Below are 57,671 nucleotides of genomic sequence, written 5' to 3' on the forward strand. Positions count from 1 at the left end.
ATGCATCGAGCGTTTTAAGGGTGAAACAGGTGTAAACCTATTTCAGGACTGGACACAGCGATAAGGAAAACCCGGTTATTTGAAAACCAGCGCGGCAGGCACGTCCACATCCCACAGCACGCCTGAGTCTTCTGTATGGAGCTCTTTGACGTTCGCCCCTTGAAACAGACGTCGGGCGCCCTTCTCGCCTGTCAATGCCATCAGTGAAGCACCGAAATGCCGACCAAAGCCCACCGGATGCCCGTACTTGCCGGCATGCACCGGGACGCTGATTGCGTCGTCCTCAAGGCTCGACGCAACGTACCGAAGGGTTTCGGGACTGATGAAAGGCATGTCGCCCAGGACGACGAGCCAGCCGCGATGATCAGGTTCGGCCGCCACGGCAGCGGCAATGCTGTCGCCCATTCCGGGCGAGTCCAGCACGACGACCTGACAACCGTGGCGCAGGGCGAGTTCGGCCACGCTGCAATAGTCGGGGCGGGTCAGCAGCACGATGGTGTCCGCGACGGTGCTGACGCTGACCAAAACCTGCTCGAGAACCGAGCGCTCGACCCCGTCACGCCCGGTGCATTGTGCCAGCAGCTTATTGCGATGGCTGCCGGCGACTTGACGAAAGCGGCTGCCCAACCCGGCGGCAAGCACGATGGCACACAGGGTTTCACTCATGCTTGACCTCTGTACTCGATGACAGACACGCCCTGACGGCAAAAACCACGGCAAAGCCCGGCCTGGACCTCAGTAGAGATTAGGCTCCATTTCCAGCGTCACGCCGAAGCGCTCGAGGACATCGGCCTGAATCCGCTGAGCCAGATTGAGCAGGTCCTGTCCGGAGGCTGAGCCATAGTTGACCAGTACCAGCGACTGCAAAGCATGAACGCCAGCATCGCCTTCACGAAAGCCTTTCCAGCCCGCTTGCTCGATCAACCAGCCCGCCGCCAGTTTGACCTGCCCGTCAGGCTGAGGATAAGTCACCAGACCGGGATGAGCCTGCTTGATGCGTGCAGCAACGTCGGTCGGCACCAGCGGATTTTTGAAGAAACTGCCGGCGTTGCCGAGGACTGCCGGGTCGGGCAGCTTCTCGCTGCGGATCGCACAGATCGCTTTGCTGACGTGCACAGGCGTCGGGTCCTTGATGCCCTGCTCCTCGAGGCGCTGGCGAACAGGACCGTAATCCAGGTGCAGTCGGGCAGCAAAGGTCAACGCAAAGCGCACCCGCAGAATCAGCCAGCGGCCGGTCTGATGCTTGAACACACTGTCGCGATAGCCGAAGGCGCAGTCCTGTAGCGAAAACTCCTTCAGCTCACCGTTGAGCCGGTCCATGGCGACCAGGCTGTGGAAAACATCTTTGAGCTCGACGCCGTAAGCACCGATGTTCTGCATGGGCGCAGCCCCGACCGTGCCCGGGATCAGGCTCAGGTTCTCCAGTCCGGCGAGGCCTTGGGCGAGCATGTCCTGAACGAACGGGTGCCAGGGTTCGCCTGCCTCTGCCTCGACGATGGCGCGATCGCAGTCCTCATGAACGATGCGAATGCCACGACTGGCCATGCGCAGTACCAGCGCATCGACATCACCGGTGAGCAACAGGTTGCTGCCGCCGCCCAACACCAACAGGCCGATGCGGTTCTGCGCCGAATAGGCCAGCGCTTCACGCACGTCCTCGTCGGTGCGCGCTTCGGCAAACAGGCGCGCACGCACGTCCACGCCAAAGGTGTTGTAGGGCTTGAGTGACACATCGGATTGCAGCTGCAGTGTCATGGGCGAACCTGCGTATGGGGCATCGAAACGGCAAAACCCATGCTCATCAGATCTCCAGCAAACGCCGCACGCGTTCCAGGTCTTCAGCGGTGTCGACACCCGCCGGAGGTGCTTCGAGGGCGTCCGCGACGTGGATACGCACGCCATGCCACAGGGCGCGCAACTGCTCGAGGTTTTCGGTGTTTTCCAGCCAGCACGGTCCCCAGCTGACGAAGTCATGCAGGAAACCGGCGCGATAGGCGTAAATCCCGATGTGGCGGCGGTACGGCACGCCTTCGGGCAACGTGTCGCGGCTTTTTGCCAGCGCATCGCGAGCCCACGGCAGCGGCGCACGACTGAACGTCAGGGCCAGGCCGTTGATATCGGAGCAGACCTTGACCACATTGGGATTGAACAGCGACGTCACGTCTTCGATGGGCTCGGCCAGCGTCGACATCCGGGCTTCGGGATGCGCAGCCAGGTTGTCGGCGACTTGATCGATCACCGCCGGAGGAATCATCGGCTCGTCACCCTGGACGTTGACGACGATGGCGTCATTGGCCAACCCCAGCAGCGCAGCGACTTCTGCCAGCCGGTCGGTGCCGGAGTTGTGGTCGTCGCGGGTCATCAGCACTTCGGCGCCGAACGCCTGACAGGCCTCGACGATGCGCGCGTCATCGGTCGCGACGACCACGCGCTCGGCGCTGCTTTTGCGCGCCTGCTCCCATACGTGCTGAATCATCGGCTTGCCGGCGATGGTTTTCAGGGGTTTACCGGGAAAGCGGCTGGAGCCGTAACGCGCGGGAATGACAACGGTAAACGGTGCGGTCATTTGTCCAGACGCTCGTCGGTGGTCAGGGTGCGGGCTTCGCTTTCCAGCATGACCGGAATGCCATCACGGATCGGATAGGCCAGGCCTGCGCCTTTGCTGATCAGCTCGGTTTTATCGGCGCTGAGCTTGAGCGGACCTTTGCAGATCGGGCAAGCGAGGATGTCGAGCAATTTGGTGTCCATAGGAAATCCTGAGCGAATCATGGCAGAAGACGGTTTAACTGCGAATCGAACCAACTGACGAAGGCAGCGGAAGGCACGGCTTCCACGGCCAGGTACCACCAGTCGGGGGCCGCGAAGGATGCACACTTCACGGCGTCTTTCTCGGTCATGACGATGGGCAGCGCGGGCGTGAACGCAAGGGCCTCTGCGCTGAACACCGCATGATCGGCGAATGCATGGGGAACAGGCCGCCAGTGTAGTCCTTCAAGGGTTTTGAAGAAACGTTGCGGGTTACCGATTCCGGCGACCGCATGCAGCGCCTGGCCTTCGGGAAAGTGATCGACCGGGTGACGCTCGCCACTCAGCAGATTGACCAGCGCGCTGGGCTGCAACTGAAACGTGTAGCCGTCATCGCGATCATCCGCCGCGCCGTTGTAAAGCAGCGCGTCGACGCTCTGCAGGCGCTCGACCGGTTCGCGCAGCGGGCCAGCCGGCAGGCAGCGCCGGTTTCCCAGCCCGCGAGCGGCGTCGATCAGCACCAGTTCGAGATCACGGGCCAGCCGGTAATGCTGCAGACCGTCGTCGGAAAGAATCAGGTCCAGCGGCTCCTGTGCCAGCAGGGCTCGCACCGCCCGGGATCGGTCAGGATCGATCATCAACGGCACACCCGTGCGTTTGACGATCAACAGCGGCTCGTCACCCGCCTGGGCCGCGCTCTGCCCGGCCGCCACGCGCCAGGGCAGGCTCGGCGGCGTGGCGCCGTAGCCGCGACTGACCACGCCGACCCGTAATCCGCGGCGACGGCAATAATCGATCATCCAGAGAATCAGCGGCGTTTTTCCCGTGCCGCCGACGGTGATGTTGCCGACCACGATAACCGGCACGGGGGCCTTGTAGATATCACCCTGGCCGGCGAGAAAACGCGCGCGCTTGCCGTGGACCACCCGCCGATACAGGCTTTCGAGCGGACGCAGCAAAGCCAGTGCCGGATGGCCTTTGTACCAGGCGTCAAGCAATCGGTCGGTCAGTGCCATCAGTTAGCCGATGCGGCCTCGACAGTGGTCATGCGCAAGTGAGCGAAACCCAGTTTGCCGGCCGCATCCATCGCCGTGATCACCGCCTGATGAGGCGTCTTGCCATCGGCGCTGATGGACAACGGTAGATTGGTGTCGCCACCCGATTCTTTCTGCAGGGCGTCGATGAGGGTTTCCAGCTTGCTGTCCGCCAGCAGCGTGTTATTCACCGAATACACGCCATCGGCGTTGATCGTGATGTCCACGTGCTTCTTGTCGACATCGTCGGCCGACGCACCGGTCACTGCCTGGGGCAGGTCGACGCGCAACTGGGTTTCCCGCGTGAAAGTCGTGGTCACGACGAAGAACAGCAAGAGAATGAACACCACATCGATCAGCGACACCAGATTGATGTCGATGGTCTCCCGAGGTTTGCGACGGCGGAATTTCACTTCTTCCTGCCCTCGCCACGCGCGGCGGCCTTGAGGTCAGGTTTGGCGCCGGTCAGATCGACATCGCGGTCGCCTTGCACCACTTCCACCAGTTTGATGGCTTCCTGTTCCATGCCGACCACCAGTTCGTCGACGCGGTTTTGCAGGTAGCGATGGAAAAAGATGGTCGGGATCGCCACGGTCAGGCCCGAGGCCGTGCAGATCAGTGCCTTGGCGATGCCGCCTGCGAGCATGCCCGCGTTGCCGGTCATGCCGGTGCTGGTGAACGAGCTGAAAATGTCGATCATGCCCAGCACGGTACCCAGCAGACCCAGCAGCGGCGCCATTGCCGCGATGGTGCCCAGCGTCGCAAGGTAGCGCTCCAGCTCGTGAATGACGCGGGCTGCGGCCTCCTCGATGCATTCTTTCATAATCTCGCGGCCATGCCGGGAGTTGGCGAGGCCAGCGGCGAGGATTTCACCCAGCGGGGAGTCGACGCGCAGTTCTTTGAGCTTGTCGCCGCTCAGTTGTTTGTCTTGAATCCAGCGCCACACCTGACCGAGCAGATGCGGCGGTGTGATGCGGCTGGCGCGCAGTGTCCAGAGGCGCTCGATGATGATTCCAACGGCGGCAATGGAACTCAAAATGATCGGTAGCATCATCCAGCCACCAGATTTGACCAGCTCCCACACAGCGACCACCCCCTGAAAAAAAGTGGCGCCACTCTAACATAGGCTCGCCGGATCGCGTCGTCGGCTGGGCAATCGCGGCGATGAATAACCGGACATCAGTCGCGCCAGAAGCGCTTGCTCTGGCGCTCCCCGCTCGCGTCCTGCCGAGCGCCCAGCTGCAGCGTGATGGCGCCCGATTCGGCACTGTCGTACACCCGCATGCCGGACCACTGATAGCGTGACATCACCAGCGGGTGCGGGTGGCCGAAGGCATTGTTGCGCCCTCGCGATATCAGCACGCTGTGGGCGCCGACCGCTCGCAGAAAAGCGCGAGACGATGAGCTGCGGCTGCCGTGATGAGGCGATTGCAGCCACTCGGCTCGCGCATCGAACCCATCGGCCAGCATGGCACGCTCGGCATCGACATCGATGTCGCCGGTCAGCAACAGACGTTCGCCCTTGGCCTCGACTTTCAGCACGCAGGACGCCTGGTTGCCTGGCGCCGCGTTTTCCCGGATCCACGTGGAAAAAGTCACTTCATCCCACGTCCAGCTTTCGCCGTTACGACAGGACTCGGCCTGCAACTCGGCAGGTAAACGTCCTACGTCGCCTGCCAGTACCCGGTCGACCGACAGCCCCTCGAGGATTGCCGCGGCGCCACCGGCGTGATCGGCGTCGGCGTGACTGAGCAGCATCACGTCCAGACGAGTGAGCCCGGCGCGCCGGATCGCGGGGAGCACCACTCGCTCGCCGATATCGAATTCGCCAAAGCGCGGCCCGGCATCGTAGAGCAAGGTGTGCTGCCGGGTTCGCAGCACGATCGCCAAGCCTTGGCCCACATCCAGCTGCTGCACCTGTACCTCGCCCGCCGGCACAGTCTGCTGGGGAGGGAAAACGCACAACGCCAGCAACGGCCAACCCAGCAGACGCATGGGCACGCCTTCAGGCAGCAACAACACGAGCGCGCCAAGCAGGCTGATGGGCCAGATCCAGCCGGGCACCTGCGGGCCGGACCACGCCGGGGCGACTTCGGCCATGACAGCGAGAAAGCGGAACAGCCAGTCCATCGAGCCACCCGCCAGCCAGAGCAGCGGCTCACCGAAGACAGGCAGGGCCAGCAACAGCGTCCCGAGCAACGCCAGCGGGAGAACGAAAAGGCTGATCCACGGCACGGCCAGCAGATTGACCGCGGGGCCGCTGATGCTCACTGGCAGGTTCAGCGCCAGCAGGACCGGCAGCAGACCGACGGCGATCAGCCACTGCGCCCGGGTCCAGCTTTGCAGCCAGGTCCAGCGACCCAGCCGTCCGCCGAAAATCAGCATGAGAATGCCCACCGCGGCGAAGGACAGCCAGAATCCTGGCCTGAGGCTGACCAACGGCTCAGTGATCAGCACCAGATTCAGCGCAATCAACAAGGGCCATGTGACACCCAGATGGCGAAAGCGCAGCCGCCAGAGCAGGACCAGTCCGAGCATCACGCAGGCTCTCTGCACCGGCACTTCGAAACCGGCGAGAGACCCGTAGGCCAGCGCGCCGCCGAAGGCAACGATGCAGGCACAAGGCAACCAGGGCAGACGCCGTGGCCATGCTCCCCAACGGGCAAGCCCGGCAACCAGCCCGTACAACAGACCGGCAAGCAAGCCGATGTGCGTGCCGGAGATCACCAGCAGATGGATGGTGCCGGTGTCTTGCAGCACCTGCCAGTCCTCGGGGCTGAGGCCTGAGTCGTCGCCCAGCACCAATGCCGCCAAGCCGCCTTGCCGGCCCTGCGCATCAACCGCGAGCAAACGCTGACGCAGGCCGTCGCGCCAGTTGCGTTGCGCAGGCGCGAGCATCTGTCCGTCGACCACAGTGCCGGTCGCGCCAATCCGCTGAGACAGCAGCCAGGCCTCATAATCGAATGCGCCAGGATTGACCAGACCGCCCGGTCGCTTGAGCTTGACCGCCAGCCGCCAACGCTCGCCACTGTTGACCGGCGGTCCGCCATACCAGCCCAGCCGGATCTGCTCGGGTAGCCGGGTCCGTCGGGATTCGGGCTGCTGCAGCTGAAAACGCACGACACCGTCGATGGTTTGCGGCAAACCGGCGACTCGGCCTTCCAGCCAGAACGTCTGGCCGTCATAGCGCTCGGGCAACCGGTCGTGCAGGGCCGACCTGGCCGAGAAGCACGCCCAGGCGAGGCCGAACAGAAAGAAGGCCAGCGGATACGTTCGAAACGGCAGCAGCATCAGTGCCACGAGCGGCATGACCAGCAATAACCAGACCGGCGGCAGCACGGGCAGAAAACGCAACAACAGCAATCCCGTCGCAAGCGCGACCATCCCTGTGCGCATAAGGCTTTCCTTGTCATCGGGTGAAATCCACCTTCATGACTTAGCCCACCCACGCTCCCGCCGATTTATTAATTGTCACAAAGTCTGAATTTTCGCAGGTCACTATCCGTGCATACTTGCCCGAATTTTCCGCCCTCACTGCCGGATTCACGTATGCCACGCCATCTGTTCAAGCGCTACATGCCCGATCCGAACAGCATCCGGGAACACAAGTCCTTACGATTTCTCGGCACCCTCCTGCATGATCCAAACCTCTGGCACCTCAACCGTCACTCGGTTGCGCGAGCCATGGGCATCGGCCTGTTCGCGGCGCTGATGCCGATGCCGCTGCAGATGCTGCTGGCGGCGATCCTCGCGATATGGGTCCGCGCGAACATGCCGATCGCCGTCAGCCTGTGCTGGCTGACCAACCCGCTGACCATGCCACCGGTGTTCTACATCACCTACAAGATCGGCGCGTTGCTGCTGGGGCTTCCACCGCGCAGCTTTCCGGACGAACTGAGCTGGGACTGGATCAGCGGCCAGCTGACCACGCTGTGGCAGCCGTTTCTGCTGGGCTCCGTGGTTGCAGGCGTGGTCGCGGGTCTGGTGGGGTATTTCGGGACGATGGCGTATTGGCGCTGGTGGGTCGGGCGGCAGTGGCGCAGGCGAAAGGCAAAAAGACGCTAACCGGAACACTGAAGTTGGGAGCGGCCTTGCTTGCGAATTCGGTCTGTGTGCACGTTGAGGTGAAAATGCACCGGCCTCTTCCCGGCTGAAGCCGGTCCTACAGATGCCGCAAGTTTTTCGTAGGACCGGCTTTAGCCGGGAAGGCTTCGGGGGTTATGCCAATGATCGAAATCGCGTTAGAGACAGTTGGCTCACTCCCAAAAGTTTGCGTCCTGCGCAGTCGCGGCGGCGTGCTGCGGTGATGGGACGCCCCTACCGGAATTTAATGACAGCGTAAAATGCGATCATGCATCCAAAGACCAGATGGAGGGCTAAGTAGTGCCAAAATACCTGTCTTCTCAATCTTTCAGGAACGCTTAAGTTGGCGTCTGCAGTTATATATCCTTTAGCGTGCATTGTTTGGGGAAATGTCAAAACTATCGACACCATGTTCATCCGCATCTGCCTTCCTATGATGCCGCCGCCCCAGTTGGAGCGAGTGTCCGATATGCACTTGCAGCCTTCGAGATAACCCTCGAGCAAATCGATTTTCCGATAAGCGAAAATGACCATGGTCAGTGTCGTCAAGAGCGTACAGCACAGGAGAATGAGGGAAAGAATACCCAAAGTCGGGGGCATCACTTTGGAGCCCAATCATAGAGCATCTCGCCTGCAAGTTCGCCGTACAACTCGCCCATTGCTCCTCCAGCATATCCGCCTACCAGCCCGCCCACTATTCCACACCCGAGGGAACTCAATCCTCCTGTTGGAACAGCGAATACGACTGTGCAGATGCTTGTCATCAAATAACCTGCAGCAGCGCCACCGATAGAACCGCTGGCGATTCCCGACACTAGTTTTGTGCCTTCCACGTAGTGGGCCCTTCTGCACAAGTCGTCTCTTCCAGCGGAGCACGCCTCCTTGACTTCCAGAGCACTCGACAAAACATTCATCCCTATGCCAACTGCTGATCCCTTTTTGAGTACTTTGACCGCCTTAGCGATACCGCCGATTTTCTTCGCATACCCCTGAATCTCCCCCGTATGCAAATAACTCTTCGTCGAGATCCCGAGCATCTTTTTGATCGACCCCTTCTTTCTCAACTTCGTCCCCCAGCGCGCAATACCTTGCAGTTGAATATCAAGTTTGGCGAAAAGGACTTTGCGTTGGTTGATGAACTCCTGTCGGGCGATGGGAGTACCTCGGGTGAGCGACAGTTTATAAAGCCGCTCGATGTCATCCAGCGTCTCCTTGATGCTCTCTAGGTGCGCACTCCAGCTGCTCGTCGCGGCGCCAAGCCCCAGCGATCCATATCCGAGCATGTGCTGCAACAGGTCATAGTTCTTGATGACGAGCCCATCGGCCCCGGCCTGATGCTGGCTCAGTTGTCTGCGCACGTTGCGGGCGTAGTCCATCAGTTCGGTTTCCTCAACCGTCACTGTGCGCGTCGAAAGGTCGCCCATCACCACAATCTGGCCGGGCATGACCACGACATTGAGGAGGTGCGCATTGAGCGTGTCGAACTTCGCGTTGCCGCCAACGCGGTTTTTCAGTGTGGCGTAGGATTGCATCTGTTCGTTGATAAAAACGTACGGCTTGGTCATGTCCGGCGCCTCAGCCGAAGCGCTTATTGGCGATGCGGTCCCAGCCGCCGGAGACATTGCCTCCTGCGCCGCCGTCGCTGCGTTTCTGTTGGGTGTAGACAATGTTGATCCGGCCAAAGTTGATCTGCACTTCTTCCAAAGGCTCGCCGCTTTCGCCGTTTTGCGAGAAGTCCGAGATAATGACTTCCTCAAGGCGCACTTCGTAGTATTTGAGCTTTTCGCCACCGGCGCGGTACAGACACAAAGTCAGTTCTTTAATGTGCTCGCCAGAGCAACTGGCTTCGAAGAGCCGGGCGCTGGATTTGTCCAGGCGCTTGGTGAAGCTGAAGTCCGTCAGGTTGGCCCGCCCCGAGCCCGCGCCGCCGTTCGAACTGGCGCTTGCCGAGGTGCTCTGGTTAACGCCGAAGTTATAGGCAACGATCTCGATCCAATCTTTGTGCCGCTGATCCAGTGACTCGCCTGCAATGCCGTCCAGTTTGATAAATCCGTCAAACGCCATGTCGCCGATTCCTTTCTGAGTGAAGTTCCTCAAGGATAGGGGCAGGCCAACGGAAGGGGTAAGGTGTGCGAGGAAGCAGGTTTTGCAGTTTCAGAACAGTCCTACGCGGGCGATGAGGGCTGTCTTACGGAATGTTCCGGGAGCGATTTCCCGCGGTCTGCTGCCTGGCAGCAGCAAACCCGGATAGTGAGTCATTTCAGCGAAGCCGGCGTCATCGGGTTGATGGCCGGGCTTCGCTGATCGCGGGGCAAGTCACGGGCCTGGGCGGTGCTCAGTGGCGGAACGTTACTGACGCATCCCGCGCCCGCTGACCAACAACCGCGCGCAGCCCAGATACAGGACGATGGTGGCCACGACCATGAAGGCCAGTGCGATGCTGATCTTGATGTCGGACACCCCGAGGATGCCGAAGCGGAAGGCGTTGACCATGTGCAGCACCGGGTTGGCGAGCGATACGGTCTGCCAGAACGGCGGCAGCAGGTTGATGGAGTAGAACACGCCGCCCAGGTAGGTCAGCGGCGTCAGCACGAACGTCGGGATGATCGAGATATCGTCGAAGTTGCGCGCAAACACGGCGTTGATGAAGCCCAGCAGCGAGAAGATCGTCGCCGTCAGCACCACGACCACCACGGTGACGCCCAGGTGATGAACCTGCAGATCGGTGAAGAACATCGACAGGATCGTCACGATCACGCCCACCGCCAGCCCGCGCAGCACGCCGCCGATGGTGTAGCCGATCAGGATCGTGTGCGGCGACACCGGCGACACCATCAGCTCCTCTACCGAACGCTGGAACTTCGCGCCGAAAAAGCTCGAGACCACGTTGCCGTAAGAGTTGGTGATCACTGACATCATGATCAGGCCCGGAACGATGTACTGCATGTACGTGAAGCCGCCCATGTCACCGATTTGCCGGCCGATCAGGTTACCGAAGATGACAAAGTACAGCACCATGGTGATAGCGGGCGGCAGCAGCGTCTGCGGCCAGATGCGCATGAAGCGACGCACTTCGCGATAGACGATGGTGTTCATGGCGATCAGGTTGGGGCGCAGCTCCGAACTCATACCGCCACCTTCGACAAGTTCTTTTCTACCAGGCCCACGAACAACTCCTCCAGGCGGTTGGTTTTATTGCGCAGGCTCAGTACCTGAACGTTTTGCAGGGCCAGTTGACCGAACAGCGCGGTAATCCCCACGGTTTTGTCGACCTGCACTTCCAGCGTATGGCTGTCCACCAGCCGCGACGGGTATCCCGCCAGCTGCGGTGCGGTCTGCATCGGGTCCTTGAGGTCCAGCAGGAAGGTCTCGACGTGCAGCTTGTTGAGCAGCGTCTTCATGCCGGTGTTTTCGATGATCGTGCCGTGATCGATGATGCCGATGTTGCGGCACAACTGTTCAGCCTCTTCCAGATAATGCGTGGTGAGGATGATGGTGATGCCCTTCTCGTTCAGCTCGGTGAGGAATGTCCACATCGAACGACGCAGCTCGATGTCAACGCCGGCTGTGGGTTCGTCGAGGATCAGCAAGCGCGGTTCGTGAATCAGCGCGCGGGCGATCATCAGACGACGCTTCATGCCGCCCGACAACGAGCGCGACGGCACATTGCGTTTGTCCCAGAGGCCCAACTGCGTGAGGTACTGCTCGGCGCGTTCTTTGGCGATCTTCGGCGGGATGCCGTAATAACCGGCCTGGGTCACGACGATGTCGAAAGTCTTTTCGAACTGGTTGAAGTTGAATTCCTGCGGCACCACGCCGATCGAGCGCTTGAGCTGCGCCGGATTGCGGTCCAGGTCATGACCGAAGATGTTGACCGTGCCGCCGGTCTTGTTGACCAGCGTCGAGATGATGCCGATGGTTGTGGATTTGCCGGCGCCATTGGGGCCGAGCAATGCGAAGAAATCACCCTCGGCGACGTCCAGATCGATGCCCTTGAGGGCCTGGAAACCGTTGCCGTAGGTCTTGGTTAGCTGCCGGATGGACAGAGCTGAACTCATGACTGAAAACACACCAATAGAAAGGAAAAAGGAAAGACTCACGAATACAAAAGTTAAAACCGCCGCGTCCGCTGAGGGGTTGCATGGGCGGCGTCGGCAATGTTGCTTGCCGACACCCCGCAAGTACAGCGAGATATATTGATAGTACTTATCAATGCAACGCGGTCAGCTTCAAGTCAGCGCGGTCATGACCGCCTTGCGGTACGCCTCGCGCTGCTGCAGACGCTCATACCAGGCTTTGAGATGAGGCAACTCGATGCGTTCAATCGGCATCTCGAACCAGGCATAAATAAAGCTGCCCAGCGGAATGTCGCCCATGCCGAACGCGCTGCCGGACAGGTAAGGCTGGGTCGCCAGGCATTTGTCGACGATGCGCAACATCCCTTCGATGGTGACCTTCGCGACGTTGATCTGCGCCCAGTCCTGCTGCTCGGCCGGTGTCCGCAGCACGCCCCAGAACACCGTCCGGAAAGGGCCGGCGAACGTTGAGGTGGTCCAGTCCATCCACTTGTCCGCTTGCGCGCGGGCCTTGGGATCGGCCGGGTACAGCGCAGTCTGCGCGCCGTACTGGGCGGCCAGATAACGAACGATGGCGTTCGACTCCCACAACACGAAGTCGCCGTCCTCGATCATCGGCACCACGCCATTGGGATTCTTGCTCAGGTACTCAGGCTGATCGTTGACGCCGAACGCACCGCCTGCGGCGATCGACTCGTATTGCAGCCCCAGTTCCTCGGCGATCCACAACGCCTTGCGCACGTTGGAGGAATTCTTGCGGCCCCAGATCTTCAGCATGTTTTTTATTCTCCCGCGCTGGAAAACAGCAGTAAGTGGCTATACCGGCGGGCGACAGTCTAAACCATCGACGCCGGGGAACGCTGATTTCAAAGCAGCCGCATGGCCTGTGGGAACGAGCCGGTCGCTTCACCGCGCCCGACGGTTGCAACGCTGCCCGATGCGGGTGTTCGAGCCACACCCTCGCCTGCATCGGCCAGCCCTCGAACTCCCATGACAGCACGGGGTCACTATCGATGCGCGGGCCAGAGCGGCCGACTGCGTTGCCGATGGCGCTCGAAGCGTCATCATCAAGGAGGGCTGTTTATGCTGTTGTTGTGGATCGTTGTTCTGGTGATCGGCGTGGCGCTGTTAGCGCATCGACGTGTCGCCCCCTTTCCCGCGCTGGCTATCGTCGCGGTTTACCTGCTGGCGATGGGCGCCTTCAGTCATGCCCATGGCTGGATGATCATTCCCTGGTTGCTGTGGCTGGCCGTCGCGCTGCCGCTGGCTCTGCCGGACCTGCGCCGCAAACATTTCAGCGCGCCGATGTTCGCCTGGTTTCAGAAAGTGTTGCCGCCGATGTCCGAAACCGAGCGCGACGCGATCGATGCGGGCACGGTCTGGTGGGACGGTGAGCTGTTCAGCGGCCGTCCGGACTGGGACACGCTGCTCAGCTATCCGAAATCCCGGCTGACCGAGGAAGAACAAGCGTTCATCGATGGTCCCACCGAAGAGCTGTGCGCGATGGTCAGCGACTGGGAAATCGGTCAGGCCATGGACTTGCCCGCCGAAGCCTGGGCGCACATCAAGGCACACGGCTTCTTCGCCCTCATCATCCCGAAAGAGTACGGCGGCAAAGGCTTTTCGGCCTACGCCCACTCGCAGGTGGCGATGAAACTGGCGACCCGCAGCGGCGACCTCGCCTCGACCGTCATGGTGCCCAACTCGTTGGGGCCAGCCGAGTTGCTGCTGCATTACGGCACTGACGAACAGCGCAACCACTACCTGCCTCGCCTGGCGCGCGGCGAAGACATTCCGTGTTTCGCCCTCACCGGCCCATTGGCAGGTTCGGACGCGGGAGCGATGCCTGACACCGGCATCATCTGCAAGGGTCAGTGGCAAGGCGAAGAAGTCATCGGCCTGCGTCTGAACTGGGAGAAGCGTTACATCACGCTCGGCCCGGTCGCTACCCTGCTCGGCCTTGCGTTCAAGGCGTACGACCCTGAGCATCTGTTGGGCGAGGAAGAAGATCTGGGCATCAGTCTGGCGTTGATTCCCACCGACACACCGGGCGTGGAAATCGGTCGTCGCCACTTGCCGCTTGGCGCCGCCTTCATGAACGGCCCCAATTCGGGCAAGGACGTGTTCATTCCGCTGGAATACCTGATCGGTGGGCAGGCCATGCTCGGCAAGGGCTGGATGATGCTGATGAATTGCCTGTCGGTGGGACGCTCGATCTCCCTGCCGGCGGTCGGCACCGGTGCCGCCAAATACACCAGTCTGGTGACCGGTCAGTACACGCAGATCCGTCAGCAGTTCAACGTGCCGCTGGCAGCCTTCGAGGGCATCCAGGAATCGCTGGCTCGCATCGGCGGCAACGCCTGGCTGATGGACAGCGCGCGCATGCTGACCGCCAACGCCGTGGACCTCGGGGAAAAGCCGTCCGTGCTGTCGGCGATTCTCAAATACCACCTGACCGAACGCGGTCGCGAGTGCATCACCCACGCCATGGACGTGCATGGCGGCAAAGGCATCATCATGGGCCCGAACAACTATCTGGGCCGTTCGTGGCAAGGGGCGCCGATCTTCATCACCGTGGAAGGCGCCAACATTCTTTCGCGCAACCTGATGATCTTCGGCCAGGGCGCGATCCGTTGCCATCCGTTCGTGCTCAAGGAGATGGCCCTGGCCGGTCGTGAAGACCAGGACCGCGCGGTGGTTGAGTTCGACGGCCTGCTGCTGCAGCACATTGGTTTCGCCGTGCGTAATGCCGCCAGCACGCTGGTGCTCAATCTGGGTTTCGGCCACTTCGAACGCATGCCGGGCGACCGTCTGAGCCAGGGTTATTTCCGCGCACTCAACCGTCAGGCCGCGGCTTTCGCCATGCTCGCCGATTTGAGCATGATGCTGCTGGGCGGCGAGTTGAAGCGCCGCGAACGACTGTCAGCGCGCTTGGGCGATGTGCTCAGCCATCTTTATCTGGCGTCGGCGGCGCTCAAGCGCTTCCACGACCTGGAGTATCCCGATGCACTGGTTCCTTTGTTCCGCTGGTCGATGGAGGAAGCGCTGGGTGAGTCGGAACGCGCACTCGATGAACTGCTCAGCAACTTCCCGAACCGCGTGCTCGGGGCGATGTTGCGGGTCATCGTCTTCCCGTTCGGCCGGCGCCACAAGGGAACTTCGGACCTGCTCGACGCCGACGTCGCCGACATTCTCGGCCGCGCCAAAGGGGATCCGGCGCTGGAGTCGCTGCTCGCCGGCTGCTATCGCCCGACCTCTGCAGACGATCCTGTCGGCGCGTTGCAACACGCAAGCGACCTGCTCGGTGCCGCGAAAAGCCTGCACGGCAAACTGCATCACGGCGTGAAAAGTGGTCAGGTCAAAGCGGCGGGCGGCGAGCATGTGATCGATGCGGCGTTGAATGCCGGCGTGCTGCAAGCCGCCGAGGCGCAGACGCTGCGCGAGGCGGAAGCAGCACGGCGCAAGGTGATCGACGTGGATGACTTCGACAAGGAAGAGCTGACAGCGAGCGAAGGAAAAATCCGCTGAGCCTGTCAGTCGTCTGAGTGGCACAAAGGCGCTTCCCGAGGGGAAGCGCCTTTTTTAATGCCCGCCGCCGGGTCCGGCCTTGGCAGTAAACGGAGGTTTGGCCAGCCAGATGATCAGAATCAGCGTCAGGAATATCCAGCCCATCATGTAGAAGTAGTCCACGGTGGACATCATGTACGCCTGACTGGTGACCATGCTGTCGAGCTGCGCATAGGCCTGATTGCTCGCCCCGCCCAACGTTTCCAGCGCATGCCGCGTCGTCGGCTCGTAGCTGTTGACGTTCTCGCTGAGGTACGCGTGGTGCTGGTTGGCCCGGCGGATCCAGATCCAGGTCGTCAGCGACGCCGCGAAACTGCCGCCCAGGTTACGCAAAAACGTCGCCAGCCCCGAGCCGTCGGCAATCTGTGACGGCGGCAGGTCCGACAGCAGAATGCTCAGCGTCGGCATGAAAAACAGCGCAATGCCCGCTCCCATGAACAGCTGCACCAGCGCGATGTGGGTAAAGTCGACCTGGCTGGTGAAGTCCGCGCGCATGAAGCAGCTCATGCCGATGCCCAGAAACGCCAGCCCTGCCAGCAGGCGCAGGTCGAACTTGTGCGCATATCGACCCACGAACGGCGAGGCCAGCACCGGCAGCACGCCGATCGGCGCCACAGCCAGCCCCGCGTAGGTGGGCGTGTAGCCCATTTGCGTCTGCAACCACTGTGGCAGGATCAGGTTGATGCCGAAAAACCCTGCATAACCGAACACCAGACAGATCGTCCCGACCCGGAAGTTGCGATAGGAAAACAGCCGCAGATTGACCACCGGATGATCATCGGTCATTTCCCAGATCACGAACGCCGCCAGGCCAATGGCCGAAATGACCGTGCCGATGACGATGAAATTCGACTCGAACCAGTCCAGGTCATTGCCCTTGTCGAGCACGATCTGCAGGGCGCCCACACCAATGATCAGGGTGATGAGGCCCACATAATCCATCGGCTGACGACTGGTCTTGACCGGGCGGGCGGCCATTTGCGTGCGCACCACGAACGCGGCGAACAAACCGATCGGCACGTTGATGAAGAAGATCCACGGCCAGGTGTAACTGTCGGTGATCCAGCCACCGAGGATCGGCCCGGCAATCGGCGCGACCACCGTCACCATCGCCAGCAGTGCCAGCGCCATCCCCCGTTTCGCGGGCGGATAGACCGCGATCAGCAGCGTCTGCGTCATCGGATAAAGCGGCCCGGCGACGACGCCCTGTACGACCCGAAAACCCACCAGTTCAGGCATCGAGGTGGAAATTCCGCAGAGAAACGAGGCCATCACAAAAAGCAGCGTGGCCCAGATGAACAGCTTCACTTCACCAAACCGCCGACTGAGCCAGCCGGTCAGGGGCAAGGCAATCGCGTTACTGACCGCGAAAGAGGTGATGACCCACGTGCCCTGCTCCGAACTCACCCCGAGGTTGCCGGAAATCGTCGGCAGCGCGACGTTGGCAATCGTGGTGTCGAGCACCTGCATAAAGGTCGCCAGCGACAGGCCTATCGTCGTCAACAACAGGCTTGGCGGCGTAAAAGAAGCGGGAGCGTTGTTACTCATCGCACATCCTTTGACACTCAAATGTCGCTCCGGCCAAGGCCGGAGCCATAGGTCAGCGCTGGGCCGTCTTGCCGGGAGCCGATGCGCTGTTTTCGTGGATCAGGCGTGCGATCAGCGTGTCGGCATCAGCCAGTTGCTTGACGTAGACGTCTGTGGTGAACGACGCCTGCTTGGGCGGCTGCTGCGCCAGGACCGGGCCGCTCTGGTCGTGCAGATTCACATCGACGACCGTCGACAGGCCGATGCGCAAAGGATGCTGCGCCAGCTCGTCGGGATTGATGTGAATCCGCACCGGGACGCGCTGCACGATCTTGATCCAGTTGCCGGTGGCGTTCTGCGCGGGCAGCAGCGCGAATGCGCTACCGGTGCCGGCACCGACACTGTCCACCGTGCCGCTGTACTTGACGTCACTGCCGTACAGGTCAGCTTCGATGTCCACAGGCTGGCCAATGCGCATCTGGCCCAGCTGGGTTTCCTTGAAGTTGGCGTCGATCCACAGCTGATTCAGCGGAATCACCGCCATCAGCGCCGTGCCCGGCTGAACCCGCTGCCCCAACTGCACGGTACGTTTGGCGACATAACCGGTGACCGGCGCGATCAACGTACTGCGCGCGCTGTTCAGGTAGGCCTGACGCAACTGAGCGGCGGCAGCCTTGACGTCCGGGTGCGACGAAACCTGCGTGTCGTCGACCAGCGCGGTGCTGGTCGCCAGTTGCTGCTGGATGTTGTTGAGGGCGTTCTGCGCACTGGTCAGGTCGTCCTTGGCGTGGGACAGCTCTTCCTGGGAAATCGCTCCGCCGGCGGCCAGATTGCGCCGACGGTTATAGTTGTCCTGAGCCTTCTGCACTTCGGCGCGCTGCGCGGCCAGCTGGGCTTTCATGCCGTCTACGTTGCTGTACAAGCCACGGACCTGACGCACCACTTTACCCAGGTTGGCCTCGGCGCTTTGCAGCGCGACTTCCGCGTCGTTCGGGTCGAACTGAACCAGGACCTGCCCTTCGCGGACCAGATCACCATCATCGGCGCCGATGCTGACGACGGTGCCGGTGACCTGCGGCGTGATCTCGACCACGTTGCCGTTGACATAGGCGTCATCGGTGCTCTCGTACCAGCGGCCGTACATCTCGTACCAGCCCCAGACGCCAAGACCGGCCAGCACCACAACCACCGCAAGGCCCACAAGCAGCCATTTGCGCTTGCGGGGATTGCGGGCCGGCTGGCCTTGTTTGTTACCGGAGTCCTGCGAGTCCTTTGCGGCGTTCTGGGCATTCTGGCCCTGAGCGTCCTTTTGTTCGTTTGCAGCGTTGTTTTCGTTATCGGCAGTGGCCATGACGAGTACCTTAATGGGTCAGCGAAGCAGTTGACGGGACAGCCGGGGCGGCGTTTTCGCCGGGTCTGCTTTCTTCGAAGCCTCCCCCCAGGGCCTGCATCAACTGGATCGAGAGATCGATTCGTTCCGCGTTGAGATCAGCCAGTTGGCGCTGCGACTGCAGCAGTTGTTGCTCGACGCTCAGCACATCCAGGTAGTTGCCGATGCCGGACGAATAGCGCTGAGTGGCGGTGTTGAAGGATTTCTGAATGACGTCTGTCGCCTGCTGGCGCGCGTCGATCTGCGCACCGATCGCGCGCAACTGGCCGATGTTGTCGCTGACATCGCCCAAGGCGCGCACCAGGCTCTTGTTGTACTGCGCGACCGCGAGGTCGTAATCGGCATCGCGCGCATCGAGATCGGCGCGTCGACGGCCGCCGTCGAAGATCGGCAACGAAACCGTCGGCGCGACATTGAAGAAGCGACTGGCCGAGCCGAACATCGCATCGCCCAACAGCGACTCCACGCCTGCCGACGCGCTCAGATTGAGGTTCGGGTAGAAGTTGGTCTTGCTGGCAACGATGTCCTTGCTCGCCGCCTCGACCCGCCAGCGCGCCGCCACCAGATCAGGACGACGACCCAACAGCTCGGCCGGCACCACCGATGGCAACGCCACCACAGCAGGCTTCAGAACATTGGGCCGAACGAGCTCTTCGCCGCGATCCGGGCCTTTGCCCATTAACACCGCCAACGCGATCTTCGCCGAGCGCAGGCGTTTTTCTGCATCGACCAGCGCCTCGCGGGAGCCGGCTTCCAGACTTTCGGTCTGCTGATACTGGTATTCGCTGTCGATCCCGGACTTGAAGCGCCGTGCGCCCAGTTCCAACAACTGGCGTGTGCGCTTGAGGTCTTCGGCGGCCAGATCGCGTACCACGTAGGCCTGCCCCAGATCGCTGTAGGCGCGTGCGACGTTGGCGGCGAGCGTCAATTGCGCCGCGCGCTGGTCGATTTCGCTGGCGCGGGCCTGGCCAAGGGCCGCTTCCCACGCGGCACGCTGTCCGCCCCACAAGTCGAAGTTGTAATTGAAATTCGCACTCAGGCTGCGCAGAGTGCTGTAACGGCTGCCCTGCCCCAACGGGTCCTGATCGCGGGCCAGACGCGAGCGGCTGACACTGGCGTCGGCATCGACCGTCGGCATCCGGTCAGCGTCGGCGGCGTAGGCGGCGGCACTGGCCTGATGGCTGCGTGCAGACGCGATCTGCATGTCAGGGCTGTCACGCAGGGCCTCGGTGATCAGGCCGTTGAGTTGCGGGTCGCCCAGGCTGGTCCACCAATCCGGCCGAGGCCAGGCCGCGGCGGACAGATTGACGCCCTTGAGGCTTTGTCCGGCCTGCAACGTGTTGGCGTCCAGACCCACGCCTTCAGTGTCCAGGCCTTTGGAACTGGCACAACCGGCCAGCACCATCGCCCCGAAAATCAGGCTCAGAGAGGTGCGCAAGGCAGCGCCCTGTTTGCGTTGAATGTTCATCGTTCGGCAATCCTGGCGAGCGTGATGGGATCGGCCGAGGCAACCAGAATCTTGGTGAGGATCTTTTCCAGCATGGCCAGTTCGCTGTCGTCCAGCACGCCGACCATCTCGTTCATCGCCTGAGCGCCAATCTGCGGGAGCAGATCGGACAGCGCCTTGCCGCCCTCGGTCAGCACCAGCCGGATCTGCCGACGATCCACTTCCGAACGCGTGCGGGCGAGCAGGTCTTTCTGCTCCAGACGGTCCAGCATGCGGGTCATCGAACCACTGTCCAGCGAGAGCATGCGGCATAGATCCGCAGGCGCTTCGGCACCGAATCTGGCGATCATGATCAACACCTTGAACTGCTGGGCAGTCACGCCCTGCGGCTCAAGATGCTTGTCGAGGATGCGGTTTTTCAGTTGTTCAGTGCGGCCCAGAAGCATGCCCAGCAGGCTGTCCTGGAAATTTTCAGGAGTGAAATGCGCCATTGATAGTCACCAATTATCTGCCTAGGCAGTAAGTGGGTGAAAATATAACTGCCTAGGCAGCTAACACACAATGAAACATTTTTTAGGATGCAAAGTTTCAGACAAACGTGTTTGCCGAATGCAGATCCGAAGGATGTCGCCAGTCTCGCTGGCGCAGGGCGAATGGCGGACAGGCGCACGAAGCGCCTGATCAAAGAGAAGGGTCTAAAACGCCGGCACGCCGCTATGGAAGCGGAAGTCTTCATCCGGGCTTTCGATGAGTTCGCGTTCGGCCAAGCGGATTTCTTCGATCTTGGCGTCCACGTCGGCCTCGTCGCCATAGGTGTAGGCCAGCTTCAGATAGTCCTGAAAGTGCCGCGCTTCGGACTTCAACAGACTGGCGTAGAACTTCGACAGGTCCGCATCCAGGTGCGGCACCAGCGCAGCAAACCGCTCGCATGAGCGCGCCTCGACGATGGCGCCGACGATCAATGCGTCGGTCAGGCGATAAGGGTTGTGGTTGCGCACCCGCTTGCGCAGCGACCCGGCATAACGCGCCGAACTGATGTTGGCCATCGGAATGCCACGCTTTTTGATGATGCCGATCACCTGTTCGAAATGACGCAGTTCTTCCCGGGCCAGACGCGACATCTTCGCCAGCAGGTCGAACTTGTCGTTGTACTGGAACATGAACTGAAAAGCGGCGCCGGCAGCCTTCTTTTCGTTGTTCGCATGGTCGATCAACAGAATGTCGAGATTGCGCAGGGCCGCCTGAACCCAGCTGTCCGGGGTGGGGCAAAGCAGGAAGGCGTCGACTTCTGGATAAATCTGCATGAGTTCACAACTGACTGGCTGGGCAAGGCGCAGCATTATACGGGGCCTGCCGGGCAGAACCAGCCTTGCCCCATCAAAAGGCTGAACCTGATCGGCTCCCTGAGTGAGCGCAGGCATCTATAGTGAAATGGCAGGTGAAACCGCAAGTGAAAAAGGAAGAGTCAACAGGCGCCGATGACCGAAGGTTTCGGGACGCCTTTCAGGGGAGATCAGCTCATGCAATCGATTCGCAGGATTCTCGTAGTCATCGAGCCCGACGCCGAAACCGATCAGGCTGAAAGCCTGGCCATGCGCAGGGCGTGCCTGCTCGCCGATCACACTGGGGCGAGCCTGCATCTGCTGGTATGTGACAAACATTCCAACCATGCCGAGTTGCTGACGACGCTCAAGCACGACCTGCTCGCCGAGGACTTCAATGTCACCGCCCAGCAGGACTGGCATGAAAGTGTGCACCAGACCATCATCAACGTGCAGCAGGCCGAAGGCTCGGATCTGGTTATCAAACAGCATTTCCCCGACAGCCCCCTGAAGAAGGCGCTGCTGACGCCCGATGACTGGAAGCTGCTGCGCTACTGCCCGTGCCCGGTGTTGCTGGTCAAAACCGACCGACCGTGGAAAGGTTCGCCCGTGCTGGCAGCGGTCGACGTGGGGAATCCGGATGGCGAGCATTGCGCCCTGCATCACAGCATCGTTCAGTACGGCTATGACCTGGCCCGTCTCACGGGCATTGACCTGCACGTCATCACCGCCCACCCCTCCCCCATGCTGTCCGCCGCCGACCCGGTCTACCCGCTGTCAACGGACGTCGAAGCGCAGTATTGCGAGCAATGCCGGGCGTTCCAGGCCGAATTCAACGTCGACGACAGCCACCTGCATATCGCTCAAGGGCCAGCGGACGTCTTGATCCCTCACACGGCGCATCATCTCAAAGCCGCGGTGACGGTGATCGGTACGGTGGGCAGGACAGGCATTTCCGGCGCGTTGATCGGCAATACCGCAGAAGTGGTGCTCGACTCACTGGAAAGTGACGTGCTGGTGCTCAAAAGCGAGGAAATACTCAAGCACCTGGAAGAGGCGCTGGCGAAGGGTTGATGGGCTGGCGACTGGCGCAATCGCCGACAAGCGCGCCCCGCAGTGCGTCTGACGCGATCAAACCCCGCCCATGGCGTCCTTCAGAAAGCCTGGCGCGATGTAGCGTTCATAGTGCGCTTCGGAGAGTAGGAAAAATTCCCGATCAATGGCATCTCGCAATTCGGGCAGCGACCAGTCGCGGAATTCAGGCAGCAACACCATGCCGTAGGCGTCCAGCTGATTGATGACGCGCGCGCCGCGAGCGATCAACTGATAGGCCCAGCAGTATTCGGACTGCTGCGGCACGAAGCGGATCTTGCGTTGTTCCAGTTGCAGGCGCAGCTTGTGGGGATCGAACACTTCGACTTTTGCCGCCATGACCTGCACCAGCAGCTGCTCCAGGCGTAACCACACTGCTCGCTTTTCATCTTCGTTGTAGCCATTCCAGTGAATGACCTCGTGATGAAAACGCTTGCAGCCGCGACACACCAGGTCGCCGTAGACGGTGGAACACAGCCCCACGCAGGGCGTTTTGATGATGTGGTTGGGCATGGCGGGAAGACACGGCGGCGGACAAAACGAGCCCGCATGTTAGCCCTTTGTCTAACGCGGTACACCCCTGAAGATGTAGGGGCTAACTTACCTTTAGTTTTTTTTTGCCGTAGAATCACCGGGCCTTTTAAGGCGCCAATGTCCGTTGGAAGCTGTTTTCAAAGCGTCACGAGCACAGTCAGGGCTTTCCTTGAAAGCCTACCCCGCAGACGGTTCCACGACGCAGGCTCGCCTGCGTCCCCTCCGCCGAACCGCTCATGCAGGCGTAAAACTTTGAAAACAGCTTCTGTTGGAAATCGTCAGCTTCCTGCCAAGAAACTCAAAAAGTTTTGACATGCACGGTCGCGGACCTTTTCCGGATGAGCGTCCCGGACACCCATTTGGGACCACTGATGAGGGTAATACTGTGCTTGAAGCCTACCGTAAACACATCGAAGAGCGTGCCGCCCAGGGTATCGTGCCCCAGCCGCTTAACGCCGAACAAACCGCAGGCCTGGTCGAGCTGCTGAAAAACCCACCGGCTGGCGAAGAAGCTGTCCTGCTTGACCTGATCACCAATCGCGTTCCACCTGGAGTTGACGAAGCTGCCTACGTCAAAGCCGGTTTCCTCTCCGCTCTGGCCAAGGGCGAAGTCACTTCCCCTCTGCTGGACAAGAAGCGCGCCGTCGAGCTGCTCGGCACCATGCAGGGCGGCTACAACATCGTCACCATGGTCGATCTGCTGGACGACGCCGAGCTTGCGCCGGTCGCCGCTGAGCAACTGAAGCACACACTGCTGATGTTCGACGCCTTCCACGACGTCGCGGAAAAAGCCAAGAACGGCAACGCACACGCTCAAGCCGTGCTGCAGTCCTGGGCTGACGGCGAGTGGTTCCAGAAGCGCCCGACCCTGGCCGAGAAAATCAGCCTGCGCGTCTTCAAAGTCACCGGCGAAACCAACACCGACGACCTGTCGCCTGCGCCTGATGCCTGGTCGCGCCCGGATATCCCGCTGCACGCCCTGGCCATGCTGAAAATGGCCCGCGACGGCATCGTGCCTGACGTGCAAGGCTCCATCGGCCCGATGAAGCAGATCGAAGAAATGCGCGGTCAAGGTTTCCCTATCGCCTACGTCGGTGACGTGGTCGGTACCGGTTCCTCGCGTAAATCGGCGACCAACTCGGTGCTGTGGTTCTTCGGTGATGACGTTCCTTACGTCCCGAACAAACGCGCCGGCGGCTTCTGCTTCGGCAGCAAGATCGCTCCGATCTTCTACAACACCATGGAAGATGCGGGCGCACTGCCTATCGAATTCGATGTGTCGAGCATCAACATGGGCGACGTCATCGACGTGTACCCGTACGAAGGCAAAGTCACCAAGCACGACAGTGACGAAGTCATCACCACGTTCGAACTGAAAACGCCAGTATTGCTGGACGAAGTTCGCGCTGGCGGCCGTATTCCGCTGATCATCGGTCGTGGCTTGACCGGCAAGGCGCGCGCCGAGCTGGGCCTGCCGCCTTCGACCCTGTTCAAGCTGCCAGAAGTCCCTGCTGCCAGCACCAAAGGCTTCACCCTGGCGCAGAAGATGGTCGGCAAGGCCTGTGGCACCGACGGCATCCGTCCGGGCACTTACTGCGAACCGAAGATGACCACCGTCGGCTCTCAGGACACCACAGGTCCGATGACCCGTGACGAACTGAAAGACCTCGCGTGCCTGGGCTTCTCCACCGATCTGGTGATGCAGTCCTTCTGCCACACCGCCGCTTATCCAAAGCCGATCGACGTCAAGACCCACCACACGCTGCCTGACTTCATCATGACCCGTGGCGGCGTTTCGCTGCGTCCGGGCGACGGCATCATCCACAGCTGGCTGAACCGCATGCTGCTGCCGGACACCGTGGGCACCGGTGGCGACTCGCACACCCGCTTCCCGATCGGTATTTCGTTCCCGGCCGGTTCCGGTCTGGTCGCCTTCGCCGCTGCCACTGGCGTCATGCCGCTGGACATGCCGGAGTCGATCCTGGTTCGCTTCAAAGGCAAGCTGCAACCGGGCGTTACCCTGCGCGACCTGGTTCACGCGATCCCTTACTACGCGATTCAGAAAGGCCTGCTGACCGTCGAGAAGAAAGGCAAGAAAAACGCCTTCTCGGGTCGCATCCTGGAGATCGAAGGTCTGGAAACCCTGACCGTCGAGCAAGCGTTCGAACTGTCTGACGCGTCGGCCGAGCGTTCCGCTGCCGGTTGCACCATCAAGCTGTCGAAAGAGTCGATCGCCGAGTACCTGAAGTCGAACATCACCCTGCTGCGCTGGATGATCGGCGAAGGCTACGGCGACCCACGTACTCTGGAGCGTCGTGCTCAGGCGATGGAAGCCTGGGTTGCCAACCCTGAGCTGCTGGAAGCCGATGCTGACGCTGAATACGCCGAAGTCATCGAAATCGATCTGGCCGACGTCAAGGAGCCTGTGCTGTGCGCGCCGAACGACCCGGACGACGCCCGTCTGCTGTCCAGCGTCGCTGGTGAGAAGATCGACGAAGTGTTCATCGGTTCGTGCATGACCAACATCGGCCACTTCCGCGCTGCGGGCAAGTTGCTGGATCAGGTCAAGGGCCAGCTGCCAACGCGTCTGTGGCTGTCGCCTCCGACCAAGATGGACGCCCATCAGCTGACCGAAGAAGGCTATTACGGCATCTACGGCAAAGCCGGTGCGCGCATGGAAATGCCGGGCTGCTCGCTGTGCATGGGTAACCAGGCACGCGTTGAGCCGAACTCCACTGTGGTCTCGACATCGACCCGTAACTTCCCGAACCGTCTGGGCGATGGTGCGAACGTTTACCTGGCTTCGGCTGAGCTGGCGTCCGTTGCATCGATCCTGGGTCGCCTGCCGACCGTCGAGGAATACATGGAGTACGCGGGCAAGATCGACAGCATGGCAGCCGATGTCTATCGCTACCTGAGCTTCGACCAGATCGCCGAATTCCGTGAAATCGCAGCCAACGCCAATATCCCGGTCGTTCAAGCGTAAGCACGTAATACCGCGTTGAAAAAGCCCCGCTTTGGCGGGGTTTTTTTTATGGCTAGAATTTTGAAGCTGACATGGAGAAAAAAGGCTTGGCCTCATGACCTATTGCTGTAGAACACGTCATGAACGCAAAATAAGCTAGAGGCTTGTGGAGAAGAAATTGACCAGATAAGTTTCGAGAAACACTCTAGTACTCCTCAGGCTCTCCATTGATATAGGTACTACAGCGTTGAAAATTAAAGCTTGCGACTGTAGCCTCAAATGCCCACTCAGCCCCGCTAGCGGCAATACGTATATCCTGCCCCTCTTTTGAGAAATCAAAAACAGCATAATCGGCATTTATCCAGTTTTCGATGCTGACATTTCTTACCCCACACCCTAAAAGCTCGATAACAATCACGTCATAATGCTTACCGTATATCCCCCATTTGGCTACCTCTATCGCAGGCCGTTGCCGAGTGTGAATATTCATACTGAATCTTCCTGCGCCCTCTAGGCCGAACTGCCCTAGATAAAGGGGCCCAGCGAGGCCATCCGGGAACAATTTTTTCAAAAACAGGTTGCCATCTATCATGTCTATTACATTCATGTTAAGCACCTAAAAATTATAATGCCCGTGGGTTCCGGGGACGAGTTCGGTCCCGCCCTCGCTCGCTGAACGTATACATACTAAGCTAACAGTAGATTACCAGTCTGGCTTATCTCAGCCGACAGAGGGGTACGGGAGTGAACCTTTGCCAGCCCTAAAATATATCGGCTAATAAATCCACGATTCGACTCCAGCCCTACTAGCCCCCTGGCTTTTCCCAATATCTAAGCAACTCCATCTCTCGCTCAAGGTCACTCATATCATCATCACCACGGCCATTATTAAACTTCTCTGAGACAACTCTTCTCACCTTGGCGAGACGGCGCGTTATTTGATTTTGATCTATGAACCGGGTGGTTTCAGTTCGTATTCGACCTCTGTTTGATCGGTAGGTGGTGCGTCGGCACGATTGTAGTAGTAACCGGCTATTTTTGTTTAAAGAAATCAGCAAATATTCGATCTCCTTCAATACAAACATGGCTCCCCACCTGAGAGCTCGATCATTTCATTCTTTTCGAGCATACTATTTCCTCTTGACAAATGTAGGATTGCCTCCATTCGTGTACATTACCACCTCATCAAACAAACAGGTATATGCATCCAACGGAAGCGTCGCGAAAACATTCTCCATTTCATTTTTATTTGATATAAGTACTGCCTGACTGAAAAATCAAGCCAGAACATGAAATTTGAAAAAACCTGCCTTCAGATTGACAGCTAATGAACAATCTATTTTCTCTAATCCAACAGAGCAGCGGTCCAGCGGTAAGTTTTTGCCAGTTCCGTATGGTTATATCATCCACCCCGGAACCGAGCAGCTTAATGACAATGACGTCATAGTTAACCCCCCAGATACCCCACTTCTTAATTTCCCTATCAGGCTGTTTTAAAACATGAATATTAAGCGAAAAGCTCCCCTCATCCAAACCAAACTGCCCTACCAACACATCACCTAAGCCTGACGGAAAGACAGACTGTAAAAAAATGTTATTATCAACACAGTCTACAAAGTTTTTATATACTACATCAGCAATTGTAGTATCCATGAGTACCCTCTACGGATCCGGTTTCCGGTCTGTCAAACGCCTAATATTTGAAGTACGGTTCCACCCATGAATTGGCACCGCGGTTACATGGCTATAGCCATGTCTTGACCATTAGTCTCCCTGCTGGTCGTAAAGCGACAGTAGCGAGGTTTAGACTTTTTATATTCTTGCTAACAAAACCATCATATCCCTCCTCCATGCAGGTTTTTGAACCAATTGACGGGAGCAGCTATTCCCGCATCTACAGCAGAACGAGCGCGCATGGAAATGGCCCAGCTGCTCCACTGTGCATGGATAACCAGACATGCGTTCAGTCGAACTCCACCGTTGTGTCGACATTGAACCGTAATTTCACGAACCGTTCGAGCGATGGCGCGAACGTTCAGCTGGCTTCGGCTGAGCTAGCGTTCGCTGCCTGGATCCTGGGTCGCCTGCCGATCGTCGGGGAATACAATGAGTACGCGGCCACGATCCACAGCGTGGCAGCTGATGTATCGTTTACCCTTCAGCCAGATCGTCGAATTACGTGAAATCGCAGCCAGCGCAACATTTTGGTTGTTCAAGCTTAAGCACGTTGTAAAGCGTTGAAAGAGGCCGCTTCGGAGTGCATGTGTGCTTTCCGAGCGCGGCCGCCTAAAAATTTCAAGAGCATCATTGAATCTCCATGTGAAATTTTAGCCGCGCGCTTCCTCATCTACATACGTTTCAGCTCCTTGGAAGACCAAGATCCCGAATAGAACCTCAAACTCCCAAGTTGGACCTCGTTGAGAGATACAGTATCGGTCACCATCCCTGCTGCACAATAGCTCAGCTTTTCCAAAGCAATCCCAGTTTTCAACTTTTATAATCTTCAGACCATCGCCGATAAATTTCAGAACCACAACGTTATAATTCGTCCCCCATACACCCCATTTTGGTATTTTTTTTGCCGGCTCGGTGTAGATATGCAAATTGATACTGAATCTGCCTTGATCCAATCCGAACTGCCCAATCAGAGCCTCGCCCACTCCTTCGGGATAAATAGATTCAACAAATACATCATTACCAGCGCACTCCAAAAACCTAGTCGCCTCAGTAATTATAGTGCCCATGCGTACCTTCCACAGTTCCAGTTTTAGGGTTTATGATTGGCCTGACGTTGAAATGTGGCTCTGCGCCCCTGAAAGGCACTGCTTTCAAATGGCCATAGCTGTGATCCTGAATAATTATTCGCGCACCTTTAATATCCAAGAAATAATATTGCCTGGTATAAACCATTCGCCCTTTTTTATAAACATAGCCGTCATAACCATCTAACAACTTCTCGTTGCCCACCGAATAGGGAGACTGAGTCAACGGAATGTCCGCGTCTCGCTTGGCCTGCCTGAACGCATCTCTTCGACTCTTCCCTTGATAGGACGATTTCTTGTTGGGAGTACAACTCCACCCCCACGGATCTACCCACCCCACCGGATTCGGCGCGTATTGGTACAGGTTCAGTCCGCCCGCCAATCCGATCGGGTCCGGGGTTGTAAAGCGGCCTATATCCGGATCGTAGAACCTGAAGGTGTTGTAGTGCAGTCCGGTTTCACGATCAAGGTATTGGCCCTGGAAGCGCAGGTTCTGGTTTTCGACGAAGTGGGCTTCGCGGGTTTCCCGGGCGGTGTTGCCCCAGACTCGGTAGCGCGCCTGCCATACAGGCTGGCCGTCGGCCTCGGTAAGTTGTTCCGGCAGGCCGTTGAGGTCGTTGTGGTAATAGCGGACGGTCTGGTGTTCGCCTCGGCCATCGACGCGGGCCAAGGGCTCGTGGCTTCCGTCGGCGTAGAGGTAAAGGGTCGGCAGGCTGTTTTGCGCTTCCTGCAGCAGGCGCAGACCGTCCCACGTGAATCGGGTCTCGCTGAGCACATGACCGGCGGGATGGAGCAACGTTTTGCCGATGCGTCGGCCCAGCGGGTCGTAGGTCATGCGCACGACATGACGGTCGGGGTTTCGCACTTCGATGAGGCGGCTTTCGGCATCGTAGACGAACCGCTGCAGGCCGCGCGCGGCGCTGCGTTTCTCGATCAGGCGACCGAAGCTGTCGTATCGATAGCGTTTGTCCTCGTAAGACACGAGCCGGTTATGAGTGACCCGACCGTTGCGCGATGGCGGGCCGTCCATGAGGTTGGCCGCGGGATCGTAGGCGAATTGCTCCAGCAGCCCGCTCTGGCTGTCCTGAGTGGACAGGATCCGACCGCTGGCGTCGTACGCCAACAGGGTGCGGTGGTGTTCATGATGTTGGTGATCGACCCGGCCGGTCAGGTTGTCGATCAGGTCGTACTCGTAATCTTTCGAGCTGTCGGCTGGCAGCGGTCTGGGGCGGCTGACGTGCTGACGCGTGCGTGAGTGCAGCCGGCCGCTGCGATCGTAGGCGCTGCGCGTGTGGATCTGGCCTTGGGTTCGCATCACTTCGCGGTGCAGACGATCGCGCTCGAAATCGCAGATGACCTCACCGTCCAGGTTGATCTGGTGCAGGTGACCGCTGCCGTAGAGCAGCCGATTTATCCAGCGCCCATCGGGCGTGCGGGTCTGGATCAGGTTGCCGAGTTCGTCGTACCGATGATGAAGCGTGCCAGTGGCGGTGGTTTCGCTGAGCAATTGACCCAGACCGTCGTAGCAGAACCCGATGCTTTGCCGATCGCCGTCCGGATCGGTAAAGCTGACTTCGACGAGATTGTCGAGTGCATCGTAGTCATACGCAGTGCGCCCATCGTCGGTCAGTCTGGCGAGCAGCCGGCCAACAGCGTCTCGCTCCAGCACATGGACGATGGCTTCCTCGCCCGCTACCTGACGGATCCAGACCGGATTATCCAGCGCGTCGTAGCGGTAGTGGCGCTGGCCACCATCCAGGTTCTGCCAGGACGAAAGTCGGTCACCGGCGTCCCAGCCAAAGCGGTAGGTTTCGCCGTTCTCGTTGATCAGGGCATCCAGCCGGCCGTAAGCGTCGTAGTGATAGTCGACCGCTCGTTCATGAGGATCCAGACGTCTTTGCAGCTGACCCCGCCGGTTGTACTGGTATCGCGTGAGGTCCCCGGCGGCGTTGACGTAACCGATGAGCAAACCGCTGTCGTCTCGCAGGAAACGCTCGATGCGCCCGACCGGCGACTCGCGTTGCAGCAAACGTCCCTGAGCGTCATGGCAGTAATCAGTGGGCTCGCCAAATGCGTCGGTAATGCGGTTCAGAAAGCCGAGCCGGTCGTACTGAAACTCGGTCGTGTACCCCGAGCAGTCAACGTAAGCGAGCAACTGCCCGAACGCGTTCCAGCGCAGCTGCTTGCTCTTGCCGCTGGCATCGATGATTTCGACGACCCGGCCATCCTCGTCGAAACGGTAGCGAGTCACCTGACCCAACGGGTCAGCTTCATGGGTGCGATTGCCGCGCGCATCGTAGCGGTAGTGCCAGTGATTGCCCGCCGCATCGGCTTGCGCGCGGGGCAGCGACCAATGCTCCAGCCATAGCGTTGACTCGGTGCGCCCGAGCGGATCTTTGGTCGAACTCAGGTTGCCGGCTTCGTCATAGCCGAATGTCCAGAGGCCAAGAGCAGGGTCGGTTGCGCTGATCAGCTGACGCTCATCGTTCCACACGAACTGCCACGTCTGGTCGAGGTTATCGGTGAACTCGGTGATCTGATGCTGACTGTCCCATCGGCGCACGCTGCGGCGATTCAGGCCGTCAGTGACAACGGTGCTGCCCGCACTCAGGTCGTACGCGAAACGATATGCGTCGCCATCATCGGTCCAGTGGTGAATCACCCGCCACTCGCGGGCATCAATCAGGGCCCATTCATAGAAACAGCGCAGCCCGGAGGGCAACTGGTGTTCAACCATGTGGCGCCGGGCGTCATAGGCGAAACGCCGCTGAACCTTGTCCAGCGAATCGTGCACTTCGCGCAGATTGCCCTCTGCGTCATAGGCGTAGCGGACCAGAACCGCGCCAGGTCCGTCATCGAACAGCCGCTCGACGTGGGCGATCCGCCCCGGCCATTGCGCCGAGTACACCAACCTGATGCGGACGATATCGAGCGCGTCATGCAAGTGCGCAAGGCGTCCCTGCGCGTCGTACACCAGATGAATACGGTTGTCGTTGCGGTCTCCCAGTTGACTGAGCCGTAAGCACGTGGGCGCGACGAGGTTCGGCTCGAACAGCCGGTACACCCCGTCCTCGCTCTCGATCAGCAGTCGCCCGTCGGCATGCCGCCTGACCGCCAGCCCCTCGCCCGGACTGAATACCGCGCTGCCGGGCGTGATTGCGCCCATGTCGATTCGCCGCGCCTGTTCGTCGACATAAATCAGCCGCTCGCCGCCTTCCGCGAGTGGCTCGAGCTCTACACTCACCTCAAACGGCACGCTCCAGCCCGCGCCCAACAGCCCGTGGCGACGCTCATCCCGACTGCTGTAGAAGCGCTGCCACTGAATGGGCAACATGCCGGGCAATACGAAATCCAGTTCCTCAGGCCCGCCGAGCACCTTGGCGCCTGTTGCCGCATGCACCGGGTTTGGCGAACCGGAAACCGCTCTACTCAATGCCTCGGCGACCGCCCCCACGGCATAAGCGTTGGCGGTGCCCAGCAACAGACAGGGCAGATTGCTCACGAATGCTGCCGGGCCACCGCGCAGCATCATCAGTGCAGAAACGGCCAGGCCGACGCCCGGCGTCTTGCCACTGCGGATGGTGCGCACGACCGCCTTGCCGCCACCAATGCGCACGTTCGGCGATATTGATCCCGATGAAACCACTGTGGCGTCGCAGGTACTGCGATCGGCGCTGCGCACCGCGGGCTGGCCGTTGATGAACACCGAGCTCGAGCCCTCGGCCAGGTACTGCCCCGGTGTGCCGGGATGTCTGTCGCAAAGGATCTGATCGTCCGGCAGCGGCGAGGCGCCGGGATCCGGGGTCGCCACGGTAGGTCGCCACAGCTCGGAGAAAAAGCCTTTGGCCACGTCCAGAAAAGTGCCCTCCGGCACCGGGTCTTCAGGCAGGTCGTCAGGAGCAGAGGCAGTGGCGCCGGCGGCCCGCGCGGCTGGCAGTCCGTTGATGAAAACGTTGTGCGAGCCCGTTGAGATACGCGCACAGACGGTCGGCGGGAAAAGATCATTGGCCAGGTTTTCGCAAAACTCAGTCAGCTGGCTGTTTGCGCCAGTGAGGTGCATGCCAACCGTGACGGCGCCCCCGACGACCACACCCAGCACACAGGCGCCGAGGCCGGCTGTGGCGACGGTCGCGCCCGCAGCGGCGACGATCGCCGCACTCACCAGAGCACCGACTCCCACCGTGGCGAACACCTCGAGCGCGCCACCGAACACGTCGGCCATCACTGAACTATGGGCAAGGGCGTCACCCTGACGGGCAGCCCAAAGGGCGTCAGACATTCCGTGTTCCGCGCTGAGAAAAGCGCGAAATCTAGAGGCTAAAACCGCCGCTGTCTGAGCGCAGAAACACAAAAGGAGAGCGCTGCAGGTTTTTCCGAAAAGGACTACAACGCGCTGACTACAGGTCCTATCCGATGGGAGGAATCCCCTCACCTACAGCCTGGCGATGCCCCTGCGGACGTCCTCATCGCCCCCAAACAAAAAAGCCCCGCATCTCTCGATGCGGGGCTTTGGTGACGACTCAACCGAACTTTACACCACGACGGTTTGCCCGCTCATGGCCAGGTCCAGCAGCTCACGGTTGGCAACGGCGTACATCGCGTAGTCATTGCCACTGGCCGCACGCAATTCGACCAGCATCGCGCGCCAGCGCTCGACCATCGGCAGATGCTGCTCCAGCCAGAGGTTCAGACGCTCTTCCACGTCCGCAGGGCCGTTGGCCATTTGCAGAACGGACACCGTGATCGCTCGCTGTTGCCAGTCGATGTCATCACGGAAGGCCTCGCGTGCCAGCGCCTGCCAGTTGTTCTCCACCGGCAGGGCACTGATTTGCTGCAGGTACCAGGTCACGTCCAGCGAACTGCCCACCGCGAAGTACACCTTCGCGACATCGGCAGCGTTCTGGCCAGTGACATCCGACGCCTCGATGATTGGCAACAGCGTATACAAGTGGGTCGTGCCCGCGACCATGCGCGCCAGCAGTTCCGGCACGCCCGCATCGACGTACTCCTTGTAACGTTCTTGCCAGACTTCGCGAGTCGGCCCTTCCAGCAGTTCGTCCAGTTTCAGTCCCAGTGCCGCGATATGCGGACCGAAATGCGCCACGTCGCGTGCCGCATCCAGTTCGTTTCGACGGCTGCGCAGGAACCAGCGGGTGGCGCGACGGCCCAGACGCATCAGCTCATCCATCAGCGCCAGCTGGATCTCAGCCGGGACCTTGTAGTCCAGCGCTTCGATCTGACGGAACCAGTGCGGCAGATGGAAAATGTCGCGCACGATCACATAAGCGCCGGCCACGTTGGCAGCGCTCATGCCGGTCGACTCCTTGAGCCGCTGCACGAACGTGATGCCCATGTGATTGACCAGATCGTTGGCGATCTGCGTGCTGACGATTTCGCGTTTCAGGCGATGGCGACGCATGGACTCGGAGAATTTCGCACCCAGTGACGGCGGGAATGCCGTCTCCATGTCACGCGCCAGATAGTCATCATCCGGCACACGGGATTCGAGCAACGCTTCCTTGAGGTCAATCTTGCTGTAGGAGATCAGTACCGACAGCTCCGCCCGGGTCAGGCCCTTCTTCTCGGCAATGCGTTCGGCCAGTTGGTCTTCGGCAGGCAGGAATTCGATGGCCCGATCCAGCTTGCCACGGGACTCCAGATCGCTCATCAGGCGCTTGTATTCGGCAATGCGCTCATAGGCACGACGTGCCGCCAGCGACAAGGCCTGGGTCTGCTTGTAGTTGTTGCCAAGCACCAGGTTGCCCACTTCATCGGTCATGCTTTCGAGCAGCAGATTGCGCTGCTTCTCCGTCATGTCACCGGCCTGCACCACTTCGTTGAGCAGGATCTTGATGTTCACTTCATGGTCGGAGCAGTCAACGCCGCCAGCGTTGTCGATGAAATCGGTGTTGGTTGCACCGCCCAGCAGACCGAATTCGACGCGACCCAGTTGGGTCATGCCCAGGTTGCCGCCCTCACCCACGACCTTGCAGCGCAACTGATTGCCGTTGACGCGCAGGGCGTCGTTGGCCTTGTCGCCGACGTCGGCGTGGCTTTCGGTACTGGCTTTGACGTAGGTGCCGATGCCACCATTCCACAACAGGTCCACTGGCGCCATGAGCAATGCATGCATCAGCTCGGTCGGGGTCAGCTTGTCTGCAGTGATGTCGAAACGCTCCTTCATCTGCGGCGTGATGGTGATGCTCTTCGCGCTGCGCGGGAAGATACCGCCACCTTCGGACATGATGCTGGTGTCGTAATCGGTCCACGCCGAACGTGGCAGGTCGAACAGACGCTGACGCTCGGCGAAGCTGCTTGCAGGCTCCGGGTTGGGGTCGATGAAGATGTGCAAGTGGTTGAACGCCGCTACCAGCTGCAACTTGTCGGACATCAAAAGGCCGTTGCCGAACACGTCGCCCGCCATGTCGCCGACGCCGATCACGCTGATGCTGTCCTGCTGAACGTTGATGCCGCGTTCACGGAAGTGACGCTGCACTCCCACCCAGGCACCTTTGGCGGTGATACCCATCTTCTTGTGGTCGTAACCGGCAGAACCACCGGAAGCGAATGCGTCGCCCAACCAGAAGCCGTAGTCGATGGCGATGCCGTTGGCGATGTCGGAGAAAGTCGCCGTTCCCTTGTCGGCCGCCACGACCAGATAGGGGTCGTCGTCGTCATGACGCACAACGTTGGCAGGTGGCACCAATGCGCCTTCTTTCAGGTTGTCGGTGATGTCGAGCAGACCGGAAATGAAGATGCGATAGCAGGCAATCGCCTCTGCCTGAATTTCGTCGCGGGTGCCGGTGGTCGGCAGACGACGCGGCAGGAAGCCGCCTTTGGCGCCTACCGGCACGATGACCGAGTTTTTCACCTGCTGAGCCTTCACCAGACCCAGCACTTCGGTGCGGAAGTCTTCTTCGCGGTCGGACCAGCGCAGACCGCCACGCGCCACATTACCGAAGCGCAAATGGACGCCCTCGACCCGCGGCGAGTAGACGAAGATTTCGAATTTCGGCACCGGCTTGGGCAATTCAGGGATCAGACGCGGATTGAACTTGAAGCTGAAGTAGCTCTTGCTCTGACCATTGGCATCCGTCTGATAGAAGTTGGTGCGCATGGTCGCTTTGATGAGATCAAGGTAGCGACGCAGGATGCGGTCTTCGTTGAGCACCTGAACGCCATCAAGAGCCGTGAGGATCGCCTGCTCCAGACGCTGCTGCATGTCGTCCAGATCGCCGCCGGTCAGCTTGCGCGCCAGATAGAAGCGGGTCTTGAACAGACGCGTCAGCTCACGGGCGATGTCCGCATGGTTGTTCAGGGTGCTGGCGATGTAGCCCAGATCGAAGCCCAGACGAATCTGCTTCAGGTAGCGGGCATAGGCGCGCAGCAATGCGACGTCGCGCCATGGCAGGCCGGCGGTCAGCACCAGCCGGTTGAAGGCATCGTTTTCCGCCTCGCCGCGCACGATGTGGACGAAGGCATCCTGCAACGTGTCGTTGAGCTGTTGCAGGTCCAGCTTCAGACCTTCGCCATAGGTGAAGGCGAAATCGTGAATCCAGAACTCCCGACCGTTGGTGTGGCGCAGGCGGTAAGGGAATTCGCCCAGCACGCGCAGGCCCAGGTTTTCCAGGATCGGCAGCACGTCGGACAGCGCCAGCGGCGTGTCGGCGTGGTAGAGCTTGCAGTGCAACTGCGCCTTGTCGCCGGACAGAGGCTGATAAAAGCTCATCACCAACGGATTGCTTTCGGACAGGCTCAGCACATGCTGCATGTCCACAACAGCGGAATGCGCGGCGAAACGCTCGCGATAACCTGCCGGAAAGCCCTTCGGGAAGTCGGCCAGGACATTGGTGCCCTGAGCTTCGCCGAAGCTCTCGACGATCAGGCTGGCGTAGTCGTCCTTCCAGGAACGGCAGGCCTGAATGACCTCGTTTTCCAGCTGCTGCGGATCGATGTCCAGCGTGACCTTCGGATCTACGCGCAGGATGAGCTGCACGCGGGCCAGAACGGACTCGGAGAAGAAGGTCCAGAACTCGCAATCGCTGGCTTTGAGGCGCTCCATCAGCACTTGCTGGATCTTCTGCCGCACTTCGGTCGAATAAACGTCGCGCGGCACGTAGGCCAGGCAATAGCAGAAACGCCCGTAAGGATCCTTGCGCAGGAAGACGCGGATCTTGTTGCGTTCCTGGATCTGCACGATGGACATGACCGTGGTGAACAGCTCGTCCACCGGCGTCTGGAACAGGTCGTCGCGCGGCAGGACTTCGACCACCTGGGCCAATTCCTTGCCCAGGTGCGCCTTGGCATCGAAACCGGAACGACGCTCGACCTCGGCGACCTTGCGACGGATGTATGGAATGTTGCGCACGCTTTCGCCATACACCGACGAGGTGTAAAGGCCCATGAAACGGCATTCCTTGATGACGTTGCCGTCGGCGTCGATCTGACGGATCGATACATAGTCCGGGTACGCCGGGCGGTGCACGCGGCTCGGGTGAGCGGCCTTGGCGAAGGACAGCAGCGTAGGCTCCTGCAGGTAATTCACTGCATACCCTTCGATGTGCAGGTCTTCGGCGGTGAGGCCGGCGCGCAGCAGCTTGGTCAGGCCGAGAAACGAAGACTGATCGTAGGTGAGCTGGCCACCCTCGCCGTCGCCATCGACGGTGAATTCCTCATAGCCCAGAAAGGTGAAATGGTTGTCGACCAGCCATTCCAGGAACACCTTGACCTCGGACTTCTCGTCCGGGTCGACGTTGTAGCCAATGCTGTCGATACCGGCCAGCAGCTCATGCAACTTAGCCTTCATCGGCTCAAAATCTTCGACTGCAACACGCACTTCGCCGAGCACCTGCTCCAGCTCGCGGGCCAGCACATTCAATTCGGCTGCGTTGGCGCAACGGTCGATTTCCAGGTACATCAACGATTCTTGCAGAACGCCATCACCGCTTGTGCCCTTGGGCAGCAGCTCGACCAACTGGCCCTTCTCGTCACGGCGCACGCTCAGCACGGTGGTCTGCAGCGTATGGATGCTGTAGCCGCGACGGTTCAGCTCGGTGCGAACCGAATCCACCAGAAACGGCAGGTCGTGATGCAGGACTTCAACGGCGGTGTGCGTCGATTGCCAGCCATGACGCTCGTAATCGGGGTTATAGACCCGGACTTGCGGCGTGGCGTGTTCGAAACGCTCGAGCAGGCGCCAGGCCGACAGGGTGCAACCGGCGAGGTCGGAGAGCCTGCGCTGGGTCAGTTCGTCGAGGGAAATGATGCCGAAGAATTGATCGGCGAACAGCGCCACTTGTGGCAGTGCCTGTTCACTGATGTGCTGAGCCAGTGCCGCTCGCAGTTGGTGCTGGAAGTCGGACTTGCTGGCTGCGGTGAAGAACGCCATCTGTGGTACTCCGCTTGGCTTGAGCTTTTATATAGGAGAGATGCGTGGTATCGGGGCCATGTGCCACGTTTGCGCCTGATCGATGATAGTCAGCAAAACGTGACAGCGAGCAGAGCGATTCGCTTTGCCTGAAGTACTAACGCCTGTCGTGTGTGCGTCGTCACATCGAATTGGCCCGGATGACGATCGACGCGGCGTCTGCCCAGGCAGGCTCGGCCGCGCGTCCGTTCATCTGCTGCGCAGCTTAACGAGAGCGACCCCGCACCTGCTTGCGGTGCTGCGACATATTCGGACATCAGCCTGCTGCCTGTTGTTTCCCTTTGAGCAAGAATGCCCCAGCGAAGAGTGGGTGTATGTAGACCGGTTCAGCGCAGATCGTCGAACGATGCGCCAGAAGTTGCAGGATATTTCCCACGTTCGTAGGAATTGCCAACTTTGCTTTTTTTATTCCTACGGTGCGCGTCCGCAAAAGTATCGGCCCCCGTCATCAGGAATCCGGTCGGGCAAAGCGCAAAATTTCTTCAGGACTGGCAAAATCATCGTCTGCCCACCACTTGAGCCTCAGGACCACGCCCATGCAAATCACCACCGACAGCTTCATCCATAACCCTTGCGACGAGGAAGAAGATGACATGGCGCTGGCCTGTTGCCACGGCAGCAATGGCGACCTTTTTTTGCTGGCGCGCTTCCCTGACGAAGACGAAGTGGACATCACCTTCCGCGACGACACCATTCATGTCGAACACCTCAGCGTCACGCTCGGCGCACAACGGCTGATGGTGGAAATCGATGCCACGGACGCCAGACCCTTCGATGGCCAGACAATTTTTGAAATCCGGCACAGCACCCCCGCCAGCGAACTGGCCGACCTGGATGCAACGCTGCGGATTATCCTGAGGGATGTCGGCACCTACACCAGCGAAATCAGCGCCTGAACGCTTCTGGTGCCAGCGTTCTCAGCCAGTGCTCGACCGCCTCCCTGAATCGCTTGCCACTGTCAACCGCCAGGTAGCGGACAGGCAGCATGACGTCGGTATCCAACCGCCTTGACATCGAACAACACAGGTGCGGCAAAACGCCGATCTTCGCCGGACTTGTCAGGCAATTCTCATTTTCGCCTCATACATGGCCGAAATTGCCGAAAAAAGCCTGAGCCGGTTAGTCGCCGCCCCTCCGGATGGATTAAAGTAACGCCCCCAGCTTCGGCGCCCCTTGGCGCTGCTGCCTCCCCTGCCAGGAACTGTCATCGATGGAACATCGTGAAGCGTTGATCGCGCTGCGAACCTTTCTCTCTACTCAGATTCTGGGGCAGGAGAAACTGGTCGAGCGACTTCTGATCGCGCTGCTGGCCGACGGTCACATGCTGGTCGAAGGCGCGCCGGGTCTGGCCAAGACCAAGGCGATCAAAGAGCTGGCCGAAGGCATCGAAGCACAGTTCCACCGGATACAGTTCACGCCCGACCTGTTGCCCGCCGACATCACCGGCACGGAAATCTATCGCCCTGAAACCGGCAGCTTCGTGTTTCAGCAAGGCCCGATTTTCCACAACCTGGTGCTGGCCGATGAAATCAACCGCGCGCCGGCCAAGGTGCAGTCGGCGCTGCTCGAAGCCATGGCCGAGCGCCAGGTCAGCGTAGGCCGCAGCACCTATGACCTGTCGCCCCTGTTTCTGGTGATGGCCACGCAGAACCCGATCGAGCAGGAAGGCACCTACCCGCTGCCCGAAGCTCAGCTCGACCGCTTCCTCATGCACGTCAAGATCGGCTTTCCGGACGCCACGGTGGAGCGCAAGATTCTCCAGCAGGCCCGCGGCGAAGCGCTCAACGGCGAAACCAAGCCCGAGCGTCGCGTCAGCCAGCAGGCCATCTTTGCCGCACGCAAGGAAATTCTCGGCCTGTACATGGCCGACGCGGTCGAGGAATACCTGGTGCAGCTGGTCATGGCGACCCGCACACCGGCCAAGTTCGACGCTGAGCTTGCCGAATGGATCGGCTACGGCGCCAGCCCACGCGGTTCGATTTCCCTGGACCGCTGCGCACGCGCCCACGCGTGGCTGGCCCGCCGGGACTTCGTCAGCCCCGAGGACATACAGGCCATGGTCTTCGACGTACTTCGCCACCGCATCATTCTGTCGTTCGAGGCCGAAGCCGCAGGCATCGATCAGGACCGTGTGATCCAGCGCATTCTCGACGTCGTTGCCGTCGCCTGACCCCATGCAACCCTACCTGATCTCCCAACCGGGCATCCGCATCAGCCTCGCCGAGCTGATCGAGATGCGTCATCGGGTGCGCGAAGTGCAGCTGTTTTCAACACCGAGCCAGCGCAGCCCGCTGATCGGACTGCATCATTCCAAGCTGCGCGGCCGAGGCGTCGATTTTGATCAGGTGCGCGTCTATCAGGCGGGCGATGACGTCAGGACCATCGACTGGCGGGTCACGGCCCGGACGCAGGAGCCGCACACCAAACTGTTTCACGAGGAGCGTGAGCGACCCATCTTCATCATGGTCGAACAGAGCCGGCGGCTGTTCTTCGGCTCGGGGCTGATGTTCAAGTCGGTGCTGGCCGCGCAGGCCGCGGCGCTGGTGGGTTGGGCCGCGCTGGGCCACAACGACCGGGTCGGCGGCCTCGTGTTCGGCGACAACCAGCACTACGAAATCAAGCCACGGCGCAGCAAGCAGAGCCTGTTGCAGCTGCTCAACCGGCTGGTGCGGGTCAATCAGTCGCTGCACACCGAAGCAGTGGCCGATCGCGACACGTTCGGCGTCGCCCTGCGCCGCGCCCGGGAAGTGCTGCGCCCGGGCAGTCTGGTCATCATTCTGTGTGACGAACGTGCCCTGTCCGACTCGGCTGAACAACAGTTGGCGCTGCTGTCCCGGCATTGCGATCTGTTGCTGCTGCCGCTTTCCGACCCGCTCGACCACGCCCTCCCTGCCGCGGGCCTGTTGCGCTTCGCCGACCGAGGCGCACAACTGGAGCTGGACACGCTCAATCCGGATCTGCGTCAGGCCTATCGGGCTCAGGGCGAGGCGCGTCAGGCGCGCTGGGAGCTGTTGGCAAAGAAACTGCGCGTGCTGTTGATGCCGCTGAGCACGCAGCGTGAAATGGTCGAACAGCTGCGCGAGTACCTCACAGGCGAACAGCCGGTGAAACAAACATGAGTTCGCTGGACCAACTGCAACCGCTGATCCTCCCGGAGCCAGTGGGTTTCTGGCCGCCCGCTCCAGGCTGGTGGCTGCTGCTGGTCCTGTTGCCGGTGTTGGGCTACGGGTTGTGGCGGGCACGCGTTTGGCTGCCCAAAAGAGCTGCTGACGAAAACGCCGAACAGCCGCTCGATCCCTTGCGTCAGGCCGCGCTGATCGAGCTTTCGCAGATGCCCAAACCCTATGACGGCGCCCCTGCCGGTGCCTGGCTGCAGCAAATCAACGGCCTGCTCAAACGCCTGTGCCGCAACCACTACCCGTACAGCCAGAGCCACACGCTCAACGGCCGCAAGTGGCTGGCGTTTCTGGATAACCGCTGCCCGGCGGCGGGCCTCACGCGCTGGATGATCCTGGTCGAAGGCGCCTACAAGCCCGAATGCAAGCTTGACGACAAAGCCATCAACGGCCTGACCCAATCGGTCGAGACATGGATTCGCAAGCATGTTTGAGTTCGCCTGGCCGTGGGCCTTCGTCCTGCTGCCGCTGCCATGGCTGCTGCGCTTCGTGTTGCCGCCGGCAGACAGCGGCGAAGCAGCGTTGAAAGTCAGCTTCCTGAACGAACTCGAAGGCCTGGCCGGTCGCCGTGCCCGGGCTCATCTGCCGGGCTGGCGACGGCAGCTGCCCTTCGTCACGCTGTGGCTGTTGCTGCTGGTCGCCGCCGCTCGCCCTCAATGGCTCGGCGAGCCGTTACCGGTCGCGGCCAGCGGTCGTGACCTGCTGGTTGCCGTGGACGTTTCGGGGTCGATGGATTATCCGGACATGGTCTGGCAGAACGACGAAGTCAGTCGTCTGACGCTGGTCAAGATGTTGCTCGGCGATTTTCTCGAGCACCGCCGGGGCGACCGCGTCGGCCTGATCCTGTTCGGCAGTCAGGCGTACTTGCAGGCGCCCCTGACCTTCGACCGCAGGACCGTTCGCGTCTGGCTGGACGAAGCGCGGATCGGCATTGCGGGCAAGAACACTGCCATTGGCGACGCCATCGGCCTGGCCCTGAAGCGTCTGCGCCTGCGTCCGGCGCAAAGCCGGGTGCTGATTCTGGTGACCGACGGCGCCAACAATGCGGGCCAGATCGACCCGGCCACCGCCGCGCGCCTGGCGGCCAGTGAAGGCGTGAAGATCTACCCGATCGGCATCGGCGCCGATCCGGACAAAGGCGCGACCAGCATTCTGGGGCTCAATCCGAGCCTGGACCTGGATGAACCGGCGCTGCGTGAAATCGCGGCAATCAGCGGCGGGCAGTACTTCAGGGCGCGGGATGGCGTGCAACTGGCACGGATCGGCAAGGCGCTCGACACCCTGGAGCCTGTCGCGCAACAGCCGACCCGGGCGCGCCCCGCGTTAGCGCTTTATCACTGGCCGCTGTCGATGGCACTGGTGTTGAGCGTGTTGCTGGTCATCCAGGAACGCTGGCCGAACAACCCGCTCTCCCGACTCCTCGCCCGGCAACCGGTGCTCATTCAGGGCACGACGTGGCGCCAGCGCTTCAAGCGTCTGCGGAGGCACCGATGATCACGTCCGTGCTGGTCCTCTGGCCTCACTGGCTGCGCCCCGGCTGGCTGATCGTGCTGCCTTTGCTGGGCTGGCTGCTTTGGCGACTGTGGAACCGGCAAAAGCGCGTCGGCCGCTGGCAGATGATTCTGCCCAGCGCCTTCCATTCGGTGTTGCTCAGCGGTGGTAGTGGGCGTGAAAGCAAACTGCCGTGGATCGCCCTCGGTTGTGGCTGGCTGCTGACCTTGCTTGCCTTGCTCGGGCCCAGTTGGCAGCGTGTGGAGCAGACCAGTCAGAAGCCGGTCGACCCGTTGGTGGTCATGCTTGAGCTGACCCCGGAAATGCTTGCTGCCGACAGTCCTCCCTCGCGTCTGGAACAGGCGCGACGCAAACTGCTGGACCTGCTGCAGGCCCGCCCTGATGCGCAGACCGCGATCATCGTGTATGCCGGCAGTGCGCATACGCTCGTGCCGCTGTCCGACGATCTGGCAACCAGCAAGAACCTGCTCGATGCGATCAAACCGTCGATCATGCCCGAGCCAGGTCAGCGGGCGGATCTTGCGGTGCGCAAGGCACTGGATCTGCTCAAGCAAGGCGCGCTGGGGCAAGGCCGATTATTGTGGATCGGTTCGTCGCTCAGCGAGACAGAACGCGAGGGCATTCGTCAGGCAATGGGCAACCACGCGCCGCCCTTGCTGATGCTGGGCGTCGGGACCGCCGAGGGCGCGCCGGTCACTCAGGAAAAAGGCGGCTTTCTGAAGGACGCTCAGGGCGGAATTCTCGTGCCGCGGCTGGACAGCCCGATTCTCAACGATTTCGCCGAAGCATCGGGTGGGCGCTACAGCCAGTTGCGTCTGGACAGCGACGACCTCAATGAACTGGGTCTGCTCGATGGCCCCAAAGGTCTGCTCGGCGAAGGTCAGACCCTGCAGCTCGACAGCTGGGCAGATCAGGGGTACTGGCTGTTGCTGCCTCTGCTCTTGCTGGCGGCCTGCGCGGGTCGACGCGGCTGGCTGTTTTGCCTGCCGCTGCTGCTGATGATGCCCCAGCACAGCTACGCGTTCGAGGTTCAGGATCTGTGGCGCCGACCCGACCAACAGGGTCAGCATTGGCTGGAGCGGCATCGTCCCGGCGAGGCGGCGAAACACTTCGAAGATCAGCAATGGCAAGGCGTGGCGCTGTATCAGGCGGGCGACTATGCAGGCGCCGCCGAGCGTTTCGCCAAAGGCAACAGCGCCGCCGACCACTACAATCGCGGCAACGCGCTGGCGCAAAGTGGCGAACTCGAAGCGGCAGTGGATGCTTATGAACAGGCGCTGGAGCGGCAGGCGGACTTCCCCGCCGCGGCTGCCAACAAGGCGCTGGTTCAGCAGATGCTGGAAGAGCAACGGCAGGCCGCGTCACAGGAAACCGAGCGCAATAAAGCGCAGGGCGACGAGAACAGCGACAATCCTCGCTCCGGCAACGCCGAGCAACAGTCATCGAACCCGCAAACCCAGCCGAGCGGCGACGAGGACGATGATGCCCAACGCTCGCAGGACATGGCCACAGGGGCGCAAGCGACAGGCTCGGGACCGGATGCAGATGAGCTGACGCAGGCGCCCGGAAAACCTGCCGACAGCCAGATCAACGGCGAACAGAAACAGGCGCTCGAACAGTGGTTGCGGCAGATTCCGGACGAGCCGGGCGAACTGCTGCGGCGGAAATTCTGGTACGAACAACAGCAGCATCAGGAAAAGACCCGATGAGTCGAGTGCACACGTTGCTAATTGCCTGGTGGCTGTGCCTGTTGGCCGTCGTGGCGCAGGCCGACACCCCGGCTTCGGCGCTGTTGTCGAGCGTCGACCGCACGCGTGTCAACACCGGCGAGACCGTGGAGCTGACGCTGGAAACCGACGACGCGACGGTGTTCGGCAAACCCGACATGAGCGCGCTGGAGGCTGATTTCGAGGTGCGCGACACGCGCCAGCTCAATAGCCTGACAACGTTGGAAGGCAACGTGCACGCCACCACGCGCTGGCTGATTACACTGATGCCGAAACACAGTGGCTCGATCGAGATTCCATCACTGAAACTCGGCGAGATGACCAGCCAGCCCATCACGCTGCAGGTGGTGGAGGTCGAGCCGTCGGCCAAAGGTGAACAACAGAAGCTCGACCCGGTGTTCATGGAAGCGAGCCTTGACCAGGACACCGTGTACGTGCAGGCGCAGGCGCTGCTGACCGTGCGGATTTATCATTCGGTGTCGTTGTTCGACGACAGCAACCTCACGCCTTTGCAGGTGCCGGATGCCCGAATCGAGAAGCTTGGCGACACCCGCACCTATGAAAAACAGATCAACGGCATTCGCCACGGCGTGATCGAAATGCGCTACGCACTCTACCCACAGCAGAGCGGCGACCTCGTCATTCCGGCCCAGGAATTCAGTGCGACGCTGGTGCAAGACACGCCGGACGCCGGCGCCGCTGCAGCGATACCGCCCGGCGCCATCGCCGGTGCTCCAAAGCCCGGACGCCTGATGCGCGTCACCTCGCTGCCCATGACCCTGAAGGTCAAGCCGCAGCCAGCCAACTACCCGGCGAACACGCCCTGGTTGCCGGCGCGCAGCATCAGCCTCAGCGAGAACTGGAGCCCGGATCCGGCGCACAGCCAGATCGGCGACTCCCTGACCCGCACCTTGCAGCTCAAGGCCCAAGGCCTGTCCAGCGCGCAACTGCCGCCGTTGCCGGCCACGGAAGTGAGCGCGCTGCGGCGCTATCCCGATCAGCCGCAACTGAGCAATCAGGCCGGCGAACGCGGCCTGACCGGGATGCGCGAGGAGCGTGAAGCACTGGTGCCGAACCGGCCAGGCGCCATCGACATCCCGGCGGTGGATCTGGTCTGGTGGAACACCCAGGAAGACCATCTGGAACACAGTGCCCTGCCCGCCCGCACGTTGCAGGTCAGCACCAATCCGGCGCTGGCGGTGGACATGCCGGTCAGCGACAACGGCGGCGCGCTCAACGGCGCCCCGATCTGGCCGTGGCAACTGAGCACGGTGCTGCTCAGTTTCACCACGCTGCTGGGCTTCGGCCTTTGGTGGCGAGCACGCTGGCAGCCTGCGCTGACCCGGGTCGCGCAGGCCGGACCGAGTCCGCGCACGGTGCTTGACGACCTCAAACGCGCCAGCCTGGCCAATGATCCCCACGCGACGCGCCAGGCGCTGGATGCCTGGGCGCGCCAGCAACCTGAGACACTGGCCGATATGGCCGCACGCTTCGTGCCGCTGTCCGACGCACTGGATGGTCTCAATGGCGCCCTTTACAGTGAAACCGGCAAACTTTGGCTGGGCGAAGACCTGTGGCGGGCGGTGAAAGCGCTGCCCGCTGTGGAAAAACCGCAAGATCCCAATGGCGCCGACAGTTTGCCGCCGCTTTATCCAAAATGATTTTCATCGACAATTCATCGTCGATTCATCAGGTTGAGTCATGACCTGCGAGCGCGAACGCCTCGACGCCTTGGCGGGCAAACGCCGAACGGCTGCCGTCCGCACCGAAGCCTCGCCCACCCGCTCGCTCGCGCAGGGATCAGCGCCGGACTCGCCTACGTAAACCTATTCGAACCAAGGTATTCCAATGCGTCTGTTTCACACCTCCGACTGGCATCTGGGCCAGAACCTTCACGGTCAGGAGCGAGATTTTGAACACGCCAGCTTTCTCGGCTGGCTGCTGGCACGGCTGGTCGAACGCAAGCCGGACGTGCTGTTGATCGCGGGCGATATCTTCGACACCGTCAACCCGCCGGTCAAAGCTCAGGAGCGTCTGTATGATTTCATCGTCAGCGCCCACGAGCAAAACCCTCAACTGACCATCGTGATGATCGCCGGCAACCATGACTCCGGCTCGCGGATCGAGCTGCCTGCGCCGCTGATGCGTCGTCTGCGCACCCACGCCCTCGGCCGCGTGCTCTGGCTCGACGACGGCGTGCTCGACGTCGACCGCCTGTTGCTGCCGCTGACCAACGCCAAAGGCAAAGTGCTCGGCTGGTGCCTGGCGCTGCCGTTCCTGCGTCCTGCCGAGGTGACCGGTCCGACCCTGGGCGACAACTACCTGCGCGGCATCGGTCAGGTTCACGAAATGCTGATCGCGGCGGCCAACCAGAAGCGCAAACGGGGCCAGGCGTTGATCGCCATCAGCCACGCGCACATGGCTGGCGGGTCGGTGTCGGAGGATTCGGAACGCAGCCTGATCATCGGCAACGCAGAAGCCCTGCCTGCCAGCCTGTTCGGCGACAGCATCACGTACGTTGCATTGGGTCATCTGCACAAGCCCCAAAAGGTCAACGGTGAAGATCGCATTCGCTACAGCGGTTCGCCGATTCCCCTGTCGTTCTCGGAAATCGGCTACCGCCACCAGATACTCGAAATCGACTGCGAGGGCGACACGCTCACCAGCGTCACGCCGCTGCTGATCCCACGTGCCGTCAATCTGCAACGCGTGGGCCCCGCGCCACTGGCCGAGTTGCTGCTGCAACTCAAAGAGATGCCTGACATCGATCTGCTTGCCGACGTTGATCGTCAACCCTGGCTTGAGGTGCGTGTACGCCTGGATGAGCCGCAGCCGGATCTACGCAATCAGGTCGAGTCGGCGCTTGAGGGCAAGGCGGTGCGACTGGTGCGCATCGCGGCGGAATACGCGGGCAAAGGCGCTCGCGATGAAGACGGCGAGCAAGACCTGATCGAGCTGGATCAGCTCACCCCGCAGGAGTTGTTCAGTCGTGCCTGGCTGGACAGCTACGGCAGCGAAGTCGACGAGCAGACCCTGCAAGACTTTGCCACCTTGCTGCAAGACGTCCAGCTGGAGAGCGAACAACCATGAAAATTCTCGCGATCCGTCTGAAAAACCTCGCCTCGCTGGCAGGCCCGTTCGAGCTGGATTTCACCGGCGAGCCGCTGGCCAGCGCCGGCCTGTTCGCGATCACCGGTCCGACCGGCGCAGGCAAAAGTACGCTGCTCGATGCGTTGTGCCTGGCATTGTTCGGTGCGATCCCGCGCCTGAACAATGTCGGCCAGTCGAAAGTGCCGGAAATCGACGGCGACATCAGCACAAACGATCCGCGTAATCTGCTGCGTCGCGGCACGGGCAGCGGTTATGCCGAAGTCGATTTCGTCGGCGTCGACAAGCGTCGTTATCGCGCCCGTTGGGAAACCAACCGCGCCCGCGACAATGCCAGCAAAAAACTTCAGGCCAGTCGTCAGACGCTGACCGATCTGGACAGCGAACAGATTCTCAGCAGCCAGAACAAGACCGAGTACAAAAACCTCCTCGAAGCGCGCCTGGGCCTGAACTTCGAGCAGTTCACCCGCGCGGTCATGCTGGCGCAGAGCGAATTCAGCGCGTTTTTGAAAGCGGACGACAAAGAACGCAGCGAGCTGCTGGAAAAGCTCACTGACACGGCGATCTACAGCCAGTTGGGGCGACGCGCCTACAGCAAGAGCAAAGAGGCCGAAGAATCCCTGAAAACCCTTAATGCTCAGGCCGGTAATCTGACGCCGCTGGAGGATGAGCAACGCGTCGAGCTGGAACAGCAATTCAATGACGCCAAGCAGCAACTCACGCTGCATCAGGGGCAGTTGCGCCAGCTGGAGCTCAAACAGCAATGGCTCACTGAATTGAATCGCCTGCGCGACAGCCATCTGGCGGCGAGCGAACAATTGGCCAGCGCCCAGCAGACGTGGGACGCGCAGGCCGCTGAACGCCAGCGCCTGGGCCAACTCGAGCGCCTGGCGCCACAGCGGCATCTGTTCGGCCAGCGCACGAAACTCGACGGCCAGATCACCCCGCTTGCCGCACGCATTGGCGAGCACGCACAACAACAGGCGCAGCGTCAAAACAGTCTCAGCGATCTGGAAACGCAGCTGGCCGACGCCCAGGCCGCGCTGCAACAGACGCAGGAATATCTGCACAACGCCAGGCCCGGCCTGAACGAAGCGTTTGAACAGCAGGCCCGGCTCAATCATCTGAACCAGGATCTGCAGCAAGCCGGTGAGCAGGCGCAACGGGCCGAACAGGCGAGCACCGAAGGACAGATCGCCCTCGATCAGTGGGTCGAACAACAGCGACAGGTCGAAGCGCGCTTGCAGTCGATTGCCGCGCAGTTGGAACAGAGCGCTTCACTGTCGGCGCTGAGCGAGTCGTGGAGCGCCTACCGGCCGCGCCTGCAACAGATCGTGCAACTGAGCGCGCGACTCAAGCAGGGCCGCGATGAACTGCCGCAACTGGAGGCGGGTTATGCGCTGGCCGAGCAGACCCTGAGCGAGCGTCGCACGGCGTTGCAAACGCTGTTCGACGAAGCCCAGGTCAAGGCCGACGCCGTGAGCCAGGAAGTCGAGCGTCTGACGCAGTCGCTGCACGACAATCGTCAGCAACACAGCGCCAGCGATGCGCTCGAACGCCTGTGGCAGCGGCATCAGGAGGTCGCCAGCCGGTTGCAGCAGGTGCAGACGCAACAGCAGCACGCCACCGAGCGACGGGCACAGAGCATTGCTCAGGGCCTTCAATTGAAGGGCGAGCATGAAGCCGCCGAGCAGGCGCTCACGCTCACCCTCCAACTGCTGCAACGTCAGCGTCTGGCACGCAGCGCCAGCGTCGAGCAGTTGCGTGCGCAGCTGCTCGATCAGCAACCCTGCCCTGTCTGTGGCAGTGAAGAGCATCCGTATCATCAGTCTGCCGAGCTGCTGGAGGCGCTGTCAGGTCATGACGACAACGAAGAGGCCGGCGCCCGGCAGAAAGTGGGTCAGCTCAGTGAAAAACTGGCCGAACTGCGCGCCGAAGTGGCCGAGCTGAACAACCAGCTCAAGCAGAGCAAACCGCAACAGGATCAACTCAGCGAACAGCTGCAGACACTGCGCCCGGAGCTGGAGGCGCACGCGCTGTACTCGCGCCTGCAGGAACAGCCTGAACACTTGCGCGGTGACTGGCTGAGCGAGCGCCTGCATGTATTGGCGCAGGAAATCCTCAGCGCCGAACAGCGCCAGACGCGCTTGCTAAAAGTCCAGCGCGACGCCGAGTCGCTTCAGCAGCAGGTTCAGCAAGCGCGCGAGGCGAGCCAGCAGGCGATGAAGCTGCTGGATGACCAGCAGCGCAATATCTCGCTGGACAATCAGGCTTTCGAAGCGGCGCTGCAGGAGTTCGAACCGCTGCTGCCGGCGGAGAGCCTGACGCCGTGGCGAGCGTCGGCCACCGACAGCTTCGTGCAACTGGACAACGACATCGCGCTGCGCAGGCAACAGCTCGATCAGCAGCGCGATGAGCAACAGGAACACAACGAGCGCGCGCAGAAAATCGAGCGCGAGCGGGTCGCTCAGCAAGCGCGTCAACAAGAGCACCAGACCCTGCAAGAACGCCTGGCCGCCAGCCAGCAACAGCAGCTCGCGGTTGAACGGCGCCTCGCCGAATTGCTCGGCGAACATGCCAGTCCCGACCGCTGGCAGCAGTCGCTCGAGCAGGCGGTCGAGCAGGCCCGACAGGCCCAGACCTCAACGGCAGACGCCTTGCAACAGGCGCGCAGCGAGTTGATCCGGCTGACCGCCGAACTCGATGGCGAGCGCCAGCGCCTGCAAGGTCTTGAGCAGGAATGCGCCGACCTCGATCGGCAGATCGCCGAGTGGCGCAGCAACCACAACGAACTGGACGACGCGGCGCTCGAGGCGTTGCTTGGCTTGAGCGACGACAGCGTCAGTCAGCTTCGCCAGCAGTTGCAACTCAGTGAAAAAGCGCTGGAACAGGCCAGGGTTCTGCTGCAGGAACGCGACGCCCAGCTGCAGCAACATCAGGCGCAGCACAGTGATGCAGCGGACGCGGGGCAGTTGCTGGCCGCCCTCGCCGACGCGCAGGTCCAGGCGGCCAGTCACGATCAACTGTGCGCCGACCTGCGCGCGCGGATCAGTGAGGATGATCGTCGTCGCGCAGCCAACAGCGAACTGCAGGCGCGTATCAAGGCCGCCCACGACGAGTATCTGCGCTGGGCGCGGCTGGCGACGCTGATCGGTTCGGCCGAGGGCGACAAATTCCGCAAGATCGCTCAAGCGTATAACCTCGATCTGCTGGTGCACCATGCCAATGCCCAGCTTCGGCAACTGGTGCGTCGCTATCGCCTGAAACGCGGTGGCAGCATGCTTGGCCTGCTGGTGATGGACACGGAAATGGGCGATGAACTGCGCTCGGTGCATTCGCTGTCCGGTGGGGAAACCTTCCTGGTGTCACTGGCGCTGGCGCTGGGCCTGGCCTCGATGGCGTCGAGCACCTTGCGGATCGAATCGCTGTTCATCGACGAGGGGTTCGGCAGCCTCGATCCCGAGTCCCTGCAACTGGCGATGGACGCACTCGATGGCCTGCAGGCCCAGGGGCGCAAGGTCGGTGTGATTTCTCACGTTCAAGAAATGCATGAACGCATACCGGTGCAGATCCAGGTCCGCCGTCAAGGCAATGGCCTGAGCACCGTCGAGGTCAGCAACGGTTGATCGATTTTTTTGATGCACGGACAGGTAAACTGATGTTTCTGTGCAACCCTATACCCACTGCGCGGTTGTCGCGCTGAATTTGATAGAAGGTAATACACGTGGCCAATTCCAAAGTATTTTTCGACATCACCGCCAATGACGAGCCATTGGGCCGCATTGTCATGGAACTGAATGACGACGTGGTGCCTAAAACCGCTGAAAACTTCCGCCAGCTGTGCACCGGCGAGCAAGGCTTCGGTTATAAAGGGTCTTCGTTCCACCGCGTGATCAATGACTTCATGCTTCAGGGTGGCGACTTCACCAACCACAACGGCACCGGCGGCAAATCGATTTACGGCAACAAGTTCGCCGACGAAAACTTCACCCTCAAACACACCAAGCCAGGCCTGTTGTCGATGGCCAACGCTGGCCCGAACACCAACGGCAGCCAGTTCTTCATCACCACCGTCGTCACCAGCTGGCTGGACGGCAAACACGTGGTATTCGGTGAAGTCGTCGAAGGCATGGACGTCGTCAAAGCCATCGAAGCACTGGGTTCGCAATCCGGTCGCACCAGCAAGAAAGTCGTCATCGCCGATTCCGGCGAAGTGAAACAAGACTGAGCACACGCCGTTGCCCTCCTCTGAGCCGGTGACGCCGACGCTGTACTCGTTCCGTCGTTGCCCATACGCCATGCGTGCTCGCATGGCGGTGGGTTACGCGGGGTGCGAGGTCGAGTTGGTCGAGGTCAGCCTGAAAGCCAAGCCTGCGCAGATGCTCGAGCGTTCGCCCAAAGGCACGGTGCCGGTGTTGGTCCTGCACGATCGGGTGCTGGAGCAAAGCCTGGACATCATGCATTGGGCGCTGGCTGCGAATGATCCGTCTGACTGGTTGCTGGCAAATGATCCAGGCGCCCGCCAACTGATCGCCGAGCTGATCGACGAGAACGACAACAGCTTCAAGGCTGACCTTGATCGCTACAAATACGCAGTCCGTTATCCCGAATTCACGCAGGAAGAGTACCGCCAGCGCGGTGAGGCATTTCTGCGCAGGCTGGAGTCACTGCTGGCCAGCCGCGACTATCTCGTCGCCGCTCATCTGTCGCTCGCCGATGTGGCGCTGGCGCCGTTCGTGCGCCAATTCTGCTTCGTCGACCCTGACTGGTTCTGGCAGAGCCCCTACCCTCGCCTGCAAGCCTGGCTGCAGCGGTTTCTCGCGTCGGAGCTGTTCATCAACGCGATGCACAAGCGCTGATTGCTAAACGACCGCCCATTCGAAAATCGGAGAGAACAGCTCGCCATGCCGTGGCGGTGGGTTGCCGGCATTCAATTTCTGCGCCCGCTGCATTTCGATCGCCTCGGCCACTTCGGTCTTGAACTCCATGCTGCGCGCCACGCCGCCCACCGATCCTTCGCCGTGGCCCAGTAACGAGCAACCGTTGTTGATCAGGGCAAAGAACACGATCACCCAGAAGTTCGCCCCTTTCACGACGCACGCGCCTGGGTCTGGAGAGACGCGCGATCAAGTTCAACGAGGGCAGTCGGTGCCGACACCGATGAAGGTGCCTTCAGTTGTGGGTTCATGCTGGTGATGGTGACCACTGCGATGAATACAACATACAAAGCGATGGCGGTATAAGCGCCTTGTTTAAGTGAATGAAGGACGGCAGTGGCCATGTCAGTAGCTCCGGGATATGTCTGTTTCAGGCGCCCAGAATGCTTGAATGGCTCATTATTGAAAAACGATGTACAGCGATTCAAAAGATCGATTCGGTTAATGATATGCGAAGTTAATCAGGCCGATAGATTCCGCCGTCACCTCATCTAATATGCCTGATCTTTTTGCGGTGCCATGCACTTGTTCTGGATACCCGCTTCGCATTCGCGCACGCTTGACGCACGTTAAATCCGGGCAAAAAAAATCCCCGTTGCTTATTCAGCGAACGGGGACCAAAGGGAGGGAATTCAACGCTTTCGCGAGCAAGCTCGCCTACATTTGACACATGGCCTGACACGCAATGGTCAGTGGGTCGCATCAACCTGTTCAAGCGAATTTGCTCGCGAAAGCGTTCGTGTTACTGCAAAGCTGTTTTACTGATCGGTGGCGCGTTCTTACAAATCCATTCCCCGGTATCGTGTACGTCTTTAACGGGGAATGGATTTACATCGAACAGGACTTTCATCAAACGTGCTTGTCATTGCTGGGTCTTGTGATCCAGAGCGGCGTAGAAGTTGGCGCTTTGTTGCAGGTACTTCGGAGTGTAGCTCTGGGTCGAGCTGATTTTTTTGTCGGTCACTTCAACACTGGCACTGGCAGGCAATGCAACAGTAGCGGAGATGGCGGACGCGGCGATGATGGAGAAGATATTGAAGTTCATGGCGTGTACCTCGGTGTCGATGTTTCGTTTCAAGTCTTGACCGTCGTGGCCGTGGAATGAAAGTTACGCCCGAGTCGCTTTCAGAAAAAATCTTTTCTGGCACTAGCCCTTATCACTTCAATTAATACATGGCTCCAGCCCTTGATTTTCAAGGGCTGGAGCCTGCGTCAACGTGTCACTTGTTACCCGTCAGCGGGTCAGGAAGCGGAAATCGGAAGGTGAATCGAAGTCGACTTTCTGCACGGTGTCACCCAGAAGACCCGTTTTGGCGTCAACCCGGACGGTCACGATCTGGTTGCTTTTCTGGTTGGCAATCAGCACGAAATGCCCGCTGGGGTCGAAGCTGAACTCACGCGGCTCCTTGCCCTCGACCGAACGGCGCTGGATTTCCTTCAGTTGGCCATTGCCCGAGTCGATGCTGAAGACCAGCAGCTCGTTGACCTCGCCACGGTTGGCGACGTAGAGGAACTTGCCGTCAGGCGAGGTGTGCAAGCCACCGGCGGCGCGGTATTGCTGGCCGTCCTTGTTCGCCAGATCGACCAGCTGAGTCCGCTTGAAGGCGCCATCGTGGTAATCGAACACAGCCACTTGCGCGCTCATTTCCATGGTCAGCCAGGCGTGCTTGCCGTCCTTGCTGAACAGCAGATGGCGCGGGCCGCTGCCGGGTGGTAGGTCAACGGACGGGGTTTTGGCCGGTTGCAGCGGCTGAGACTTTTTGCCGTCGTAGTTGAAGACGAACATCTTGTCGGCGCCCAGATCCATGGCAATCAGATACTTGCCGTCCGGCGTCGGGACAGCCGAATGCACGTGGGACGAAGCCTGGCGTTCCGGATTGACTTTGCTGGCCTCGTGCGTCGCGGTCTGCGCGACAGGGCCAAGCTTGCCGTCCTTGCCGACCGGTACCACGGCGAGCGAGCCGCCCGGATCGGGATGCACGGCGTAGTTGGCGACGAACAGGAAGCGACCGTCCAGGCTCAGATTGGAGTGGGTCGGCTCCTCGCCTTTGCTTTCGATCTGATTGATGAACGAGACCGCATGGCTTTTCGGGTCGATGGAGAAGCTGCTCACCTTGCCTACCACGTCAGTCTGGCCGGGGCCATTTTCATTGACCGCGAACAGATGGCGCTGGTCCGGACTGAGGGTCAGCCAGGACGGGTTTTCGCTTTTGACCACCTGACGCGGCTTGGCGTCGAGCTGACCGGTCTGGGTGTTGAAGCCGAAGCGGTAGATGCCTTCGCTGGCGCCGGCGGTGTAGGCACCCACCAGCACGTCGTAGTCAGTCATGGTTCTGGCCTGAACGGAAAGGGCGGAAAGGCTGCTGGCAAGCACCAGCAAGGGCAATAATCTGGGCGTCATCGGGGCGATCTCTTGTTGGAGTTGTTGGCGCGCGGTCAGCGCAAGAATCAGGGCTATGACAGCGTTTTACGCGCAGTAGTTGCCGAGCAAGAATACGGCAGGAGCCTGACTTGCCACGCGCCTGCCGGAGGGCATCAGTCCTGCTCGTCTTCCTCATCCTCGTCACTGGCGGCAAAGGCATTGAGCACCACGATGCGATGATCGGCATTGCCATCGTTGATGACCCAGCTTTGCAGCGCTTCGTCGAACGCGGCGGCGTCGATCTGCGCCAGAGAAAACCGCCAGACCTTGCGCTCGCGGCCATCCATGCTTTCGATCTGCAGCATTTCGTCGAGTGAGAACTCGAAGGCATGCAGGCCGTCGATTTCCAGCATGCTGTGGGAGGTCAGTGCGGTTTGCAGCGCTGAGCGCAGGGTGTCTGATGATGAGGTCATGGCAGTGATTCGCGTAGGTGAAAGGGCGAATGATAGGCCAAAAGATGCCCCCGCGGCGTGCGCCCTCATCGTGCGCGAGCGTTCAGCCTGAACCCGTGATGCCGGGTTCAGGCCGATGCGGTGATCAATCCTGCACCGCTTCTTTCGCGTAATAACGCTTCGGAATGCCCCAGACAATCAGAGCGATCGCCAGCACACTCACGGCAAACAACGCGAACAGCGCCGGGGTTGCGGTGCCGGTCAGGTCTTTGATGCGCCCGACCATGAACGGCGCAATGATGCCGCCCAATTGGCCCAGCGAGTTGATCAGGGCGATGCCGGCCGCCGCAGCGATGCCACTCAAAAACCGCGGCGGAATGGTCCAGAAGATCGGCATCCAGGCCACGATGCCGGTCATGATGATGGTCATGCCGATCATCAGCGGCAGCAGCTGGCCTGGAAACAGCGCACAAACCAGATAACCGCCGGCGGTCAGCGTCGCGCAGCTCGCCATGTGCCAGCGACGTTCACTGTGACGGTCGGAACTGGCACCGATCAACAAGTTGCCGATCACGGCGCCCACATACGGAATCACCGTCAGCAAACCGATGTTTATGGTGTCGGTCACGCCCGCGCTCTTGATCAGTTGCGGCATCCAGAACAGCAGACCGGTCAGGGCCATGACCAGGCACAGATAGATCGCCGACATGACGTAGGTGGTCGGGTGCTTCCAGATGTCTTTGACCTTCTGCGGCGTTGCTGGCGCGCTTTCTTTGGCCATGCGCGCAAGCACCACGTTTTTCTCCTCGGCGGTGAGCCAGGTGGCGTCCTCGATACGGTCCTTGACCAGCCAGAACACCACGACGCCCAGCAGCACCGAAGGAATGCCTTCGAGCAGAAACAGCCAGCGCCAGCCCGCCATGCCCATCACGCCGTCGAAGTGTCCCAGGATCAGCCCGGCAATCGGACCGCCGACGATGCCGCACAAGGGGATGGAGCTTTTGAAGTAGGAATTGACCCGCGCGCGGCGTGAGCTCGGGTACCACTGGGTGAAGAAATACAGCACGCCGGGGACGAACCCCGCTTCCATCACACCGATCAGAAAACGCAGGGTGTAGAACCAGAACTCGGTCTGCACGAACATCATGCACGCCGACGCAATGCCCCAGGACACCATGATCCGCGCGATCCAGATGCGCGCGCCGATCCTGTGCAGCAGAACGTTGCTGGGGACTTCGAAAAGGAAATAGCCGACGAAAAACAGACTGGCGCCCAAGCCGTAGACTGTTTCGCTGAAACCCAGGTCGCTGGCCATCTGCAGCTTGGCGAAGCTGATGTTGACCCGGTCAAGGTAGGCGAACAGGAAACAACAGATGAACAACGGCACGATGCGCCAGCTCACCTTGCGGTAGATGCTGTCCTCGATCACATCGGCGTCGAGCCGTTCCAGCGGTATGGCATTGGCGGTCATGGGGCGCACCTCGTTTGTTTTTATGTGGGTGTCGGGTGGGTTGCAGTGATTCGTGGTTGAGCTCAATGCGGTGATCGTTCCCCGCGCTGCGTGGGAACGATCACATCGGGTCAGCCGATGGCGGCGATGGTATTCACCCCGTCCACCAGTCGCAGGATCCCCAGCGGATTGGCGTTTTTCAAGGCGTCGGGCAGTGCGCTGTCGGGGTAGTTCTGGAAGCACACCGGCCGCAGATACCGATCGATCGCCAGCGTACCGACCGAGGTGCCTCGGGCGTCGGACGTTGCCGGGTATGGGCCGCCATGGACCATCGAGTCCACCACTTCAACGCCGGTCGGATAACCATTGATGAGGATGCGCCCGACCTTTTGCTCCAGCAGGCCAGTCAATTCGCCGAAACGGGCCATGTCATCACCATCCACCAGCAGGGTCGCAGTGAGCTGACCATGAAGGCCCAGGAGTGCTTCGGTGAGCTGTGCCTGGTCGGCGACCTCTACGATGATCGAGGTAGGGCCGAACACTTCCTCCTGCAACAGTTCGTCGCCATCCAGCAACAGACTGACATCTGCCTTGAACAGCTGAGGATGGGCCTGATCGCCCGCCTGCTCGGCGCCGGCCAGATGCTCGATGCCCGCGTGTGCGTGCAGGGCCTTCAGACCGCGAACGTAACTGCTCAGCGTGCCGGCATTGAGCATCGTCTGCGGTGGCTGATCGTCGATCTGTGCCGCCAGGCGTTTCTGGAATTGATCGAAAGCAGGCGAGCGCAGGCCGATGATCAGACCGGGATTGGTGCAGAACTGCCCGCAGCCCTGAACGATCGAGGCCGCCAGCTCCGACGCGATTCGCTCGCCGCGCAGCCCAAGCGCCTGCGGCAGGATGATGACCGGGTTGATGCTCGACATCTCGGCAAACACCGGGATCGGCTGAGGACGCGCGGCGGCCATGTCGCACAGCG

47 protein-coding genes (1 of these 47 running past the window's edge) are annotated in these 57,671 nt (G+C 60.7%); 16 read left to right on the forward strand and 31 right to left on the reverse strand.

Annotation, left to right across the window (positions count from 1 at the left end):
- Positions 1-75 precede the first annotated feature (75 nt).
- The 8 genes from QRN36_RS21935 to QRN36_RS21970 form a co-directional block, all read right to left on the reverse strand.
- Positions 76-666 carry a nucleotidyltransferase family protein gene (locus QRN36_RS21935; RefSeq protein WP_285425998.1) on the reverse strand — a complete coding sequence of 197 codons (591 nt, stop codon included), beginning with the start codon at positions 664-666 and terminating at the stop codon, positions 76-78.
- A 69-nt stretch (positions 667-735) separates the two neighbouring features.
- Entirely contained in the window at positions 736-1,755 is a 1,020-nt protein-coding gene (gene murB, locus QRN36_RS21940; RefSeq protein WP_285425999.1) for a UDP-N-acetylmuramate dehydrogenase, read from the reverse strand.
- Positions 1,756-1,801: 46 nt separating this feature from the next.
- Positions 1,802-2,566: a 3-deoxy-manno-octulosonate cytidylyltransferase gene (gene kdsB, locus QRN36_RS21945; protein WP_093469667.1), complete on the reverse strand. Its 765-nt coding sequence runs from the start codon at positions 2,564-2,566 to the stop codon at positions 1,802-1,804.
- The gene (locus tag QRN36_RS21950) at positions 2,563-2,748 is read right to left on the reverse strand and encodes a Trm112 family protein (RefSeq protein WP_003174668.1); all 186 of its coding nucleotides are present in this window, start codon (positions 2,746-2,748) and stop codon (positions 2,563-2,565) included. The genes kdsB and QRN36_RS21950 overlap by 4 nt, the downstream gene beginning before the upstream one ends.
- Positions 2,749-2,765: 17 nt before the next feature.
- On the reverse strand, positions 2,766-3,761 hold the full coding sequence (gene lpxK / locus QRN36_RS21955) for a tetraacyldisaccharide 4'-kinase (RefSeq protein ID WP_285426000.1): 996 nt from the start codon (positions 3,759-3,761) through the stop codon (positions 2,766-2,768).
- Entirely contained in the window at positions 3,761-4,192 is a 432-nt protein-coding gene (locus QRN36_RS21960; protein ID WP_093469673.1) for a biopolymer transporter ExbD, read from the reverse strand. Before QRN36_RS21960 ends, lpxK begins: the two co-directional genes overlap by 1 nt.
- The gene (locus QRN36_RS21965; RefSeq protein ID WP_285426001.1) at positions 4,189-4,863 is read right to left on the reverse strand and encodes a MotA/TolQ/ExbB proton channel family protein; all 675 of its coding nucleotides are present in this window, start codon (positions 4,861-4,863) and stop codon (positions 4,189-4,191) included. The genes QRN36_RS21960 and QRN36_RS21965 overlap by 4 nt, the downstream gene beginning before the upstream one ends.
- Positions 4,864-4,958: 95 nt before the next feature.
- Positions 4,959-7,175, reverse strand: coding sequence for a DNA internalization-related competence protein ComEC/Rec2 (locus tag QRN36_RS21970; RefSeq protein ID WP_285426002.1), 2,217 nt, complete (start codon positions 7,173-7,175; stop codon positions 4,959-4,961).
- 153 nt (positions 7,176-7,328) lie between these two features.
- Between QRN36_RS21970 and QRN36_RS21975 the strand changes: the two genes are divergently transcribed.
- Positions 7,329-7,844 carry a DUF2062 domain-containing protein gene (locus QRN36_RS21975; protein WP_285426003.1) on the forward strand — a complete coding sequence of 172 codons (516 nt, stop codon included), beginning with the start codon at positions 7,329-7,331 and terminating at the stop codon, positions 7,842-7,844.
- Between the two features lie 617 nt (positions 7,845-8,461).
- Here the strand turns inward: QRN36_RS21975 and QRN36_RS21980 are convergent.
- The 5 genes from QRN36_RS21980 to QRN36_RS22000 form a co-directional block, all read right to left on the reverse strand.
- On the reverse strand, positions 8,462-9,427 hold the full coding sequence (locus tag QRN36_RS21980; RefSeq protein WP_285426004.1) for a hypothetical protein: 966 nt from the start codon (positions 9,425-9,427) through the stop codon (positions 8,462-8,464).
- 10 nt (positions 9,428-9,437) lie between these two features.
- The gene (locus QRN36_RS21985) at positions 9,438-9,926 is read right to left on the reverse strand and encodes a type VI secretion system tube protein Hcp (RefSeq protein ID WP_285426005.1); all 489 of its coding nucleotides are present in this window, start codon (positions 9,924-9,926) and stop codon (positions 9,438-9,440) included.
- A 285-nt stretch (positions 9,927-10,211) separates the two neighbouring features.
- Complete coding sequence (locus QRN36_RS21990; protein WP_093464120.1) at positions 10,212-10,991, reverse strand: ABC transporter permease; 780 nt, start codon at positions 10,989-10,991, stop codon at positions 10,212-10,214.
- On the reverse strand, positions 10,988-11,920 hold the full coding sequence (locus tag QRN36_RS21995) for an ABC transporter ATP-binding protein (protein WP_093464117.1): 933 nt from the start codon (positions 11,918-11,920) through the stop codon (positions 10,988-10,990). The genes QRN36_RS21990 and QRN36_RS21995 overlap by 4 nt, the downstream gene beginning before the upstream one ends.
- 171 nt (positions 11,921-12,091) lie before the next feature.
- Positions 12,092-12,715 (reverse strand): glutathione S-transferase family protein, encoded by a 624-nt coding sequence (locus QRN36_RS22000; RefSeq protein ID WP_285426006.1) that lies wholly within the window; start codon positions 12,713-12,715, stop codon positions 12,092-12,094.
- 306 nt (positions 12,716-13,021) lie between these two features.
- Between QRN36_RS22000 and QRN36_RS22005 the strand changes: the two genes are divergently transcribed.
- A complete protein-coding gene (locus QRN36_RS22005; protein WP_285426007.1) occupies positions 13,022-15,466 on the forward strand; it encodes an acyl-CoA dehydrogenase in 2,445 nt (814 codons plus the stop codon).
- 54 nt (positions 15,467-15,520) lie between these two features.
- Here the strand turns inward: QRN36_RS22005 and QRN36_RS22010 are convergent, their stop codons facing one another.
- From QRN36_RS22010 to QRN36_RS22030, 5 genes are all read right to left on the reverse strand, one after another.
- Positions 15,521-17,053, reverse strand: a complete 1,533-nt coding sequence (locus tag QRN36_RS22010) for a DHA2 family efflux MFS transporter permease subunit (RefSeq protein ID WP_285426008.1) — start codon at positions 17,051-17,053, stop codon at positions 15,521-15,523.
- Positions 17,054-17,105: 52 nt separating this feature from the next.
- Positions 17,106-18,383 carry an HlyD family efflux transporter periplasmic adaptor subunit gene (locus QRN36_RS22015; RefSeq protein WP_285426009.1) on the reverse strand — a complete coding sequence of 426 codons (1,278 nt, stop codon included), beginning with the start codon at positions 18,381-18,383 and terminating at the stop codon, positions 17,106-17,108.
- A gap of 10 nt (positions 18,384-18,393) precedes the next feature.
- Positions 18,394-19,890, reverse strand: a complete 1,497-nt coding sequence (locus QRN36_RS22020) for an efflux transporter outer membrane subunit (protein WP_285426010.1) — start codon at positions 19,888-19,890, stop codon at positions 18,394-18,396.
- Positions 19,887-20,360 carry a MarR family winged helix-turn-helix transcriptional regulator gene (locus tag QRN36_RS22025; RefSeq protein WP_093464101.1) on the reverse strand — a complete coding sequence of 158 codons (474 nt, stop codon included), beginning with the start codon at positions 20,358-20,360 and terminating at the stop codon, positions 19,887-19,889. Before QRN36_RS22025 ends, QRN36_RS22020 begins: the two co-directional genes overlap by 4 nt.
- Before the next feature lie 204 nt (positions 20,361-20,564).
- Entirely contained in the window at positions 20,565-21,173 is a 609-nt protein-coding gene (locus QRN36_RS22030; protein WP_285426011.1) for a tRNA-(ms[2]io[6]A)-hydroxylase, read from the reverse strand.
- Positions 21,174-21,389: 216 nt separating this feature from the next.
- Between QRN36_RS22030 and QRN36_RS22035 the strand changes: the two genes are divergently transcribed.
- Complete coding sequence (locus QRN36_RS22035) at positions 21,390-22,265, forward strand: universal stress protein (protein ID WP_285426012.1); 876 nt, start codon at positions 21,390-21,392, stop codon at positions 22,263-22,265.
- Positions 22,266-22,322: 57 nt separating this feature from the next.
- Here the strand turns inward: QRN36_RS22035 and QRN36_RS22040 are convergent, their stop codons facing one another.
- Positions 22,323-22,796, reverse strand: coding sequence for a DUF1289 domain-containing protein (locus QRN36_RS22040; RefSeq protein WP_093464099.1), 474 nt, complete (start codon positions 22,794-22,796; stop codon positions 22,323-22,325).
- A gap of 406 nt (positions 22,797-23,202) precedes the next feature.
- Here QRN36_RS22040 and acnB point away from each other — a divergent pair, with 406 nt between their 5' ends.
- Positions 23,203-25,803: a bifunctional aconitate hydratase 2/2-methylisocitrate dehydratase gene (gene acnB, locus QRN36_RS22045; RefSeq protein WP_285426013.1), complete on the forward strand. Its 2,601-nt coding sequence runs from the start codon at positions 23,203-23,205 to the stop codon at positions 25,801-25,803.
- Between the two features lie 184 nt (positions 25,804-25,987).
- Here acnB and QRN36_RS22050 read toward each other — a convergent pair whose 3' ends face one another.
- Entirely contained in the window at positions 25,988-26,389 is a 402-nt protein-coding gene (locus tag QRN36_RS22050) for a hypothetical protein (RefSeq protein WP_285426014.1), read from the reverse strand.
- Between the two features lie 638 nt (positions 26,390-27,027).
- Positions 27,028-27,435, reverse strand: coding sequence for a hypothetical protein (locus tag QRN36_RS22055; protein WP_285426015.1), 408 nt, complete (start codon positions 27,433-27,435; stop codon positions 27,028-27,030).
- A 197-nt stretch (positions 27,436-27,632) separates the two neighbouring features.
- Here QRN36_RS22055 and QRN36_RS22060 point away from each other — a divergent pair, with 197 nt between their 5' ends.
- Positions 27,633-27,965, forward strand: a complete 333-nt coding sequence (locus QRN36_RS22060) for an aconitase family protein (RefSeq protein WP_373568785.1) — start codon at positions 27,633-27,635, stop codon at positions 27,963-27,965.
- 144 nt (positions 27,966-28,109) lie between these two features.
- Here QRN36_RS22060 and QRN36_RS22065 read toward each other — a convergent pair whose 3' ends face one another.
- The 3 genes from QRN36_RS22065 to QRN36_RS22075 form a co-directional block, all read right to left on the reverse strand.
- A complete protein-coding gene (locus tag QRN36_RS22065) occupies positions 28,110-28,526 on the reverse strand; it encodes a hypothetical protein (RefSeq protein WP_285426016.1) in 417 nt (138 codons plus the stop codon).
- Positions 28,507-32,823: an RHS repeat-associated core domain-containing protein gene (locus tag QRN36_RS22070; protein WP_285426017.1), complete on the reverse strand. Its 4,317-nt coding sequence runs from the start codon at positions 32,821-32,823 to the stop codon at positions 28,507-28,509. Before QRN36_RS22070 ends, QRN36_RS22065 begins: the two co-directional genes overlap by 20 nt.
- A 252-nt stretch (positions 32,824-33,075) precedes the next feature.
- Complete coding sequence (locus QRN36_RS22075; protein WP_285426018.1) at positions 33,076-37,932, reverse strand: NAD-glutamate dehydrogenase; 4,857 nt, start codon at positions 37,930-37,932, stop codon at positions 33,076-33,078.
- A gap of 575 nt (positions 37,933-38,507) precedes the next feature.
- On the opposite strand from QRN36_RS22075, the gene QRN36_RS22080 reads away from it, so the two are divergent.
- The 11 genes from QRN36_RS22080 to QRN36_RS22130 all read left to right on the forward strand — a co-directional run bounded on the left by QRN36_RS22080 (position 38,508) and on the right by QRN36_RS22130 (position 52,353).
- Entirely contained in the window at positions 38,508-38,867 is a 360-nt protein-coding gene (locus QRN36_RS22080) for a hypothetical protein (RefSeq protein ID WP_285426019.1), read from the forward strand.
- Between the two features lie 314 nt (positions 38,868-39,181).
- Positions 39,182-40,141: a MoxR family ATPase gene (locus tag QRN36_RS22085; RefSeq protein ID WP_285426020.1), complete on the forward strand. Its 960-nt coding sequence runs from the start codon at positions 39,182-39,184 to the stop codon at positions 40,139-40,141.
- Between the two features lie 4 nt (positions 40,142-40,145).
- Positions 40,146-41,090 (forward strand): DUF58 domain-containing protein, encoded by a 945-nt coding sequence (locus QRN36_RS22090; protein WP_285426021.1) that lies wholly within the window; start codon positions 40,146-40,148, stop codon positions 41,088-41,090.
- Positions 41,087-41,581, forward strand: a complete 495-nt coding sequence (locus QRN36_RS22095) for a DUF4381 domain-containing protein (protein WP_093464081.1) — start codon at positions 41,087-41,089, stop codon at positions 41,579-41,581. The genes QRN36_RS22090 and QRN36_RS22095 overlap by 4 nt, the downstream gene beginning before the upstream one ends.
- A complete protein-coding gene (locus QRN36_RS22100; RefSeq protein ID WP_285426022.1) occupies positions 41,574-42,641 on the forward strand; it encodes a VWA domain-containing protein in 1,068 nt (355 codons plus the stop codon). Before QRN36_RS22095 ends, QRN36_RS22100 begins: the two co-directional genes overlap by 8 nt.
- 8 nt (positions 42,642-42,649) lie before the next feature.
- On the forward strand, positions 42,650-44,368 hold the full coding sequence (locus tag QRN36_RS22105; protein WP_285426044.1) for a VWA domain-containing protein: 1,719 nt from the start codon (positions 42,650-42,652) through the stop codon (positions 44,366-44,368).
- Positions 44,365-46,047 (forward strand): BatD family protein, encoded by a 1,683-nt coding sequence (locus tag QRN36_RS22110; RefSeq protein ID WP_285426023.1) that lies wholly within the window; start codon positions 44,365-44,367, stop codon positions 46,045-46,047. Before QRN36_RS22105 ends, QRN36_RS22110 begins: the two co-directional genes overlap by 4 nt.
- A gap of 187 nt (positions 46,048-46,234) precedes the next feature.
- Positions 46,235-47,476 carry an exonuclease SbcCD subunit D C-terminal domain-containing protein gene (locus tag QRN36_RS22115; RefSeq protein WP_285426024.1) on the forward strand — a complete coding sequence of 414 codons (1,242 nt, stop codon included), beginning with the start codon at positions 46,235-46,237 and terminating at the stop codon, positions 47,474-47,476.
- A complete protein-coding gene (locus QRN36_RS22120; protein WP_285426025.1) occupies positions 47,473-51,120 on the forward strand; it encodes an AAA family ATPase in 3,648 nt (1,215 codons plus the stop codon). The genes QRN36_RS22115 and QRN36_RS22120 overlap by 4 nt, the downstream gene beginning before the upstream one ends.
- A gap of 98 nt (positions 51,121-51,218) precedes the next feature.
- Positions 51,219-51,722: a peptidylprolyl isomerase gene (locus tag QRN36_RS22125; RefSeq protein WP_285426026.1), complete on the forward strand. Its 504-nt coding sequence runs from the start codon at positions 51,219-51,221 to the stop codon at positions 51,720-51,722.
- Positions 51,723-51,732: 10 nt separating this feature from the next.
- Complete coding sequence (locus tag QRN36_RS22130; RefSeq protein WP_285426027.1) at positions 51,733-52,353, forward strand: glutathione S-transferase; 621 nt, start codon at positions 51,733-51,735, stop codon at positions 52,351-52,353.
- 3 nt (positions 52,354-52,356) lie between these two features.
- Here the strand turns inward: QRN36_RS22130 and QRN36_RS22135 are convergent, their stop codons facing one another.
- From QRN36_RS22135 to QRN36_RS22165, 7 genes are all read right to left on the reverse strand, one after another.
- The gene (locus tag QRN36_RS22135) at positions 52,357-52,587 is read right to left on the reverse strand and encodes a hypothetical protein (RefSeq protein WP_093464064.1); all 231 of its coding nucleotides are present in this window, start codon (positions 52,585-52,587) and stop codon (positions 52,357-52,359) included.
- Positions 52,584-52,775 carry a hypothetical protein gene (locus QRN36_RS22140; protein WP_285426028.1) on the reverse strand — a complete coding sequence of 64 codons (192 nt, stop codon included), beginning with the start codon at positions 52,773-52,775 and terminating at the stop codon, positions 52,584-52,586. Before QRN36_RS22140 ends, QRN36_RS22135 begins: the two co-directional genes overlap by 4 nt.
- Positions 52,776-53,293: 518 nt before the next feature.
- Entirely contained in the window at positions 53,294-53,476 is a 183-nt protein-coding gene (locus QRN36_RS22145; RefSeq protein ID WP_062390227.1) for a hypothetical protein, read from the reverse strand.
- A gap of 189 nt (positions 53,477-53,665) precedes the next feature.
- Positions 53,666-54,832 (reverse strand): lactonase family protein, encoded by a 1,167-nt coding sequence (locus QRN36_RS22150; RefSeq protein WP_285426029.1) that lies wholly within the window; start codon positions 54,830-54,832, stop codon positions 53,666-53,668.
- Between the two features lie 134 nt (positions 54,833-54,966).
- Positions 54,967-55,266 carry a DUF5629 family protein gene (locus QRN36_RS22155; protein WP_285426030.1) on the reverse strand — a complete coding sequence of 100 codons (300 nt, stop codon included), beginning with the start codon at positions 55,264-55,266 and terminating at the stop codon, positions 54,967-54,969.
- A gap of 124 nt (positions 55,267-55,390) precedes the next feature.
- A complete protein-coding gene (locus QRN36_RS22160; protein ID WP_285426031.1) occupies positions 55,391-56,716 on the reverse strand; it encodes an MFS transporter in 1,326 nt (441 codons plus the stop codon).
- Positions 56,717-56,826: 110 nt separating this feature from the next.
- Positions 56,827-57,671, reverse strand: partial view of an aldehyde dehydrogenase (NADP(+)) gene (locus tag QRN36_RS22165; RefSeq protein WP_285426032.1) — the 3' portion only. Its footprint extends 739 nt past the window's final position; 845 of the gene's 1,584 nt are visible here — the last part of the coding sequence; the start codon falls outside the window, past its right edge; the stop codon is at positions 56,827-56,829.

The sequence above is a fragment of the Pseudomonas sp. efr-133-TYG-103a genome (genome assembly GCF_030209235.1).
GTDB lineage: Bacteria > Pseudomonadota > Gammaproteobacteria > Pseudomonadales > Pseudomonadaceae > Aquipseudomonas.

What these genes read in the sequence shown, in the direction of transcription:
- QRN36_RS22150 (WP_285426029.1), bottom strand. Translation starts at nt 54,832, where the DNA reads ATGACGCCCAGATTATTGCCCTTGCTGGTGCTTGCCAGCAGCCTTTCC.
- QRN36_RS22070 (WP_285426017.1), bottom strand. Translation starts at nt 32,823, where the DNA reads ATGTCTGACGCCCTTTGGGCTGCCCGTCAGGGTGACGCCCTTGCCCAT.
- QRN36_RS21980 (WP_285426004.1), bottom strand. Translation starts at nt 9,427, where the DNA reads ATGACCAAGCCGTACGTTTTTATCAACGAACAGATGCAATCCTACGCC.
- QRN36_RS21995 (WP_093464117.1), bottom strand. Translation starts at nt 11,920, where the DNA reads ATGAGTTCAGCTCTGTCCATCCGGCAGCTAACCAAGACCTACGGCAAC.
- QRN36_RS22095 (WP_093464081.1), top strand. Translation starts at nt 41,087, where the DNA reads ATGAGTTCGCTGGACCAACTGCAACCGCTGATCCTCCCGGAGCCAGTG.
- QRN36_RS22110 (WP_285426023.1), top strand. Translation starts at nt 44,365, where the DNA reads ATGAGTCGAGTGCACACGTTGCTAATTGCCTGGTGGCTGTGCCTGTTG.
- QRN36_RS22040 (WP_093464099.1), bottom strand. Translation starts at nt 22,796, where the DNA reads ATGCCCAACCACATCATCAAAACGCCCTGCGTGGGGCTGTGTTCCACC.
- QRN36_RS21970 (WP_285426002.1), bottom strand. Translation starts at nt 7,175, where the DNA reads ATGCGCACAGGGATGGTCGCGCTTGCGACGGGATTGCTGTTGTTGCGT.
- QRN36_RS22080 (WP_285426019.1), top strand. Translation starts at nt 38,508, where the DNA reads ATGCAAATCACCACCGACAGCTTCATCCATAACCCTTGCGACGAGGAA.
- QRN36_RS22060 (WP_373568785.1), top strand. Translation starts at nt 27,633, where the DNA reads ATGCAGGTTTTTGAACCAATTGACGGGAGCAGCTATTCCCGCATCTAC.
- QRN36_RS22085 (WP_285426020.1), top strand. Translation starts at nt 39,182, where the DNA reads ATGGAACATCGTGAAGCGTTGATCGCGCTGCGAACCTTTCTCTCTACT.
- QRN36_RS21985 (WP_285426005.1), bottom strand. Translation starts at nt 9,926, where the DNA reads ATGGCGTTTGACGGATTTATCAAACTGGACGGCATTGCAGGCGAGTCA.
- QRN36_RS22160 (WP_285426031.1), bottom strand. Translation starts at nt 56,716, where the DNA reads ATGACCGCCAATGCCATACCGCTGGAACGGCTCGACGCCGATGTGATC.
- QRN36_RS21975 (WP_285426003.1), top strand. Translation starts at nt 7,329, where the DNA reads ATGCCACGCCATCTGTTCAAGCGCTACATGCCCGATCCGAACAGCATC.
- QRN36_RS22090 (WP_285426021.1), top strand. Translation starts at nt 40,146, where the DNA reads ATGCAACCCTACCTGATCTCCCAACCGGGCATCCGCATCAGCCTCGCC.
- QRN36_RS22030 (WP_285426011.1), bottom strand. Translation starts at nt 21,173, where the DNA reads ATGCAGATTTATCCAGAAGTCGACGCCTTCCTGCTTTGCCCCACCCCG.
- QRN36_RS22010 (WP_285426008.1), bottom strand. Translation starts at nt 17,053, where the DNA reads ATGAGTAACAACGCTCCCGCTTCTTTTACGCCGCCAAGCCTGTTGTTG.
- QRN36_RS21990 (WP_093464120.1), bottom strand. Translation starts at nt 10,991, where the DNA reads ATGAGTTCGGAGCTGCGCCCCAACCTGATCGCCATGAACACCATCGTC.
- lpxK (WP_285426000.1), bottom strand. Translation starts at nt 3,761, where the DNA reads ATGGCACTGACCGACCGATTGCTTGACGCCTGGTACAAAGGCCATCCG.
- QRN36_RS22100 (WP_285426022.1), top strand. Translation starts at nt 41,574, where the DNA reads ATGTTTGAGTTCGCCTGGCCGTGGGCCTTCGTCCTGCTGCCGCTGCCA.
- QRN36_RS22005 (WP_285426007.1), top strand. Translation starts at nt 13,022, where the DNA reads ATGCTGTTGTTGTGGATCGTTGTTCTGGTGATCGGCGTGGCGCTGTTA.
- QRN36_RS22140 (WP_285426028.1), bottom strand. Translation starts at nt 52,775, where the DNA reads ATGGCCACTGCCGTCCTTCATTCACTTAAACAAGGCGCTTATACCGCC.
- QRN36_RS22000 (WP_285426006.1), bottom strand. Translation starts at nt 12,715, where the DNA reads ATGCTGAAGATCTGGGGCCGCAAGAATTCCTCCAACGTGCGCAAGGCG.
- QRN36_RS22025 (WP_093464101.1), bottom strand. Translation starts at nt 20,360, where the DNA reads ATGGCGCATTTCACTCCTGAAAATTTCCAGGACAGCCTGCTGGGCATG.
- QRN36_RS22075 (WP_285426018.1), bottom strand. Translation starts at nt 37,932, where the DNA reads ATGGCGTTCTTCACCGCAGCCAGCAAGTCCGACTTCCAGCACCAACTG.
- murB (WP_285425999.1), bottom strand. Translation starts at nt 1,755, where the DNA reads ATGACACTGCAGCTGCAATCCGATGTGTCACTCAAGCCCTACAACACC.
- QRN36_RS22145 (WP_062390227.1), bottom strand. Translation starts at nt 53,476, where the DNA reads ATGAACTTCAATATCTTCTCCATCATCGCCGCGTCCGCCATCTCCGCT.
- QRN36_RS21935 (WP_285425998.1), bottom strand. Translation starts at nt 666, where the DNA reads ATGAGTGAAACCCTGTGTGCCATCGTGCTTGCCGCCGGGTTGGGCAGC.
- QRN36_RS21950 (WP_003174668.1), bottom strand. Translation starts at nt 2,748, where the DNA reads ATGGACACCAAATTGCTCGACATCCTCGCTTGCCCGATCTGCAAAGGT.
- QRN36_RS22065 (WP_285426016.1), bottom strand. Translation starts at nt 28,526, where the DNA reads ATGGGCACTATAATTACTGAGGCGACTAGGTTTTTGGAGTGCGCTGGT.
- QRN36_RS22020 (WP_285426010.1), bottom strand. Translation starts at nt 19,890, where the DNA reads ATGAACATTCAACGCAAACAGGGCGCTGCCTTGCGCACCTCTCTGAGC.
- QRN36_RS22120 (WP_285426025.1), top strand. Translation starts at nt 47,473, where the DNA reads ATGAAAATTCTCGCGATCCGTCTGAAAAACCTCGCCTCGCTGGCAGGC.
- QRN36_RS22050 (WP_285426014.1), bottom strand. Translation starts at nt 26,389, where the DNA reads ATGAATGTAATAGACATGATAGATGGCAACCTGTTTTTGAAAAAATTG.
- QRN36_RS22035 (WP_285426012.1), top strand. Translation starts at nt 21,390, where the DNA reads ATGCAATCGATTCGCAGGATTCTCGTAGTCATCGAGCCCGACGCCGAA.
- QRN36_RS22115 (WP_285426024.1), top strand. Translation starts at nt 46,235, where the DNA reads ATGCGTCTGTTTCACACCTCCGACTGGCATCTGGGCCAGAACCTTCAC.
- QRN36_RS22015 (WP_285426009.1), bottom strand. Translation starts at nt 18,383, where the DNA reads ATGGCCACTGCCGATAACGAAAACAACGCTGCAAACGAACAAAAGGAC.
- QRN36_RS22055 (WP_285426015.1), bottom strand. Translation starts at nt 27,435, where the DNA reads ATGGATACTACAATTGCTGATGTAGTATATAAAAACTTTGTAGACTGT.
- kdsB (WP_093469667.1), bottom strand. Translation starts at nt 2,566, where the DNA reads ATGACCGCACCGTTTACCGTTGTCATTCCCGCGCGTTACGGCTCCAGC.
- QRN36_RS22155 (WP_285426030.1), bottom strand. Translation starts at nt 55,266, where the DNA reads ATGACCTCATCATCAGACACCCTGCGCTCAGCGCTGCAAACCGCACTG.